This is a genomic window from Yersinia kristensenii (assembly GCF_900460525.1).
GTDB lineage: Bacteria > Pseudomonadota > Gammaproteobacteria > Enterobacterales > Enterobacteriaceae > Yersinia > Yersinia kristensenii.
This window is the reverse complement of record NZ_UHIY01000001.1, coordinates 4,550,755-4,606,528: the sequence shown is the minus strand read 5'-3', so window position 1 is coordinate 4,606,528 and position 55,774 is coordinate 4,550,755. Positions and strand designations below refer to the sequence as shown.

The window sequence follows — 55,774 nt, the reverse complement described above, 5'->3', positions numbered from 1 at the left end:
GCATGCGGCACAAAGCCTTTCCATCAGCAGTCTGCACTTTGCTGCTTTTTATTTACTCATACATGGCATTGTTAAGTTGTGGGTCATTATTGGATTATGGCGCAAAAAATTAGGTTATTACCCTGCGGCAATAGTGATTTTTAGCTTGTTTATTGTCTATCAACTCTATCGTTATACCTTTACTCATTCGGTGCTTTTGATCCTGATAACGGTGCTGGATGTGGTGGTTATCGTGCTGACAGTGCTGGAGTATCGACAGTTGCGGTTGGAACAAAAAAGACCTCAAGCGAGGCCGTTGTAATAGCAATGAAATAGCGACTTGGTTATCAGCGGCGGGTGATACCTTCATAAATCAAACGCAGTCCCAATGCCCCTACGGCGACCCCGATAATACCACTTAATAGGTGCTGAATTTTACTGTATACGCGACGGGCTGCAGGGCGTGAAAATGCCATACTAAGCAATGACCGCCAGAGGACAGAGGCCAGAATAATGCCGAGCCAGGCGATCATTTTTGCCCATGCTGGTGTGGTCGGGGTGAGAGTTACCGAGAAAATACTGATAAAAAACAGCACAGTTTGCGGGTTAGATAAATCCGTCAATAGACCACGGCGGAAGAACACATACCAAGGTGTCACTGACGCAGTGGCGACAGCACCTATGCCCATATGCAGTTCTTGACGGTGGCGCAGCATATTGTAGGCATACCAAACCAGATACAAACCACCGCCGATTTTAATTGCCGAGAATAATGCGCCGCCCTCAGCAATCAGCGCAGCCATGCCAAATAACCCCAATCCCGAGTAAATTGCATCCCCCAAGGCCACACCCAGCCCAGTGAGTAAACCCGCATTCTTACCAGAGCTGAGACTGGTTTGCACCACAATCAGCAAATTAGCGCCGGGATTGATAAATGTGAGTATAAACAGGCCGATGGTCAATATGATGACGTGCATTTCATCCATTCTGTGCGGCTCCGATAGTCGTGATTTCAGTAGCATAATGCAATCTGTGGGGGCGAACAGAGCATTAATTGTGTTCAGTTAATAGAAATGCGTCGTCAGTCACTCAGCAAAAATATGGGCCTGACCCACTATTGTTAAATCTACCATTAAGCCAACATGGAGCCCTTCGCGACTGATGGTTTTAATTTCTACAATTTTCTCAAATTGAACAATAGATAAAGTGAGTGTCGAAATAAAACCGGCAAAATCAATACTGATAATTTTAGCCAGGCAGTGAGTTGGATAATGGTGAGCTGCGGGTAGCGGTGTGATGGTCACTTGCTCGGGACGTAGCATAATGCGTGCTTGCCCACGACGCGTTGCATCGTCAACTTTGACCCGGCCTAGTGCGCAATCGGCCCATCCGGCCTCAATATAAGCAGAAAGAATGAGCGTTTCACCCAGGAATGTGGCGGTCGGCTCATCAATCGGCCTGAGATAAAGCTCTTGCGGTGGGCCAACATGCGCCAGTTTGCCCGCGCGCATCACCGCTACCTGATCGGCAAAAGAAAGCGCTTCGCTTTGGTCGTGGGTAACTAAAATGGAGGCAATATTGGCTTGTGACAGCAGTTCAGCCACTGCTTTGCGGGTTGAGGCACGCAAGGCGGTATCCAGTGCTGAGAAAGGTTCGTCCAATAACATCAATACCGGACTTTGCGCTAATGCTCTGGCAAGTGCGACGCGTTGTTGCTGACCACCGGATATTTCATGGGGCCAAAGCTGCGCTAATCGTCGATCCAGCGCCACCATTTCCATTAACTCATCAACCCGCCGGGCTTTATCCTGTTTACTGCCTTTTAGGCCATAAGCGATATTACCCGCTACGGTAAAATGGGGAAACAATGCACCATCTTGTGGGACAAACCCAATCCCTCGTTTATGAGCAGGTACGTGAGTTGAGCGGTCAAAAACGGGATTTCCCTGCAAAATTACTTTGCCGCTATCCGGCGTTTCGAAACCAGCAATAATACGCAGTAAGGTCGTTTTACCCGAGCCAGAGGGCCCGACAATTGCAGTGCGGCTACCCGGTGTAACCTGTAAATCAATGCCGTCTAATACATTGACCGATTGGTAAGATTTACCGATTTGTTGAAGTTCAAGCGTGCTCATAATCCTGCCGTACGTTGAGATTGAGAATAAAGAAGCCAGGTGAGCGGCAGGGAGAGCGCCACCATGAGCAGGGCGTAAGGTGATGCAGCAACGTAATCTATTTCACTGGTTAATGCCCAGAACCCCGTCGCCAGCGTGCGGGTGCCATTAGGGGCTAATAACAAGGTGGCGGTCAGTTCATTGGAGATAGCTAAAAAGACTAAGGCCGCGCCAGCCGCAGCGCCGGGGGCTGCCAAGCGCATTGTGGTGCTCCAGATAGCTTGAGTGGGTGTTTTCCCCAAACTGCGCGCCACGTTTTCCAGTTCAACTGGCGCAGTCGCAATACCGGCCCGTAAACTGATTAAGGCGCGTGGCGTAAACATCAATAAATAGGCCAGTAAAAGAGTGAATTCGGTTTGATACAGTGGCCGTGCAATGCGGATGGTGATGGTCACCAGTGCCAGTGCGACCACAATGCCAGGCAGCGAACTGGTAACATAATTACAGCCCTCCATGACCCGATGTAAACGGCCTGGATAGCGCACGGATAACCAGGCCATCGGTATGGCGCATAGGGTGATAATCACGGCACCGCTCAGTGCCAATGCCAAGGTTTGCTTCAATGCTGGCAGTAGTTCAGCATTCAACCATACATCAATGCCGCCAATATAGAGCCAGCGGGTGAGAGTGATAAAGGGGACGCCGAGCGAGAGAATTGTCATCGCCAGTGGTAATAGCAAGCACAGTAAGGTGGTGGCGGTTCCCATTGAGTAAGCGGTTTGTCTGCGCGCGCTACCCGAACCAACGCGCGCGTAGCGGTTATATCCGCGGCTGGTGGCTTCAATTAATAATAATCCCAGGCAGCATAACGCCAGAACGCCCGCTAACATATTAGCTGCTGGGCCATTAAACGTGGATTGGAATTGATCAAAAATAGCAGTAGTAAAGGTATCGAAACGGATCATGGCGTATAGCCCATATTCTGCTAATAAATGCAGTGCAATCAGTATCGCCCCCCCCCAGACGGCTAATTTTAATTGGGGCAGTACCACCCGGAAAAATACTGCTGTAGGTGTGCTACCCAATGAGGCAGCGGCATCTTCAATACCGGGATCAAGGCGACGCAATACCGCTGAGGCGGGTAAATAAATAAAAGGGAAATACGCAATAACAGAGATAAATACACCCGCGCTAAGCCCATGCATTGAGGGTACCAGACTGATCCAGGCATAACTTTGCACAAAAGCAGGAACAGCCAGTGGGGCAATAGCCAGTAGTGACCAAATTCGCCTGCCGGGCAGAGCGGTACGTTCAGTGAGCCACGCCAACGCCACACCAATAATGGCGCAGAGCGGTAAGGTGATCGCCACCAATAATGCGGTGTTAAGCAGCAACTCCCCGACGCGAGGGCGAAAAACCAGCGCTTTTACTGTTGACCAGCCAGTATCAATGGCAATGCCAACAACAAACCCCAACGGCAACAGGGATAGCAATGAAAGCATCACGGCGATAGCCACAATCCCACTGCCGGGGCGGTGGCTATAGTGCACTTGAGCTGATTGACTCACTGGCATTGGGATAACATCGGGGTTTATATTGGCCATAATCGTCAAGGCACTCGGCGTGTTAATGCCTGTCGAGTCAGGAACACGACAGGCTAAAAGTACATATTTTCAGCAGGTTGACTTTATTACAACAAGCCAGCTTCTGTCATCAATTCAACCACTTTCTTGCTGTTCAGTTTAGAGGGTTCTACTTTTGGCGCATCCAGATCTTTCAGCGGAACTAATTTAGGGTTAGACGCGGCATCGACCCCCACGGCATATTCAAAAGCATTATTAGTACGCAAGATATCCTGACCGGATTTACTGGTTATCCATTTCATGAATTCCTGAGCTTCTTTGGGATGCTTGCTAGACGCCAACACACCGCCGCCTGAGATACTCACAAATGCACCCGGATCTTGATGTTTGAAGTAGTGCAATTGAGTCTTGCCACTGTTCTCACCGGTTTTAGCTTGATCAACAAAACGATAATAATGATAGATAACCCCACCATCAATCTGGCCGGCATTCACTGCTTTCATCACTGTGCTATTGCCTTTGTAGGCGGTGGCATTGGCTTTCATGGCTTTTAACCATTCCAATGTGGCTTTTTCGCCTTTTAGTTCCAGCATAGCGCTAACAATTGCCTGGAAATCAGCCCCGGAAGGTGATGCTGCCCAGCGGCCTTTCCACTCAGGTTTTGCCAAATCCATAATAGACTTAGGTAATTCGGATTCACTGATTTTTTCCGGATTATAGACAAAAACAGTGCTGCGGGCAGCAATACCAGTCCAACGACCATGTTCAGGGCGATATTCCTTTGCCACCTGAGCCTGTGTCGCCGCATCTAATGGCGCGAACAATTTTGCATTATCGACCAGCACCATGGCAGGGGAGTTTTCCGTCAGGAAAACGTCTGCGGGCGACGCACCACCTTCTTGTACTAACTGATTACCTAGCTCGCTGTCCCCGCCATTTCGCAGGGTTACCTTAATACCGGTATCTTTGGTAAAGCCATCAACCCAGGATTTCACCAGATTTTCGTGTTGGGCGTTATACACCACAATACCTTCGTCATTGGATGCTGCATTGGCGGAAAACGCCAGCATCAGTGAGGAAGCCAAAAGCGCGGCAGGGCCAAGAGAGGATAAACGTAACTTCATAAAGATATCCTTAAACAGGTCAAAGAAGAAAACGAAAGAGTCTGGCGATCACGAAACAGCTCGATTGTATAGAAAATCAACACAAATGATAGTGAAAATCATTCGTGTTATTTGCTACTAAATATTTCATGGATGACGTTATAATTCCTTATAGTTCAAGGGGGTTAGTGTGTTTTTTTCTATTCAAGCGCGGTGTCGCGTGTGCGAACCTTTGATCAATTACTGCGGAGTATCCCGCATATTCCTGTTTGTTCGTTACAGACAATGACTTAACATAGCTATTACTTTTTGGCATGGTTTATGGATATACGATGCGTCACTTAGCTGTCATTCTTCTTCCACTCATTTTGCTTTCCGCCTGTAGCAGCAAGCCGACGCCTCCTGTTGCTGCGACGCCGTCAGATAGCCTGACACGAAGCGGTTTTTTACTTGAACCGCAACATGTGGGCCACGTGCCAGATGGTGATTTTGCTTATAATGCGGATACCGCCCGTTTTGTTGACAAAATGGTGCGTGAGCATGGTTTTGAACGTCAGCAACTGCATGATGTGTTAGCACAAACTAAAAAACTGGATTTTGTTATCCGCTTGATGGATAAGCAAGCGCCGAGCTCTGGCCGACCTTCTGGGCCAAATGGTGCCTGGAACCGCTACCGTAACCAATTTATTACTCCGGATAATGTGCAGAATGGTGTGAATTTCTGGAATCAATATGAAGATGCCCTGCAACGCGCTTATGAGGTCTACGGCGTTCCGCCAGAAATTATTGTCGGCATTATCGGTGTTGAAACTCGCTGGGGCAGGGTGATGGGCAAGACCCGTATCATTGATGCGCTGGCAACACTCTCCTTTGCATATCCACGTCGTGCCGAGTATTTCTCCGGAGAGTTGGAAACCTTCTTACTGATGGCGCGAGCCGAGGGCAATGACCCGCTCAGTTTACGGGGGTCTTATGCCGGAGCCATGGGCTATGGCCAATTTATGCCATCGTCATTTAAAGATTATGCCGTTGATTTCAATGGTAATGGCCATATCAATTTGTGGGATCCGGTGGATGCTATCGGCAGTGTGGCAAATTACTTTAAAGCACACGGCTGGACGAAAGGAGCGGTGGTCGCAGTACCGGCAAACGGGCAAGCGCCGAATCTCGATAATGGCTTTAAGACCCAATATCCGCTCTCAGCTTTATCTGCCGCAGGGCTAAGCCCAAGCGGTTCGCTGGGGGATTATCAGGAAGCCAGCTTGCTGCGTCTGGATGTTGGCACCGGTTATCAATATTGGTATGGTTTGCCCAACTTTTATACCATTACACGCTACAACCATAGTACTCATTATGCGATGGCGGTGTGGCAGTTAGGTGAAGCGGTGAGCCGGGCGCGGAAAGGTTAATCTGAACTGAGCGGATATAACAAACCAGACGGCGAACAACGTCAAATGAAGGGGAATCGTGCCGTTGGGGTCGTAGCAGCTTAGGCCGCCGGAGTGCCCCTAGGTGCGGTAAACCATTCACTCACTGAGCTATCAATTGTTTTGTCATTTATCTCAAACCAGGGCCACATTAAGTGGCCCTTTTCACTAATCTATCAGATGGGAAATATCATCCGGATGAACCGATGGCGGGGACTGACGCCAACCGCGAGTGAGCCAAAGCAGGTAAATAAAGCCCGCCAGTAACCACAGCAGTCCCACCTCCAGCGCACGCTGTTCAAGGTGAACCCACAGCCATACCGACATCACAAACCCCATCATCGGTAATAGCCCATACTTGAACATGGCTGAAGCACCACGACGTTTCTCATTGAAAATAAAATGTTTTACGACACTCAGATTAACAAAAGTGAACGCGCCCAGCGCACCAAAACTTATCATCGACACCACTAAGTTCAGGTCAAGGAATAGCGCCAGCAATGAGATGGTTGCCACGAACAAAATGGCCCGCCAAGGTGTATGGAATTTGCGATGCAGATGGAAAAACACTTTGCGCGGCAGTACACCTTCACGGCCCATGGCATAGAAAATGCGCGACACGCTAGTCTGTGCCGTCATCGCCGAGGCATAAACGCCAGTCAGGTAAGTGGCCATAAAGAAGTTATACATCCACTTACCGCCGACATGCTCGGAGATAATCAGGCTGGCGGTATCCTGATAAGGAATTAATGATTTCCAGTCTGGGTAAGCCAAATGAGCAGCATAAGACACCGCAATAAAGATAGCGCCAGCGCTTATCACCGTAAACAGAATGGCGCGTGGTAGGGTGCGCTTAGCATCGTGGGCTTCTTCTGCCATGGTGGCAATGGCATCAAAGCCGAGGAATGCCAGACAAAGCACCGCAGCGCCGGATAATAACCCCGACATATCGCCAGCATTGACCAGCAGTGGCTTCATTAACGCCGCCGGGCTTAAATCCGCCTGACTGAAAGAAAGCGCAATAAACAGGACGATAAACACCATCTGTGCGGCGATCAGTGAGAAATTCACTGAGGTAAGCAGCCGCACACCCAGAATATTCAGCAGGCTGACACTGACGATAGACCCAAGTATAAATACCGGAGCCGGGATCGCCGGGAATGCCTCGTGCAAGAAAATACCTAAAACCAAATAGTTAAGGATAGGCAGGAACAGATAATCCAAAATTTGCGCCCAACCCACCAGAAAACCGGTTTTTCCACCGAAACTACGCTGAACGTAAGAATAGGCCGAACCTGATAACGGCATGGCGTTAGTCATCCGGCAATAACTGAGGGCGGTAAACAGAATGGTGACGACAGTCACCAGGTAGGCAATAGGTAAATGCCCCTGACTTAATACAGTCACCTGTCCGTAGGTGGTAAATACGCCCAAAGGCACCATGTAGGCGAGCCCGAAAGCGACCAGCGCGGGGGTTTTAAGCACTCTGCGCAACTGAATGTTTTGTGGCATTACCGTATCATCTCCTGGTGTGTACAAGCACCGCTAAGCTGCATTTTTATGCAGGGTACACCCGTCATACTTCAAGCTGCATGTGCGTTGGCCGCCTTCGCGCCCCCCCAGTCACTTACTGCTATTGACCTTAAAATCAATAAGCTCTTGGGGACTTACTCAGTTACCGCCTTCCTGCAACTCGAATTATTTAGGGTATAGAAAGGTAAAGGAGCGGATTTTGACACAAGGGTGACAGGTTTGAAAGCCAATACCTTTTCTTGTTGATATTGCCCTGTTATTTGTCACGATTATGACTCATCCTATCCATGGAGGTTATCTCTGGATCTTAGGTATTTATCACCCGAATCAAAGGCTTGTGCCAGTGACTCGGGTGAAGGTAAATGCCGATTTATGTAGCCTGATAAACTACTTTACCGCCGATCAAGGTGGATTCTACCTGAGTTTGATAAATAGTCTCTGGCGACTGCTCAAACAGGTTATTTTTCAGAATGATAATGTCGGCGAATTTGCCCGCTTCCAGTGAGCCAATATACTGCTCTTTAGCAATCATATAAGCTGCATCAATGGTTGCGGAGCGTAATGTCTCAATCAGGGTCAAGTCACGGTCATTATCCAGCCGAGGGCCCGCGGGATTGCCGTCAAGATGCCATGCACGGCGGGTCATCCCTATTTGCAGGTTGTACCATTCATCTAAGCGATCAATCGGCCAGTCACTACCATAAGCAATTCGCCCCCCCGCATCGAGGAAACGCGCCGCGGGCTCCATATGCTGGAAACGGGCTTCGCCCAGCATCTCGCGCTCTTCATCAATCAGCACCCCCGGCAAACCGGCCCATTGGAAAGAGAGCACCGCAGTGGCCCCCAATTGGGCAAACCGGTCATATTGATGGGGAGCCACCAGCTCATTGTGCGCTAACCCCGGCCGGATATCTTTGCCCGGCAAGGCTGCGCGCATCTGTTCTACCGCGTCCAGCACCATTTCGATTGCGCCATCACCTACCGTGTGAGTGTGCGGATGAAGACCCGCGCGGGCACATTCCAGAATCACCGCATTGACCACTGGCGCGGTAAAATAGAGGTCGCCATAGTGCTCGGTTGGCTGCCAGTCTGGGTTTTCTGCCGTGCCGTGGTTGGCGCGATAAGGCTCCAACAGGGCGGCGGTCATGGTGGGTGGCTGTAATACTCCGTCGATAAACAGTTTCAAGTGATCGACGGCAAATCCCGGAGCTGGTGTCCACTTATCACTTCCCCACTGACGACCAAACTCCACTACTTCCTGTACCACCCGCGCAGCATCTTCCGGCCCTTGCAGGCTATCTGGTGTCACTTCTTTGGCCCCCAGAACCCGCAAAGTTAGCTCATTGCGCTGATATAACTGATGGAAAGCCACTAATTGCTCGGCAAATACGCGGGTATCCATCACTGTTGTGACACCCTGAGCATTCAAAACTTGCTGCACATGGGCGGCAATGTGCACATTCTTTTCTGGCGTGGCGGACGGAATGCTATCAAAGGCGCGCATGGCGGGCGCATCTTCTAAAATCCCGGTGAGTTTCCCGCTCGCATCGCGGGCTATTTTACCGTCCGGCGGGATGGGGGTATTTTCGTCAATTCCCAGCAGCTCAAGCGCGCGGCTATTGGCCGCCAGCGTGTGGCAGTCATTTGAGAATAAAGCCACCGGGCGACGAGTATTGAGTGAATCGAGAGCGGCTCGGCTCATATCGGCCCCGACGGGCGTCATAGCCTGGCGTTGCCAGGCGCGGACCGTCAGCCAGTCATTTTCGCCCTTAAATGGGTCACTATCGAGATGCTGCTGGATGATATCCAACGTCTGCTCAACACTCAGCGCGGCATAATTAAGATTACAACCGATCAGCTGTTTTCCACCCCAAAACGGGTGCATATGACTGTCGATAAGGCCGGGCATCATAAACTTGCCCGCCAGATCAATAAGTTGGGTTTTCGGGGAGGAAAACTGGGGGATGAGTTCATCACCGCCAGTTGCCAGAATATAACCCTGGCCCAGTGCAATGGCGCTGCAAACCTGGTTATTGGCATCAGCGGTGTAAATCGTGCCGTTGTAATAGATAACATCGGCGACAGTAGATTGTTGAGTCATAGTTGGCTCTCAAAAATCCCTTTCTTCCTTGATGTTGCAGAAGTTTTCACCATCGTGCTGCAACGCCAATGACTTTGGGAATGGGTGGATATAATAGCCATTATAGCCCGCATCTCCGGCAAAATCCGTGGTGAGATACCGGCTGAGGCTGGTGTTAAGTTAAGAGGTTTTAAGTAACTCGGTCTGCATCATGGCCGCCAGATGGCGCAGTATCTCGGCGTCGGAAAACCCTAGCTCGGTAAATTGCGTCAAGCCATCCAGACCACAGACCAGCCCAATCAAGCGCCATGCAATATCACTGGCATTGATATCGGAGCGGAATTCATTATTGGCTATTCCGGTATTAATCACGTCGACAGTGGCCTGATGCCAATCCGACATTGAGGCGGCATAGGCCGCTTTAATCAGGTCATCGCGCTCGGCGAGTATCGAGATTTCATTCCATAACCGGGTTTCGCGTTTGCCCGCTTCATCTTGCGGATAGCCTAAGACCAAGAGCACCCGCTCGTAGGCCGGTAAGTTTTGGCTGTTTATCACGAAAGCGGCTAAAGACTGTTTCACTAATAATAGAAATGCATCTGCCCGCAGCTGTGAAACTGACGAAAAGTGGTGATGCACTTGCCCGACAGCCACGCCCGCTTCACTGGCGACTCGGCGCACGGTCGTGGCGGCCATCCCCTCGGTTATGGCAACACGCATCGCCGCGTGCAAAATGGTGTCATGGCGCTCTTCACGATTCAAATAGGCCAAAGCGATTCCTTTATCCGACTCATTAGTGTTTTCATCATTATGTGATGAATTGGACGTTAGTTCAACTTTCCGCTATTATTGCGATATTGAACGCGTGTTCAACTTTATTTGAGTCTTTTTTATGTCTAAGAAGTGGATAATTTTCTACGTTATTATTCTGATGTATCTCCCTGTTTCTATTGATGCAACAGTGCTTCATGTGGCTGCACCGCGGCTGGGGATCGCCTTGGCGGCCACCGGTAGTGAGTTACTGTGGATTATCGATATTTACTCACTGGTGATGGCCTGTTTATTGCTCCCGATGGGAGCGCTGGGTGATCGCATCGGTTTTAAACGCCTGGCTTTACTGGGGTCGGTACTGTTTGGTTTGGCCTCTCTGGGCGCTGCTTTGGCGCCCTCGGTGGCGGCGTTGATTGCTGCGCGCGCCTTTTTGGCGATTGGCGCGGCGATGATTCTGCCCGCGACATTGTCTGCGGTGCGCCATATCTTTACCGATGAACGCGAAAGGGCTTTAGCGTTAGGGATTTGGGTTGCTATCGGCACCATGGGCGCGGCGATGGGGCCGCTGGTCGGTGGGCTGTTAATGGAATACTTCTATTGGGGCTCGGTTTTCCTGATTAATATCCCCATTATTATTGCGGTAGTTATTGCTACATTGGTGGTTATTCCGCAGCAGCCAATGCGCACTGAACAGACGTGGAAATTAGCGCCAGCATTGGTATTGGTGAGCGCGATCCTGATGTTGGTTTATGCCGCTAAGACTGGGTTGCGCGGTAACGGCGATCCGTTGATGACGGCACTGACAGCATTCGCAGGCGGCGTGATGTTATTTGCTTTTGTGCGCCATCAATTATCCGCATCCGCTCCAATGATCGATTTTCGGTTGATAAGTCAGCGAGTTATCGCCGTGGGTATGGTCATGGCGATGACAGCGATGATAACCCTGGTGGGGTTTGAATTACTTCTGACGCAAGAATTGCAGTTTGTGTTAGGGAAAACTCCGCTTGAGGCCGGGATATTTTTGCTGCCACTGATGATAGCCAGCGGAGTGAGCGGGCCGCTATCGGGGTGGTTAGTGGCCAAACTGGGGTTGCGCACCGTCGCCAGTGCCGGTATTGCATTGAGCTCATTGAGTTTTCTGGGATTGGCCTGGACAGATTTTGCCACGCAGGTTTATCTGGCATGGGGGTGGATGATATTGCTCGGCTTTAGTATTGAAGCTTCTCTATTGGCTTCTACTGCGGCAATCATGAGTGCCGCGCCCCCTGAAAAAGCCGGCGCGGCGGGGGCGGTTGAGGGCATGGCTTATGAGTTGGGCGCAGGGCTGGGGGTGGCTATTTTTGGCTTGATGCTATCGCGAGCCTATACCGCCTCAATTGTGCTGCCAGAAGACTTGCCGGTGAGTTTAGTCGAGCAGGCCAGTGCCTCCATTAGCGAAACCATTCAGGTGGTCAATAACCTTGGTGGATATGAAGCTCTGCTCAACAGTGCCAAACTCGCTTTCTCCGCTTCGCACAGTTTGGTCTTGGGCACCGCCAGTGCTTTGCTGATTCTACTTGCGGCCGTTGTGTGGTTTGCGATGCCGGGGCAGCGTGTGTCGCAGTGGGAAAAAGCGCCGCATGACAATGCCACCTATTAGCCGCCAGAAATTAAGGACTGTTAAGTAAACAGTCCTTACTCTTTAGTTATTACACTGAGTAAAGTGTGTGATATACCTATTTAAGGTAGCGATGTGAGTTTTGATAGCTTTATAGTTAAATAGTATCAAAACCGTATTCCACTAAAGAGTAAGGCTTTCTCTATGACCGCGCGGCCGTTTACAGCACAACTCGATATCGACAGCTCTGCTCAACCTGTCCGGGTCTTCGTCAAAGGGGATTGGGTGCTGGCACATTACCGCGATTTAGAACCGGTCGTGGCGCAATTTCGTACCAATCCGCCCCCGTCAGTCGTTTTTGATCTCAACCAATTGGGCGCTTTGGATACCGCCGGTGCCACCTTATTAGCCCTGCTGCTAGGTGAGTCGCGCATTAATAACCTTCGTGATCTCGCCCCTAAATTGCCGGAAGAACGCCGCATTTTGCTGGAAACAGTGAGCCGGGTGTTGCCAGATTTAACCGCTGCATCGTCAGAAAAGTTACCGCCATTTTGGCTTGAGTTATTGGCAAATACCGGCCGGTCGGTGGATAATTTATGGCAAGATATCAAGTCGTTACTGGGTTTTGTCGGCCTGACACTTGAGGCCTTATTTAGCACGATTTTCCGGCCTTCGCGCTGGCGTATGACATCGTTGATTGCCAATATTCAACAAATTGGCCTGAATGCGGTTCCTATCATTATGCTGCTGACTTTTCTGGTCGGAGCGGTCATTGCTTTCCTCGGGGCGACAGTATTAACCACTTTTGGTGCAGGTATTTTCACCGTTGATTTAGTGGTGTTTTCATTTCTGCGCGAGTTTGCCGTGTTGCTCACCGCCATTTTGATGGCAGGACGCACCGCCAGCGCCTTTACCGCTGAAATCGGGCTGATGAAAGCCAATGAAGAAATCGACGCCATCCAAACATTGGGGTTAAATCCGGTGGAGCTATTGGTGCTGCCACGGGTGTTGGCGCTGTTGGTTTCATTACCGATGTTGACCTTTATTGGCATGGTGTGTGGTATTTTCGGCGGCATGGTGGTGTGTGCTTTAACACTCGATATCTCTCCCACCATGTTTCTCTCGATTATGCAAAACAGTAACGGATTGCAGCATTTTCTGGTGGGGATAAGCAAAGCGCCTATTTTCGCCTTCCTGATTGCTATTATTGGTTGTCTGGAGGGGTTCAAAGTCACCGGCAGTGCTGAGTCTGTCGGGGTGCACACCACCACCAGTGTGGTGCATTCCATCTTTGTGGTGATTTTGCTTGATGCCGTCGCGGCGCTATTTTTCATGGAAATGGGCTGGTGAGCCAAATGACGCAAGAACCCATCATTCAAATTCGTAATCTGGTTAACTGCTTTGGCCAGCAGTGTGTGCACCAAGACCTCAATCTTGATGTACAGCGCGGCGAAGTTCTTGGTGTTGTTGGCGGGTCAGGTACCGGTAAGTCGGTGTTGTTACGCAGTATTGTCGGGCTACGCCGTCCAACCGCTGGGCAGATTCATGTATTTGGTCAGGATTTAATGACATTATCGGGCCAGGCTCGTTCTCAGGTTGAACGCCGATTTGGTGTATTGTTTCAACGCGGCGCATTATTCAGTTCTCTGACGGTGACAGAAAACGTGGCCTTGCCATTAATCGAAAATGCGGGCCTGCCACGTGGCGAGGCCGAGCGGTTAGCGCAAGTTAAGCTGGCATTGGCGGGGCTACCACCGGGGGCCGGCAGTAAATATCCCGCTTCACTGTCGGGCGGGATGGTCAAACGTGTTGCTTTGGCCCGCGCGTTGGCATTAGACCCGGATATTCTGTTTCTCGACGAGCCGACGGCAGGCCTTGATCCTATTGGTGCGGCGGCGTTTGACAGTTTGATCCGCACCTTGCGCGATGCACTGAATTTGACGGTATTTCTGGTCACTCACGACCTGGATACGCTCTATACCCTGTGTGATCGTGTGGCCGTGTTGTCACAAAAGAAAGTGCTGGTAGTGGATACCTTGGATAAGGTGGCTGCAACTGATGATGACTGGATTCAAGCGTATTTTCATGGCCCACGTGGGCGGGCTGCTTATCAAGCGGCGGCAGCGATTAATAGCGAAGAGAGGTTGTAAATGGAAACCCGTGCTCACCATGTTGTCATTGGTTTGTTCACTCTCATTGTGGTCAGCGCCGCGTTGCTATTCTGTCTGTGGCTGACAAATGCTGGCTCTAACCGCCAGTTCAAGCTCTACGATATTGTCTTCAATGAGCCGGTAAGCGGGTTGTCTCAAGGGAGCACTGTGCAATACAGCGGGATTCGGGTCGGCGAAGTGATCCAACTGCGTTTGGACAGTGAAGACCCCAATAAGGTTTGGGCGCGGATCCGCGTGTCAGCATCCACGCCGATCCGCGAGGATACTCAAGCCCGGCTGACGGTGGCGGGCATCACCGGCACCTCAAACATTCAATTCAGCAGCAGCACCCCGTCAAGCCCGCTATTAGAGGGCAAAGATGGTGAAATTCCTATTATTATCGCCACGCCGTCACCGATGAGCCAATTACTGGCGAATGGTGAGAATTTCATGAGTAATGCCAATGAAGTGCTGATGCGGCTGAACCAACTACTGGCCCCTGATAATCAGCAGCGGCTGATCACCACGCTGGATAATCTCGCACTTGTCACCCAGACTGTAGCCGACCAACGCCAAGATATTCGCACCATGCTGCAGCAGTTAGCCCAGGCCAGCAAACAGGCCAATGAGACACTGGCGCAAACCAATCGCTTATTGCGCAGTGCTAATGGCTTGATGGACGGGCAAGGTAAACAGCTGGTTAATGATGCCGCTAAGACTATGGCATCGTTGCAAAATACCAGCATTATCCTCAATAAATTGGTCAGTGAAAATCAAACTTCACTCAATAATGGTATGCAAGGGATGAATGAGTTGGGGCCTGCCGTTGATGAATTACGCAGAACATTAGCCACATTACGTGCTGCCGTTTCCCGTTTAGAAGAAAACCCTGCGGCTCTGCTGCGTGGTCGTGAAAGAACACAGGAGTTTACGCCTCGATGATATCACTGAAGATAATGCACTCCGCAGGCCGTCGTAGCAGGCTGTTGATGTTACCCATGCTGGTTATATTGTTGTCAGCTTGCACTATTTTACCGACTGCGCCGATATCACAGGTTTATCTGCTGCCAGTGCCCCCAGCGGCAAATGCACCGCGCGCGCAGACCGTGAATTGGTCACTGAGGGTTTCACAACCGGCGACCAACCAGTTTATCAATAGTTCGCGTATTGCTGTTCAGCCCGACGGGCAGGAAATCGCGGTCTATAAAAATTCGCGCTGGACTGATCCCGCCCCTATTTTGGTGCGTAATCGCCTGATTCAAGAATTCCGCACGGATGGGCGAATTCCTGCCGTCAGCAGTGATGATGATAGTCTTCAAGCTGATGTAGAATTGAGCGGCGACTTATCGGCATTTCAGGGCGTATATCAAGCAGGTAACAGTGAAGTGCTGATCCGTTTTGATGCCCGGTTGGTGAGAATTTCAGATCGTAGAATTATGGCGACTCGTCATTTTGAAGTTCGCCAGCCTATTAAAGGCGCGCAGATGAATGAAGTGGTAGCGGCCTTTGGCTTAGCAAGTGATCAGTTGGTCTCGCAGGTATTGAACTGGACACTGCAACAGTCTCCTCAGTAACCGTCTCCTCAATAGCCGTCCCCTCAAAAATAGTCTCTTATTAAGGAGGCTGTTTTCATCTAAAAATAAATATATATCCAAGCTGCCGTTGCTGCAGAGTACTTATGTCAGGTTAAGTAAAGTCCAACAGTTATATTGACCGAGTAATGTTCAACTGTTCCAAATTAACTGATTGCCGTTATAAAAATATATCTTATGTCAAATAAGTGTTGATTTTATATTTCATAATGTTTGACTATTGCTCTATAAATTGAGCAAAAGGGAATCATTATGCTTTGGAAAAATACCAAGGAGCAGTTCGGCCGTATCACTATTAGTGTCCACTGGCTGGTGGCATTAACTGTATATTCACTGTTTGCCCTTGGTTTATGGATGGTGACTCTGGGGTACTATGATGGCTGGTATCATCAGGCACCAGAAATACATAAGAGTATTGGCTGTATATTATTCGCCGTGATGTTATTTCGGGTGATCTGGCGCTTTATTTCGCCACCGCCAAAGCCATTGTCAAGCTATAGCCGCTTTACACGCGTCAGTGCATTATTAGCGCATTTGGTTTTATATATTATTTTATTTTCTATTATGTTCAGCGGTTATTTAATCTCGACGGCTGATGGGCAACCAATCAATGTATTTGGCTGGTTTGCTGTTCCTGCCACATTAACGGGCTTACCTGATCAAGCTGATACCGCTGGTATTGTACATCTTTATCTGGCTTGGGCTGTTGTAGTACTTTCACTATTGCATGGACTCGCCGCAATTAAACACCATGTTATTGATGGTGATATTACCCTCAAACGGATGCTGGGACGTAGCACCGATTAACCAACTGTATTATGGAGAATTAAGCATGTTTAATAAGACCCTCTTGGGCCTGACTGTAGGCGCACTGATGTTTACTGCAGGTAGCGCTGTAGCCGCCGAATATAAATTTGATAAAGAAGGTCAACACGCCTTTATCGAGTTCCGGATTAAACACTTAGGCTATAGCTGGTTATATGGCAGTTTTAATGATTTCGATGGGTCTTTCACTTTTGATGAGAAAGATCCTGCGGCTGATAAAGTCAATGTGGTGATCAATACCAATAGCGTTGATACCAATCATGCTGAACGTGATAAACATCTGCGCAGTAAAGAATTCCTGAATGTCAGTAAATTCCCACAGGCGACATTTGAGTCGACCGAAGTGAAGAAAAATGGCGAAGGTTATACCGTGGTCGGTAATCTGACATTAAATGGCGTCACTAAGCCAGTGACCTTGGAAAGTAAACTGACCGGGCAGGGTAATGACCCCTGGGGTGGTTATCGCGCCGGTTTTGAAGCTAACGGTAATATTAAGCTGAAAGACTTTAATATCACCACTGACTTAGGCCCGGCTTCACAGGAAGTTGAACTGATTTTGTCAGTCGAAGGTGTTCGGGTTAAATAACGTGTGTTGCTTTATTTGAAGGCGCCTTTGGCTCCTGAGGTTAATGACAAAGCTATTTATAGTACAGTGAATAAAGGGTTAACCGTACCTAGGGGCGCTTCGACGGCTTATGCCGTTACGACCCCAACGGCACGTTTCCCCTTTATTTGACTTTGTCAGTAGTCTGGGGAGCCTTTGGCTCCTTTTTTATCGGCCATATTATAATCAATAATCGCTATTTTGCTTTGAGTGAGTTAAAGAAAGGCCCTTTACTGACAGAATCTCTGATGAGTAATTCAGATTGGAATATATTTTCATTTGATAAATAGCCGCCATCTAGCATGGATATTAGCCGATTAATGACCTCATTTATCATGCCACTGACGGGGTCTTTGATACTGGATAATGGCGGAAGTAGGAAAGGCGCAATAGGAATATTATCAAACCCAATGATGGAAATATCCTCAGGGATTTTTAAACCGGCTTCATTTAATTTCTTCATCGCACCAATGGCCATATCATCATTACTGGCGATAATTGCGCTGAAAGGTAACTGACTGGTTAATAAAGACTCAATCGCAGTGGCACCACTTGCTGGTGTCCATTTACCTTGCACGATAAGTTTGTCTTGAACGGGTAGCGAAAATTCAGTTAATGCTGCCTTATAGCCGGAAAGGCGCTCAATTGCGGTAGGTGAATCAAGTGAACCAGTAATAAAGGCGATATCCTGATGGCCCTGGTCAATAAGATATTTAGTTGCGTTATAGCTCGAGCCTTTATGATCACAAAAAATACAATGGCTATAGTTTTTTCGCAGTTTTCTGTTCACCACCATAATCGGCTGTTTATATTTATCAATAATAAGATCCATAGCGTCAACAGTTAAAAACCGGGGATAAATGATTATGGCATCACAGCGTAAATCGAGCAGAAATTGAATAGCCTCTTGTTCCTCTTCAGCACTGTGTTTCCCATCAACCAGTACCAACTGACGGCCATTATTTTCTAATTTTTGCGCCGCCTGAGACAGTATTTCATTAAAGTAACTGCCGTTATACAGAGTATTGGTTACCACCAATCCGATGCATTCAGATTTATTTGTCGCCAGATTTCTCGCCAGTAAGTTTGGTCGATATCCGGTCTCTTCAATCGCTTTAAAGACCTGATTTTTAGTTGCATCACTGACATAACCTTTGCCCGACAAAACACGCGAAACAGTGGCTTTTGAAACACCGGCTTTCTTTGCCACTTCTTGCATTGTAGACATAGGCCCTTCCTGACTCGTTGAAATTATTGTCATTCTATACTCTTCGCCCTTGAAATTGCAGAAGAGTTAGTGACATTCGTGACTTGGCCGTATCTGCGAACCACACCCGTTGGCGAGATTCTAATATCGATCACCATCACAGAATTAAAATAGAATAAATTTATCTATTGAATTTTACTTCATATTTTAAGATTCTCATGTGGAACCGGTTACCTATGTGTCAGGAAATGACTAGCGGCAACACTTTCCCTGTCAATTAATGACTTATAACAATATGAATTTAATAGCTAATTATGGTTTTTTAGCGATGGGATTATCTCAGTGCAGAAAAGATACTTAGCTCGGCGCATGCCATTACGGGGAGTTGTTACTCATGTCAAAAAATTATGCCGCAGTATCACAGCAAATCGTCGATGCTATTGGTGGTGCCAATAATATCGGGGCTGTGACTCATTGTATGACGCGTTTACGCTTTGTACTCAATGATGCGAGTGCGGTTGATTTGGCTAAGCTGAAAGCCATAACGGGTGTGCTGGGTGTGGTGCATAGTGAAAATCAGTGCCAGGTTATTATTGGTAATAATGTGAGCTATGCCTTTGCCGAAGTCATTAAACTGCTCCCGGAAGGCGCATTACCGGCAAATGCGCTGCCCCAGAAAAATAAAATCACCTTAAAGCGGATAGGGGCAGGGATACTGGATGCATTGATTGGCACCATGTCACCTTTGATCCCTGCCATCATCGGCGGTTCCATGGTGAAACTGCTGGCAATGATACTGGATATGACCGGCGTCTTTGAGAAAGGCTCATCAACTCTCATTATTCTTAATGTTATTGGTGACGGTGCTTTCTTCTTCCTGCCAGTAATGGTAGCTGCTTCTGCGGCGATAAAATTCAAAACCAATATGTCGCTGGCTATCGCTATTGCTGGTGTATTGGTTCATCCGGCCTTTATTGATTTAATGGCAAAAGCCGCGCAAGGCCAACATGTTGAATTTATGGGCGTAACCGTCACCGCAGTGAAGTACACCTATACGGTGATCCCGGCACTCTGTATGACTTGGTTGCTGTCTTATATTGAGCGGTGGGTTGACCGTATTACACCTGCGGTGACTAAAAACTTCCTTAAACCGATGCTAATTGTGCTGATTTCAGCCCCTATTGCCATCATGTTTATTGGGCCGTTGGGAATATGGATTGGTAGCGGCATTTCTTCTTTGGTTTATACCGTTCATGATTATTTGGGTTGGCTCTCCGTAGCGATTATGGGAGCACTTTGGCCATTATTGGTCATGACTGGCATGCACCGTGTTTTTACGCCAACCATCATTCAGACCATCGCCGAAACAGGAAAAGAGGGCATGGTGATGCCATCAGAAATTGGCGCAAATCTTTCATTGGGCGGCTCATCCCTGGCGGTTGCCTGGCGCACCAAAAATCCGGAGTTGCGCCAAACAGCGTTGGCCGCTGCAGCTTCAGCGATTGTGGCAGGTATCTCGGAACCGGCACTTTATGGGGTGGCATTGCGGCTTAAACGCCCATTAATCGCCAGCCTTATCAGTGGATTTATCTGCGGCGCGGTTGCCGGAATCGGCGGGCTAGCTAGTCATTCCATGGCTTCGCCTGGGTTATTTACCAGTGTTCAGTTCTTTGATCCGGCTAATCCAATGAGCATTGTATGGGTGTTTGGCGTCATGGTTCTGGCGATAGTTATCTCGTTCGTCACGACACTGTTACTGGGATTTGAAGATATTCCTGTTGAAGACAGCTTAGGTGGCGGTGCCCATTCTACTGACCCTGCTGTTTCGCACAGTGTAGTAAAAATTAACTAAATGAAGAGGTATTGAATGTCAGTATCAACATTTCCCGACGGTTTTTTATGGGGCGGCGCTTTAGCCGCAAACCAGGCCGAAGGTGCTTGTTTTGAAGGTGGAAAAGGGCTGGCGACGGTAGATATGATCCCTCATGGGCCCCATCGTTTAGCCGTAAAATTAGGGCAGGAAAAGCGTTTTACCTTAAGAGATGATGAGTTTTATCCAAGCCATCAAGCAATTGATTTTTATCATCGCTATAAAGAGGATATTGCGTTAATGGCCGAAATGGGGTTTACCGTATTCCGCACATCAATAGCATGGAGCCGGATTTACCCCAATGGTGATGAAGTGGCACCTAACGCTGAGGGCATTGCCTTTTATCTCGACCTCTTTAATGAATGTAAAAAGCACAATATTGAGCCGCTGGTAACACTATGTCATTTTGATGTTCCCCTGCATCTGGTGACGGAATATGGCTCATGGCGTAACCGAAAAATGGTTGAGTTTTTCACACGCTATGCTCGGACATGTTTTGAAGCTTTCGATGGTTTGGTGAAGTATTGGCTCACGTTTAACGAAATTAATATTCTTCTCCATAGTCCATTCTCTGGCGCGGGATTAGTGTTTGAGCCGAATGAAAATCAGGATCAAGTTAAATACCAAGCCGCCCATCACGAACTGCTCGCTAGCGCATTAGCGACCAAAATTGCTCATGAGGTCAATCCTCAAAATCAGGTAGGTTGCATGCTGGCAGGAGGGAACTTTTACCCCCGAACCTGTAAACCCGAAGATGTTTGGGCGGCGCTGGAAAAAGATCGCGAGAATTTATTTTTCATTGATGTGCAAGCCCGTGGGGCTTATCCCGCTTATACTAAGCGCCTTTTCAGGGAGAAAGGTATTTCAATTGCCACCCAAGTGGGTGATGACGATATTCTTAAACATAAAGTAGATTTCGTCTCCTTTAGCTATTACGCCTCGCGCTGTGCTTCGGCGGATATGAATGAACGTAACAGCAGCGCAGCTAATATTGTGAAATCCTTGAAAAATCCACATATTCAGGCCAGTGAATGGGGGTGGGGTATTGATCCATTAGGGTTACGCATCACCATGAATATGATGTATGACCGCTACCAGAAACCACTTTTCTTAGTTGAAAATGGGCTGGGTGCTAAAGATGAAATTAATCCGCAAGGTGAAATTGAAGACGATTACCGTATTAGTTATTTACGTGAACATATTAAGGCCATGGGTGAAGCTATTGATGATGGTATTCCAGTCATCGGATATACCTCATGGGGGTGCATTGATCTGGTTTCCGCCTCTACCGGGGAAATGAGCAAGCGTTATGGTTTTATCTATGTTGATCGCGACGATTTTGGAAAGGGTTCTTTAGCGCGTAAGAAAAAGAAATCCTTCTATTGGTATAAAAAAGTTATTGCCAGTAATGGTGCGGATTTGAGTTAAATAATTCGCCGGGAACGAGGTCTATGACTTATATTCCCGGCAATGAATTTTATTCGAATACAGCAGTATTTTTATTGTTAGTTTTTGATGTGTTACTCGCTACGATCGCGAATCGAGCCTTTCTTCAAGTTGATCATGAAATCCATAAATGCAGTCCGCAATGGGGTAAATATCGGATGCTTGCGATTCTCCATCATCGTTTCCGAAAACAGCTTCAGACCTAATGCAAACGCGGCTGTTTTCTCTTGACCAAAATCCAAGTCTTTACGCGCCTGTAACCGTTCGATGATGCCGAGGATCTCATCGTGATTCTCGGCTTCGAATGTTACCGGGGCTTTATCTATGGCTTCACCTTTGCGGTCAGTCAGCGGCTCAATGGTGATGCGATAACGATATCCCGGCATTAGTTTTTCTCCGGCTCTTGAGTCTCTGCACCCTTGGATTCTAACACTTTTTCAATAGTTTCTACTGCCGTCAATAATGCTGCATTAATATGTTCAACCTGTGCTGGCGTTACATCTGAGCGCATCATACTACTGCGCAGAATGTGGCGTAAACGGTGCATTGCATCGGAAATACCTTCAGCCATATTGCCTTCAGGCCGGCGATTTACTTGTGCCAATCGTGAAAAAATAACATCAACCATCTGTTGATTTTGTTGTAATTCAGCTTTCCCAGAATCTGTGATCTGGTAGCTTTTACGGCCATTACCGGTTGCAACTGGGGTAACAAAATCCTGTTCTTCTAACAATGTCAGTGTCGGATAGATAACTCCTGGGCTTGGAACATATAGGCCTGAGGATGCCTCTTCGATAGCTTTGATCAGTTCATAGCCATGGCTGGGTTTTTTATCAAGCAGTGCCAGCAGAACAACCCGTAAATCACCATGTTCAAACAGGCGATGCATTTTTTCACCACGGCCACGTCTGCCGCCTCTGGCGGCTTCGATTGCTTCCGCCGCCATATGGTGGCGACCACCGCGATACATTCTTTCGTCACAACGGTGGTGCCCTTCATGGTGCTCTCCACCACAGTGATGACCACGTTTTGAAAAACCAAACATAATGAATCTCCTTTAGATATATCGAAACAATTTCGATATATCTAATCTAGATCGATATATCGAAATTAGCAAGAGGGGCGGTAAAAAAGATATATCTAAATGATTTTTTCATCAGAATGGCTGAGGGGGATTTTTAGGTGAGAGGCGGAATGGGACGGTGCAAGAGAACAGAACCATAACAACAATTTTCCAGTCGCCATTCCGTTTTAGACTAATACTGAAAGTGATGATCAAATGCCAATAGGTTGATAACCTTGCCATTCTGGCCTGAAGTGCTCGCCATTTTCTAACGGAGTTAGATGTACATAAAGGTTATCAACCTTGTCCAGTAGCAGGTAGTCATCGACCTCCTTAAGATTGTCTTTATGCTGCTGTTGCGCACCATTAAGCAGTGTTGCCAGTCCTTTTGCTTTGGCTTGTTGGGCATTACTCGCCACAAACAGGTCGAAAGCGTGTAACTCCGCAAGCGCTGAAGGGTGGTAAGCGCCGACATTGACAAAAAATAGCTTATTGCTGCCAATGGGGGGCGTATCAGAAAGGGTGATTGCATAGCCATCGGCCCAAGTGATGCGCGCATATCCATCAATATGGACTTTATCTGGGTCACCGAACCAAGCTTCCCTCAAAGCTGGCCAGGCGTCTTCCGGTTTTTGAGCGGCCACAAATTGGATATCGTGAACCTCAATATTGGACTTTTTAGCATTGCCACCGAGATAAAACATATATAAAAACACTCTGAATCTCCTTTTTACTCGCATATATTATGCAATGGGCACATTATCCCATGTTCGTTATGTAAAACTCTATATATCGATTGCACTTGAAGATAGTGATCAAGAATTGTCTCTGTTTTTATGGTTTTTAATAAAACCTTGAGTACAATTTCTCTGGTTAGTATAAAATTAAATTTTTATTTTGCAGCCATTTGCAGATAGATATAGGTATTTCGACGATATTAGGATTGTCGTTTTCAATTAACACAAAAGGACTATTGGATGTTTAAAAAACTTTTCTTTCTTACTTTGTTATGTGCGGTATCCGCTAAAAGTTTCGCTGTCGAACCTGTTCGCCCTGAGGTTGCTGATTCTGTTAAGGCCTGGCAAGGCAATGAAGGTATTGAAGTCTGGACATTGCGTTATGGCCCTCGCTCTGAAAATAAGGCATTAGTACAGATAACAAATGCCGACCATGATTGGGATAAGAAAATTCAAATTATGGATGTTGAGAAGAAAGAAGAGCGCAGTGACTATAGTGTCAATGTTAATGGGAAGAAAATTGTAGTGTTGATCATTAATAACAATAATTTAGGCAAATTATATTTACCTGGCGAGAAAGGCGACCATCCTATTATGTATAGTGAATCGCTTTCTAATGAGGGCAATGCGCAATATTTCCTGACTGATTTTCTTAAGCAGGAAAGTAAGCCGCAGTAATAACCGGTGCTATAAAAGCCCCTTGCTCCGCAGAACTGCACTGGGCAAGGGGAAGTAGCGGATTAAGCTATTAGCTTTTCTTCACAAACTCAGATTTCAGCTTCATCGGGCCGAATCCATCAATTTTACAATCGATATTGTGGTCACCTTCAACCAAGCGGATGCTTTTCACTTTGGTTCCGATTTTCAGGGTTGAAGAGCTACCTTTTACTTTTAGGTCTTTAACGACAGTTACCGCATCACCGTCAGCCAGTAAATTACCATTGGCATCACGCACTACCAAGCCTTCATCGGCTGTTGCGGAATCGCTATTTTCCGACCACTCATGACCACATTCTGGGCAATTTAGTTTTTCCCCTTCCTGCCATGTATATTCGGAACTGCATTTCGGACAATTTGGTAAACCCATCACGCTAACCTCTTGAAATTAAAATCAATAAATATAAAAAAGTGATAAATTACAGACTACTGTATTGATGTTTATCCATTTTACACATTTTATCACATTAAAGGGTAGGTTTGTCATGGCTTATTTTTTTGCCAATGGTGGTATTTATTGGTATCGGTAGCCAGTGTCGTGAACAGCTTCAAAGCTATAAATCAGACAATAACAGTAAGAAAAAATAGTAGAGGGAAAGGCATAGTTAATAGCGGAGGGATAAACTTCATTAACACTTATCGTAAACGATGGAGAAAAGGTTCCTGCAATATCGATGGATATTGCAGGACGGGACAAATTTATTGATTAACCGGGATTACTGCACCCTGATATTTCTCACGGATAAAGTCCTGAATTTCTTTTGAGTGTAAGACATTGACCAGTGCTTTAATCTCAGGTTTATTGACATCATCTTTATGCACAGTAATGATATTGGCATATGGATTGTCTTCGCCACTTTCAACTGCAATAGGATCTTTAGTTGGATTTAAACCGGCATCAATCGCGTAGTTTGCATTAATTACCACGGCATCGCCTTCGTTATTATGCCCACCACTTAATTGTGAGGGATAGGCATTTTCCCGTCCTTGTAAACCAACTAATGCAATTAATTCTGCGACTCTGTTTTTGATTTGGGTTTTGCTTGCACCGGCAATCTCCAGTGAAAATGCAATATTCTCACTGACTGTCCGTGACCACAGTAAATTAAAGTGCTGAAATACCATGCTGATATTTAAACGTGCCTGCCGCAACGCATTACCTTTTGCGCTACTGATATCATTACCGGCGATCAGAATAGATCCTGATGTAGGCTGCTCTAGCCCATTAAATAAACGAATTAAGGTGCTTTTCCCTGCACCACTGTAGCCAACAATGCCATAAATTTGCCCAGTTTGAATTTGCAGATTCACGGCATCTACCGCAAGCACCTGCCCACTGTTGCTATTAAAAATTTTGGATACATTCGAAAGAACGATCATATGGCAACTGGCCTTTATCCGTCAGTGAAACACTCACCCCTTGCGGCGAGCAACTCTTGCTTCAATCCACGCAAACTTGCTTAATCGTCAATTATCTTACGGGTTCTTCTGTTCGGTTAAAAAGAATATAAAATCACTTTATTATTCATAATTAGCATATAACTTGGCAGTGAACTGACAGAAGACTGCTGCAGACATACGCCAGCCATACAGGAGGTTATTGCTGAGCAGGGTGGTATTTCGTTACCAGTTGGGTACGCGAGGCGGTGAATACTGGTGACCCAGGCGCTGAGCGTTATCAATGCTAGGGATTTAAGAAGCTTTTTCAGATGCTTAGTAGATCTTGGATCTATTGGATTTTATCAATAGGGATAGGTCATTATCATCATTCAAGGTATAAGCTTTATCTTGGGCTTTAGCCCGGTGAACGTGGATTTCTTTAGACCCAAAATGTCTATTTATCATTGTTTTAACAGGGTTTTATGGACTTTGTGGGATGTGCTGAGAAGTGCTAATGGTGTCCCCGACTGGAATCGAACCAGTAACTAGCCCTTAGGAGGGGCTTGTTATATCCGTTTAACTACGGGGACCCGGCCAGCGGCAGGGTGGCTGCCGATGAAGTATACTGCCGGAGCATTATACGCATTTTGACCCAGATAATAAGCAGTTAGCTGTGCGTTTGGTTACTCTATCACCAATTTATAGTGAATAAGTGATATTGCTGACCTAAAACCGATAGCCCAGAGGAGCTAAATCGGCGTTGCTATTCATGGGGTGAAGATGCGCTCTTGTCTACCTTGTCACTTTTTTTAGGTTTATGGGTCATATCACTACGGATCTGCGCATGACTTATCAGGGCAAAAATGAAGGTGCCGCCGATAATATTACCCGCTAGTGTCGGGAGGGCGAAAGGATAAATAAATTGCTGCCAGGGTATTGAACCGTTAAATACCAAATAGAAGATCTCCACCGAGCCGACCACAATATGGGTTAGGTCACATAAAGCCACTAAATAGGTCATCAGGAAAATAACCCCTATTTTGGCGGCCCCAGCGGAGGGCATCATCCACACCAGCGTGGCAATGATCCAGCCAGAAAATATTCCTTTAGCAAACATCTCCCCCGGAGAACTCTCCATTACTCCTTGAGCAATACTGACAAATGCCGCACGCGTGGCATCGTCAAATATTGGCATATGAATAAAGGAATAAGCCGCTATCCCTGTGCCAATCAGATTGCCCAATAACACCAAACCCCAGAGCCGAAATAGCAGGATGAAGTTTTGGCGGCTGGGTTTTTGCATTATTGGCAGCACCGGCGTGACGGTATTCTCAGTAAAGAGTTGTTGGCGGGCCATAATGACAATAATAAAACCAAAGGTATAACCGATATTTTCCAGCAGAAAACTGGCCGGAGTATCCGGCAATTTTGCGTGAAAAATGCCTTTGGCAATCAGGGATGCTCCCATCGAAAGCCCCGCAGCGACCGCCGACCATAGCAGTGCAAAGCTGTCGCGCTCTAACTCTTTTTCGCCGTCGACTCGAATAATTTCATGAATAGCTGCGGCTTTGGAGGGGAGATTCTTTTCATTCACTTCTATTTCCTGCACTTCATGCTGCCCATCATTTTCCGCTTTTAAATCACCCTTATCCTGAGGCTGTTTTTCATTACTCATAGCGAATTCCCAGTTGATAAAGAAAATAAATAGCTGACTAATAAGCATAGTTGTAAATGATTGTTGGCGATTTTTTTGGGTGATGAGTACGAAAATAAAAAGTTACCCAGCTTTAATGTTGTCGGTTTTTTCTACAGAAATTTGATCTTAATGCCGAATAATACCTCTATAAGGGTAGGGATAGCGTTAGACCTACGCTACGTAAGGATTAAGCCTTATGTTATCATTCGGTTTTCCTGAACTGACAATCCTACAGTGGAAGACCATTTTTCATGCTGGAAGCTAAAGATTTGAGCTGCATCCGAGATGAAAGGAGCTTATTCCAACAGCTCAATTTTTGCGTGGCTGCGGGGGAAATTGTGCAGGTGGAGGGGCAAAACGGGGCGGGTAAAACCAGCCTGTTGCGTATTCTGGCGGGATTGGCCGATGCCGACGAAGGACAGGTTAAATGGCGGGGAGAAAACATCCGCCGCGACCGCGCCCGCTATCATCAGGATTTATTATTTTTAGGCCATCAGACAGGAATTAAGTCTGTACTGACCCCTTTTGAGAATTTGGCATTTTATCAGTCGGTTTTTCAACCGGTTGATAGCGCTGCAATCTGGCAGTCATTGTCTCAAGTTGGGCTGGTGGGATATGAAGATTTACCGGTATCGCAGTTGTCCGCCGGCCAGCAGCGGCGGGTGGCTTTAGCCCGTTTGTGGTTGAGTCAGGCGCCGTTATGGATTTTGGATGAACCATTGACTGCGATAGATAAGCAGGGCGTGAGCACTTTGTTGGCTCTGTTTGTGAAACATGCCGCCAAAGGGGGCATGGTGCTGCTCACCACCCATCAGGATTTGGATGGTGTCGGGCAGCAGGTGCGTAAAATCCGTTTAACCAACACGCAGGAGAATTAATGTTTATTAGCGTGTTGCGCCGTGAATTGAAAATAGCCTTCAGAAAAGGCGCAGAAATTGTTAATCCGCTCTGGTTTTTTCTGATTGTTATCACTTTGTTTCCACTGGGCATTGGCCCAGAACCACAATTATTGGCGCGCATTGCCCCTGGTATTGTCTGGGTCGCAGCATTATTGGCATCATTATTATCACTGGAACGGCTGTTCCGTGATGATTTCTATGATGGTTCTCTTGAGCAGTTTCTGTTGTTACCCAGCCCGCTGGCACTCACGGTGTTAGGCAAAGTGTGTGCTCACTGGGTTGTTACCGGGCTACCTTTACTGATTTTATCGCCGCTGGTCGCGTTGTTGCTTTCCCTCGACAGCAATACCGCCATTGCGATGGCGCTTACGTTGCTACTGGGGACGCCGACCTTAAGTTTTATCGGGGCCATTGGTGTCGCGCTGACGGTGGGATTACGCAAAGGCGGGGTTCTGCTGAGTTTATTGGTGTTGCCGTTGTATATCCCGGTATTGATATTTGCCACTGCGGCCATTGATGCCGCGTCCATGTCGCTGCCTATTGATGGCTATCTGGCGATTTTGGGGGCGATGTTAGCAGGAAGCGTGACACTGGCGCCTTTTGCTACCGCCGCTGCATTGAGAGTAAGTGTGCACTAGCTGTTTAGGGCGGGCTGTAAGCAGGTTGTTTGTCAGAAAAGATGTGTAAAAATAAAAGAGTGCCGATTTTCAGAAGCTTAAGCGCGGTAGCCAACGCCAGTCAGAGCAGATTGTGCGCCGTACCCTGCACCGGTATTACCAAGAGGGTGATACCCGTCCAATTTTAATGTGAGCAATGAAAAATGTGGAAATGGTTTCATCAATTCGCTAAACCCGAGCGCATCTATCAACTGTGTGGCCGATTTACTCCATGGCTGGCAACTGGGGCTGCTGTCTGCCTGATGGTGGGGTGGGTGTGGGGATTTGGTTTCGCTCCATCGGATTACCAGCAAGGTAATAGCTTCCGTATCATGTACTTGCATGTTCCTGCAGCAATTTGGTCGATGGGCATTTATATGTCGATGGCTATCGCAGCCTTTGTCGGTTTGATCTGGCAAATGAAAATGTCCGATAACCTGGTTGCGGCTATGGCCCCGGTGGGCGCGGTGTTTACCTTTATTGCTTTGGTCACCGGTTCGGCCTGGGGTAAACCCATGTGGGGGACTTGGTGGATCTGGGATGCACGGCTGACTTCTGAGTTGGTGCTATTGTTCCTTTATCTGGGGGTGATCGCCCTGTATAACGCCTTCGACGACCGCAAATTGGCCGGGCGGGCAGCCGGTATTTTAGTGCTGGTCGGCGTGGTCAATATCCCCATTATTCATTTCTCTGTCGTATGGTGGAACACTTTGCATCAGGGGTCGACCAACATGCAGCAAAGTATTGACCCAAGTATGCGCTCACCCTTGCGTTGGGCCATTTTTGGCTATCTCTTCTTCTTTATCACTCTGACATTAATGCGCTTGCGCAATCTGATTTTGCAGCAAGAGCGCCATCGCCCTTGGGTTGCCGCTTTGTTGCGTAAGGAGCCTCGTGTATGAATCCAGCCTTTCATTCTTGGGCGGCATTTTTTGCCATGGGCGGTTATGCCTTTTATGTCTGGCTGGCGGTAGCCGCGACTTTACTGTCACTGTTGGGCCTGTGGGCACATACCCTATGGCAGCACAAACAGTTATTAGCGGATATTCAGCGCCGTGAGGCGAGAGAGCAACGTATTCGCCAGGCAAATCAGACCCCGACTCAGCAAGCCAAAAATGTGGCCCATTCGCAGGAGAAAATACAGTGAATCCACGTAGAAAAAGTCGGCTCTATTTGGCGATTGTGGTGCTGATCGGCATCGGTTTGACCACCACTTTGGTGCTGTATGCGCTGCGGGCTAATATCGATTTGTTTTATACCCCAGGTGAAATTTTGCAGGGCAAGGGCGAGCGTCATGAGAAGCCGGAAATCGGTCAGCGCTTGCGTATTGGCGGCATGGTGATGCCGGGGTCGGTGAAGCGCGATGACAAAACGTTGGAAATGAGTTTCAAAGTTTATGATGCCCGCGGTGCTGTCACCGTGACTTACACCGGCATCTTGCCTGATTTGTTCCGTGAGGGGCAGGGCGTGGTGGCACAAGGGGTCTTTGCTGAAAATAACACTATCAATGCCAAAGAAGTCTTGGCAAAACATGATGAAAAATATACCCCACCGGAAGTCAAAGAGGCGATGAAAGAAAATCATACCCGCCCGGCAGAGGCCTATAACAGCGCCGCGAGTGAGGGCAATGCTTCATGATTCCTGAAATAGGTGGTTTCTTATTATGTCTGGCACTGGCTCTCTCGCTATTGCTGAGTTTGTATCCGCAATGGGGGGCCGCGCGTCAAGATGCGCGCATGATGGCAACCGGTAGGCCATTGACCTACGGTATGTTTGCCACTATTGCGCTTTCATTTCTCTGTTTGGTATATGCGTTTGTGGTGAATGATTTCACCGTCTCTTATGTAGCAGCCAACTCGAATTCACATCTGCCGGTCTATTTCCGCATTGCCGCAACCTGGGGCGCGCACGAAGGGTCACTACTGCTGTGGGTATTGCTGCTCAGTTGTTGGTCATTGGCGGTGGCGCTGTTTAGCCGCTCGATGCCGGATGATGCCGTTGCCCGTGTGTTGTCGGTGTTGGGGATGATTACGGGCGGCTTCCTGCTGTTTATTATTCTGACCTCGAACCCCTTTAACCGCACCTTGCCGGACTTCCCGATTGATGGCAACGATTTAAACCCGCTATTGCAAGATGTCGGGCTGATTTTCCATCCGCCATTGCTCTATATGGGGTATGTCGGTTTCTCGGTGGCATTTGCTTTTGCTATTGCTTCTTTAATGGCGGGGCGGCTGGATAGCGCCTGGGCTCGCTGGTCACGCCCGTGGACTCAGGCCGCATGGGTCTTCCTGACCATGGGGATCGTGCTGGGCTCGGCTTGGGCTTATTATGAACTGGGCTGGGGCGGCTGGTGGTTTTGGGATCCGGTAGAAAATGCTTCCTTTATGCCATGGTTGGCTGGCACGGCGCTGATTCATTCATTGGCTGTCACCGAGAAGCGCGGAACATTCAAGGCCTGGACGGTATTACTGGCCATTACCGCGTTTTCTTTGTGCTTGATGGGGACATTCCTGGTGCGCTCCGGCGTGTTGGTTTCGGTGCATTCTTTTGCTTCTGACCCCGCGCGCGGTATGTTTATTTTGGCGTATTTAGTGATTGTCATCGGCGGCTCCTTACTCTTGTATGCGGTGAAAGGTGCACAAGTTCGCAGCCGGACTCAACATGAAGTGTTCTCGCGCGAGACTTTCCTGCTGGGTAATAACGTGCTGCTCATTGCGGCGATGTTGGTGGTCTTGCTCGGCACTTTGCTGCCATTAGTCCACAAACAGCTTGGATTGGGCAGTATCTCCATTGGCGAACCTTTCTTTAATACCATGTTTACCTGGTTGATGGCCCCGATGGCGCTATTAATGGGGATTGGCCCCTTGGTTCGCTGGCGTCGCGATGAGCCGAGCAAGCTTTATAAGCGCTTGGGTGTTGCGCTGGTGGTTACCTTGCTGCTGTCAATATTGGTGCCGTGGTTGCTGCAAGATACTATCGCCGGTATGACTGTGGTCGGGCTGATGATGGCTATCTGGGTAATTATTCTCACTGTGATGGAATTGCATGAGCGCGCCACTCACCGTCATGGCTTCTGGCGCGGTCTGAGCCACCTTTCCCGCAGCCATTGGGGGATGGTGCTAGGGCACCTTGGGGTGGCCGTGACCGTGATTGGGATCGCCTTCAGCCAGAATTACAGTGTCGAGCGCGATGTGCGCATGAAAGCCGGTGATAGCATCGATATCCACGATTATCACTTTGTATTCCGCGATGTTCACGACATTAAAGGGCCGAACTATACCGGCGGTGTCGGCATTATTGATGTCACCCGCAATGGCAAACCCGAAGCCACCTTACATGCCGAAAAGCGCTATTACAGTGTGGCCCGCTCAATGATGACGGAAGCGGCTATTGATGGCGGCTTGACGCGCGATCTGTATGCTGCGTTAGGTGAAGAGCTGGATGACGGTTCATGGGCGGTGCGCTTGTATTACAAGCCATTTGTCCGCTGGATTTGGTATGGCGGGGTGTTTATGGCCATCGGCGGTATTTTCTGTATGTTTGATCCCCGCTATCGGATGAGTAAAAAATTAAAACGCGGCGCGGCAACGGAGGCTGAATAATGAAATCTCAATCTTCATTCAATAAGCTGATGTTCATTCCGCTGGTGCTATTTTTGCTGTTGGTGGTGGCTTTTCTGGTGCAACTGACCCGCAATGCTAATGGCGATGACCCCACGATGCTGGAGTCGGCGCTGATTGGCAAACCGGTGCCGACGTTTAAACTGGAATCCCTTGAAAAAACAGGGGAAACCTTTGATCAGTCGGTATTGCATGATGGCAAACCGATGCTACTCAATGTGTGGGCGACTTGGTGCCCGACTTGCCGTGCCGAGCATGAATATCTGAATAAGCTGGCTGCGCAGGGGATCCGGGTGGTGGGGTTGAACTATAAAGATGACCGGGCCAAAGCCGTCCAGTGGCTCAATGCTCTGGGTAATCCTTACGCGCTGAGTTTGTATGATGGCGATGGCATGCTGGGGCTGGATTTGGGGGTTTATGGCGCACCGGAAACTTTCTTGATTGATGGGCAAGGTATCATTCGTTATCGCCATGCCGGTGACCTCAATGATCGCGTCTGGCAGCAGGAAATTCTGCCGCTGTATAAAAAGTATCAGGGGGGCGCATGAGATTTTTCAACTTGGCACTCGGCTTGATATTGAGCTGGAGTATTTTTGCGACCAATGCTTTTGCAGCCATTGATACTTACACTTTTAGCTCGGTGGAGCAGGAACAGCAGTATCGCGAGTTAACCGAGCAGCTGCGCTGCCCTAAATGCCAAAACAACAGTATTGCTGATTCCAATGCCACCATTGCCGCTGATATGCGCGGCAAGGTGTATGAACTGATGCAACAGGGCAATTCCAAACCGCAAATCATTGATTATATGGTGGCCCGATACGGCAATTTTGTTACCTATGAGCCACCTGTAACCCCTGCAACCTTGATTTTGTGGGTCGGCCCGGCATTGTTTGTACTGATAGGCGCAATCATTGTGGTGCTGCGCGCCCGGCGGCGGGTGGAGAAAGACGCCGCGCTTTCGCCGCAAGAGCAACAGCGGTTACAGACTTTGCTGGCTGAACAAGAAGCTACTGTTAAAAAACAGATCTCGGCTCAACACAAAAAGACGAACAGGAAACAACCATAATGGCTTTTTGGCTGATAGTGATTATTTTGCTGGCGGTCGCGGGTGCTTTGTTGGTGATTCCGGCGCTGCGACCAGAGACGAATTCACCGGTGACCACCCGAGATGAACTGAATAAAGCGATTTACCAAGATCGGTTATCTGAGTTGGCTGAGGATGAAGCCCAAGGGGTGCTGGAGCAGCGGCCTGAATTGATTCAGGAGTTGCAACAAAACCTGCTGACAGATATTCCACCAGAATCTACTGAAAATGTCAGCCCGATCAACCGCTGGGTTTTACTGCCGGGTGTGGTGATTTTGGTGGTGGTTTCGGTCGGGCTATATCTGAAAACCGGTGGCTTGCCGCAAGTGCAAGCGTGGCATCAGGTTGAAGCACAAATGCCCGAATTACGGGCCAGAGTGGCTAATGAGCGGGCTGAGCCCCTGACGATGGAGGAAGTCGCCCGTTTGGGGCTGGGATTACGCACCTCGCTGCAACAAGATACGCGTAATGTGAATGATTGGATGATGCTGGGCCGAGTGGGCATGGCACTGAATAACGCCACGACCGCCACGCAAGCTTTTGCTAAAGCTTATCAACTTGCGCCCGATAATGATGACGTCAGGTTCGGCTATGCTGAAGTGCTGACTCGTTCCAATGATCCGCAGGATAATCAACTGGCAACCAAGATGCTCCGCACCCTGGTTGGACAGGATCACACCAACTTACGCGCGATGAGTTTATTAGCTTTTAATGCTTTTGAGCAGGGCGATTTTAAACAAGCCATTGGCGCGTGGGAAGTTATGCTAAAATTGCTGCCTGCGGGTGATTCTCGCACAGAAGTTATAAAACGCAGTATTGCGCAAGCGAAATCACAGGCCGGGCAGGAAACAGCTACACTGGAAATAGCGGTCTCATTGTCACCAGAGGCGGCTCAGAAATTGCCCCAGCAGGGTGCACTGATTATCTCGGTAACGGATGGTTCAAACCCAGTCCCGGTCGCGGTAAAACAGCTGCCTTTGAGTCGATTTCCGCTATCAGTAACACTCAATGATAGCAATGCAATGATGCCGGAGCGGTTGCTCTCTTCATTGCAACAGGTGAAAGTGCGTGTCCGTATTTCACTGGACGGCACTGTGAATTCGCAGTCAGGTGACTGGTTTGGTGAAAGCGGCGTGCAGGATTTCGCTGCGAAGGGGCAACGCCAAACTATTAATGTTCAAATAAATAAACAAATCCCTTAAATATAAGGGGTTGGTAAGAATTTCATGGAGAAAAATATGAACTACCGCCTGATTGGGCTGGCTTTTGCAACCGTGCTTTTAGTCGGGTGTGCCAGTAGCTCGTCGGATCACATGGAGCAGGGCCGCTCCGATCCACTGGAAGGTTTTAACCGGGCAATGTTCAATTTTAACTATGAGGTTCTCGACCCTTATGTCGTGCGGCCGGTGGCGGTGGTTTGGCGTGATTACGTGCCACAACCCGCCCGTAATGGGATGAGTAACTTCTTGGGGAACCTTGAAGAGCCGGCCAGCATGGTCAACAGCTTCTTAGTTGGTGATCCATACAATGCTATGAAGCACTTTAACCGGTTCTTCTTGAACACTCTTTTGGGGATGGGCGGCTTAATTGACGTCGCCGGTATGGCGAACCCGAAACTGGCGAAAGAAGTGCCGCACCGTTTTGGTAGCACCTTAGGGCATTATAATGTCGGTTATGGCCCCTATGTGGTATTACCGGCCTATGGCAGCTTTACCCTCCGTGAAGATGGGGGCGATGCGGTTGATTACGTCTATCCGGTGCTGAGTTACCTGACCTTCTGGATGTCAGCGGGTAAATGGGTACTGGAAGGGGTAGAAACTCGTGCGCAGCTATTGGATTCCGATGGTTTGCTGCGTAATTCCTCCGACCCTTATCTAATGGTGCGTGAAGCCTACTTCCAACGCTATGATTTCCTGGCGAATGGCGGGCAATTGAAACCGGAAGTTAACCCTAATGCTCAAGCTATTCAGGGCGATTTGGACAGTATCGATTCCGCTAACTGATAAATGTGCTATCTCGACAAATAAAAAAGCGCCGCGAGGCGCTTTTAATAGAAGTTTAATTTACTGAAAACAAAGGTTTTTTGTTTTGGGCTGTCCAGATAACGTCCATCTTTGAACGTAAAAAAGCCCACAACTCTAATGTTGTGGGCTTTGTCTTCTGTTCGATAGCGAAATACTTTAAAGGTTGCGGGTTTGATGCTCGTCGCCTTATTTGCTTTTCTGCTGATGCTCCCGATAAACCACTTGGCATCACCTCGCGGTGGCACAAAATGCATTTATTTTATGGGAGCAGGGTACTCTGAAGCCGTTGCGCGGCCACTTCAAAGTAATGCTCATTAGATTCAATGCCGATAAATTGACAACCTGTCTTTAAGGCTGCGACTCCCGTTGTGCCTGACCCCATGAATGGATCCAGTATGATGCCATTGGGGTTGGCTGTTTTTACCAATTCCGCCATCAGTTCTTCGGGTTTGGCTGTTGGGTGCAGCTTTTTCGACGGGATAACCGGAAAGGTGAGACAACCATCGAATGGGCCGTTTGGTGAACTTTTCAGCTTTCCCTTGCTACCCCAGACGATGTATTCGCACTGGTGGCGAAAGTACCCGGTATGCGGTGTTCGTGAGCCCCGTCCTTTGTTCCATGCCACTATTCCACGCCAGACAAAGCCGCTGGCTTGAAAAACATCTGTTGCGGCGGGCAATTGTCGCCAGTCGGTAAATACTAACGAATAACCTCCGGCCTTAACCGCTTTGCAGGCGTGTGACATCCATAACGAACACCAGAGCACCCAAGAGCGAGCATCCATATTTTCGCCATCAAACTCTTCAAAACGTTTGTTTTCTTCGTTCAGATATTTGCTGGTTGGGGTAGTCGTCGTGCGGCCACTTTTGTGTGTCGCACCTGAGCTATAGGGTGGGTCGGTGATGAGAGCATCGACACTGCCCGACTTGATGAAAGGGAGTATTTCCAGTGCATTCCCGCAGTAAAGCGTAGCATTGCCAATCTGGCGAACTTTGATGTGTTTAAGTTTACCTGGCGGTAGTTGTAATGTGCTGTTCCCCACGAACATAACCTCTTGCTTTGGTGGGGTGCTCTGTGGCGCTCAATGTAATTTGATTAAGTGTTTTGCAGCGCGGACATTTTACTTCGATATATTCAAATGAGGCGCGTGCGAGTAGTTTGTTGCAGTGCTTGCATCGTACATTCTGCGGCATTCGCGGCACCTCTATCGTTGTTACTGTACTGCGCTTATATGATATCAAATCGATCGATTTTGACGATCGATTTTATTGTATCGATCTGCTTTGTCTATATTGCGGTTACTGGCAAAAAGAAAAGCCCACGGCATTAGGCTGCGGGCTTTGGCTTTGTATGGAGTTGAGTTTTTATAGCCGGGTGCCTTTCGGACGTAACCCAAAGCAACCGAATAGCGGGGGATTACTCCCCCGCTGCGGTTTCTTACAGTGCCTGTTGTTTACACTGTAAGAATGCCGCAATCTCTGCGCCTCCCAACTTGATGTGCACCTCACAAAGTGAGTGGCGTATCATCCAGATGATGAGTACCGCCGTAATGCAAATCATGGCGGTTTTTAGCAGTTTTTGCGACATAGCACTTGTCTCCTTTTTGGAGAAGCGCTAACCTTTCACTTGCTAGGGTGAAAGAGTTAGGCCTCGGTTAAACAGCAATGTTTTCCGGGGCCTTCGTCTTTCTGGCCTTCAGGTAAACCTTCCAGCCATTGGCCGAAGGCACCCGCGTGCATTCTACCTTAGCCCGTTTTTTCGTTGCAATAACAACACCCTCTCTCTGGTCTTGAGTCCTTAAAATCTGTTTTATAGAATATACGTCTCCTTGTGGTTGAGACTTGTCATACTTGCTTGCTTTTCGACTGAGTGGCCGGTGCTTATGCACCGGCTTTTTGTTTTTTGCTCATGGTCAGCGATAACTTTTTCCGCTGTGCAGTGATCCTTTTTTCAGTTTTATTTTTGTGTGTGATTGTTCGCAGGCCGCGTCAAATCTGGGTTTGTGGGTTATCGTCTTTTGGCCTGAGATCCAATCGAGATCATCATACGCTCACGTAAAGTATGAAAACCCTTTATTTATCAATAAAATGTCTTCTCATTACACTTTGTCGCGATCTTCTTAACCGCGCCAGAATTGCAAAAAATTTCAATGGGTGAAATTTTAGAACCTGAGGTTCCGCCCAGTGCCGGCGCTGTCTGGACGCTGTTTTTGCACAAAAGAAAACTGAAAAGTAAAAACTTTGCGAAACCCGAGGGTTGGAGGGAGTGGCTCGGTTTCCGTGGGTGGATAATTTACGTGTGCGTTTTACGTGCCTGTGCGCGCTCAGTGGGTCATGGCGGGGATTTCTTGTGTCTGGTAATAAAAACGCATGGCCAAAACCATGCGCTGTGTGTGGTGGGATAGGGGCGTTTTACGTCAGGCGATGAGGTCGCGGTATTTGGCTTTAAGGGCACTGGCCTGTGTGGCATCGGCAGCGAGTGCTCCGCTGTTGGTGGGTGTCCCTGTGTTGCTGTGAGTGTGACTGGCTGCGTGGCTGGCCAGTTGTTGCACCAAATCCAAAATCTCAATCAACAGGGTGAGCAGGTTCAGACCTGATTTTGTGCGTGCGCCGCCTCGGCCGATAAAAATACTGGGCGCGACAAGCTCCAGTCCCGCTCCCGCCTGGGTGCGTCGATGTCCCCCCATTTTTTCTGACCAGTCTCCGCTCAGGTTCAGTTCGGCACTCTGAAGTTCGGCCAACAGGGTCTGGGCTTTGAGCAGTATCTGGTTCTGGGCGGCGATGTTGTAGTCACCGTCTGACAGTTGGGTGATGTGTCCGGCCATCAGAGTACTGGTGCCCAGTACGGTGGTGGTGTCGGTGGCCTGTACCGTGGTGGCACGTACGGTGGTGGTGCGTTCTTCGGTGTCGCTGGTGATGTGACGTTGTGCCGATTGTTCTTTTATCTGCTGGTCGGTTTCCCGGTGCCAACTTCCCTCGGTGGTGACGCGTTGAAACACCTCTGCACGCTGCTGTTGCAGTTGTTCGCCGGGCTTGATGTCGGGCAGGTTCAGTCCGGAGGGCAGCACCTGTCTGATGGTGGGCTTGTCCGGACGGCCCTCAATATGGGATATCTCCACCAGTGTTCCGGCTTCCGGGTAGGCGAAACAGCCCGCCTCTGCGCCCGCCATCGGGACGGGGAGCGGGACGGCGGCATAGGTCGGGGTTCCAGCTTTATCGTTGCCGTTTTCATCCAGCAGTTGCACGTCTACCGCGTATTTGGGGCGGAAAGGGTCGGCGGCATCGCCAAGGGTGGCCGGTTCGGTCGGGGCTACAACGCGTGCCAGTCGGGTGCGCAGGGTGCCGTCAGCCAGTTCCGGGAACTGCTCCTCGATCTGGCGACGTAACGGCGATTTGGATATCGGGTTGCCGTTTGTGTCGAGCCGTTCCCACGTCAGGGTCATTTCCTGATTATTGAGTGCCACGCGCGTGATCCGCCCTGCGGGAAGATTGATGCCGGGGCGCACGGTCTCCATAAACATCAGGGTGACGCTGTTTCCCCCGCTTTGTCTGAGGGTATATTGCGTGGGGATGTCTGGCAGGGTGAGGCTGGCAAAGCGTGAGTCTTTGGCGCTGCCGACAAAGACCGAGCCATCCGGCATGGGGTGCCACACATAATCCGGAATGGAAAAACTGCGACCCAGATGGTTGAGGAGTTGAGTTCCACTGCCGCTGTGGGTGAAGTGTGGAATGGGCGTATGCATGTACGCGGCGTCATGAGAGACAAAGTTGATGCCGCTCTGCTGGCTGAGATTATCCAGAACATCTCTGAGGGTGGGGTGCTGAAAAGCGCAGGGAAAATCAAAATCCAGAATGGCGGCGGCTTCGCGGATAAACAGACGGCGAGCGCCATTCTCAGCGGGTTGGTCACGTTCCACATACCCTGAAAAATAGCGCCATGCCTCACCATTGCGGCCAAGGTCAATCTGTACCATGGCACTGGCGAGGCGAGTTTCCGGGGGCTGTTGGGTGAGCGTGACAAAGCCGCGCCCGGCGGCATTGAGTGCCAGCACTAAACTCAGGTCGGCCACTTCGGCTGCTTTTCCATTGATAAGGCAGCGCTGGATAAGTTTCATGTTTTCTCCTCCTTCACGCTGCCGATGCCGAGCCCATCCAGTACGTGTCCGGCACCGTCATTGATGAGCTTCCAAAAACCTTCCTGTGTGTTGATTTTTTCAGGGGCGGTTTCGCTGCCGTTCTGGGTTTGTTGTTGGGCGGTGACGGTTTTTTGTGTCCCGCTGCGGGCATCGGCTTTTTCGGGAACACTCAGTTTCTCTTTCAGAGTGAAGGTGATTTGCCAGTGCATTTTCCCCTGTTGTTCGGTGACATCCACGCCGCCGGAGAAGACCCCCTGTCGCATGTTGATGGCCTGTGCGGTGGCGTTGGCGATGCGGTAACGCTTTTTTCCGCCGTGGCTGTCGGTGGCTTCGGCCAGTTGAAAAATGCGTGTCAGGATTGCCTCGTCTTTAAAATCGATGATGCCGGAGACGCGCATTTCCTTGGCCTTGGTGCCTTGCTGGGCGCTGCTGGTGCTGGTTGACTGTCCCGACATGTCTTTGTCGGGCAGGCGCAGGGTGACGCTGACGGCAATGTTACGCAGCAAAATAGCCTCGCCATCGAGGGCGAGCACGATGATTTGTGTCATGTTAATGCTCCTCGCAACGCGGACAGGTCAGGGCCAATAAACAGCGCGAGGGCAGAGAACACCTGCTCTGGGTGAGGGATGTTTTCCTGTATGTCCGTGCGGGCGGTCTGAATATCGCCGGTACTGCAAAATGCCCAGACCGGGCAATAGTGTTGCTGTAATGACTGGCTGCCCTGCGTGATGGCAGCAAGGGCCTGTGCGCGTGCCTGTTTAAACTGGCTCAGTGCGGCGGTCAGTTGATTAATGCCCCCGGTGCCACTTTGGGTGGCTTGCGCGATTTGTGCGGTGCGGGTGAGGTGACGCGCGGTGTCTACCGACAACGTAGTGGGGGGTGGGAGTCCGTTGCTGGCGCGAGCCGGGCGTTGCATTCGGGTGGTGGCCAGTGACAGTTGTGTGCGGGCCATTCGGCTCATGCGCCTGATTTCCGGCAACGGAAAGGCGTCAGCAAATTGGCCTGCCAGTGTCAGAAAGGCGTCCAGTGACGGGGCGCAAAACAGTATGGCCACCATCTCTTGTTGACCCTTAACCCCGTTCAGATAAGGGGGTAAGGCAGCCACGGCATTGGGCGGGCTCAGGTAGCGCCCTGATGGCGTGACGTTGCCTGCGCCGCCTGACCATGGATGCAGGCAAAGGTGCGAGCAGGTGAGATTGAGGGCAACAGGGCGCAGTGTGGCTACTCGCCACTGATCTGGACGTCGTGTCATTTAATCCACCTTAAACTTTCGTATCTGTTGCAAATCAGTGAGTGGGGTAAGGGCGTCTTTCATGTTCCGTTGTCGCTGATAAATCCTGTTGTTGCGCTCCATCAGGGCCAATGCCATTGCCTCACTGAGTCCCTTGAGTTGTTCCATACTCAGTGGCACTGATTCATTATTGGCATCACCCCACGGCATCACATCACGCGAGTTTGTGTTAGCAACAGCAACTACAGGTGATAAACGCGCCATCGACTGTTGGTCTGCATTCCATGTCCGGCCTGCGTATTCAAAGGTGATGCTTTGTGCCTCCTGTTCCAGTCGCCATGCGTTGATTTCCTGCCATTTTTTCTCTCTGGCGGCCTGTAATATTGCGGGGGTGACTTCAAAAGGGGCAATATTGCCATAATCTCCCCTGATCAGTGCCCGCCAAATGGTCTGTCCCGTTTCGGTGGTATCGTCGGGAGTGGCAGTATAGGACAAGTATTCCTCCATTCCTGCAAATTGAACTTCGCAATCAATTGCCCCACTTTCCAGATAGCGAGGATTGATAATGTTTTTAATGTCCATTTGACCTCACGCTATGCGTATGAATAGTCCAACAAAGGCTTCCGTTTTGCTGAGTGTTATCAGGGTACTACCTGAAAGTGCAATAAAACTTCCTGCTTGTGGGTGTGAGTTTGGCGATGTAACAATAAACTGTGGCGTGGAGGTGTAAGAACCTGATGTGCTACATTTTGCTGAAATTGATAACATTCCCAATCGCGAACCTGAAACACCTTTTCCTCTGGCAAGGTTACGGTTATTGTCATCATCTGAATCACCACAGTAAGCCGCAAAAATTAGGCCGCCGACACCCGGTGACCTCCACGAATTACCGGTGGTTGAACACAATGCGTTAGTAAAATCACTGATTTTTAACTTGAGATTTTCCCAACCGATAAAGCCATCGGCGCTGATACTATTGGTATGTAACCGGTTAAGATAAAGGTCGCCATTAACCCCGCTAAACAGGATGAGCTTCCCTTTTTGCCTCTGGTCTTCATTGTGACCTACTGTGGACGGAATAATGATTTCAATCATTCCCGAAAAAACCACGCCCGGTATAATTTGTTGGCTGCCCGCAAACTGAGAAACATAATACCGTCCGGGTGGTGTTTCCCTTACCCATGCCATAAATTCTGCAGGCCCGTTATTGCCACTGAAGTACTTCGTCCGACGAAAGTATCCGCCAAACCCCAAAGCCCCCGGTAACGCCAGCCGTCCCTCTGTGCGGTCATAGATATCCGACTGAACGTTCATGGTTGCTGCATGACCCAACCCAAGATGAGTTCGCGCCTGTTGCTGCGCATCCGTTCCGACATCGGCGATTTCAGACAGGTTGTTGGCGGTTTTCAGGGTAGCCTGAGTGGCCTGTTCGCTCCGCTCAGCCGCCTGCTGTGCGGCTTGTGCGGCTTGTATTGCTGAAAGGGTGTGCTTGGCGGTTGTTTCGATAACCTCCTGAAAGCGGTAGGTGGTGATGCGCAAATCCTCCCAGTTGTTGGCGTTGGTCAGGCGAGCGATGGGCGCAAAGTGGTTAATGTCATCATCATCGGGCACAGTGAAACCGTGCTCCAACTGATAGCCGGTGATGGGGGTACCGTGAGGGGTATGACCATCAAGCCATGCACGGATATAAAGGCAGTCGTTCTCTTTCAGTGCAGGGAGGGGGGCCTCCTGTATTTCAATGCGCATACCGGCAATGTAGACCACCCCTTGGGTGCAGCGGGCTTGGTTGTCACGCATCAAGATGCGTGCGCAGTCATTGATAAAAACATGATGCCCGTAAAAATCCTGCAAGGTCTGAGTGGTACGGGCAGCCCCGGCGCGTAGCCAGGCATTGATGTCCAACTGCCAGCTTTCCGGTGGCGTGGTGATATGTGCGGCCTGCGCTATTCCGTTGTAGATGAGCACAAAGTTGCGGATAAGGGTTTCACCGGCCACTTTGTGTCGCTCCGGAGTTTTAATGACGCCACACAAGGTGCGGCTGGCCTGATGGATAAGACAAATCCAGTCATAAGTAAAATCCGGCACATCCGCATCAATGACAGCACTACAGACGATGGCATTGGAATTCAGGTGCCCATATTTAAGTTCGCTCACCGTATGGGTGATATTTTCCGGTGGTGGCAAGGTGTCATCCCGCGACGGCTCCCGCCCCATTCGGGCAAAGGCGAGGGTGTCCGGACGAGCGGGGAGATTGTTGATGGCGCACTGGGCCATCCATTGCTCAAAGGCTTGGGTCAGGAAAACACTCATGGATCGTTGTCTCAAATGGTCTGATGGTTATTTATTCGGGTTTTGCTAGCCACATGATGTTGGGGGCTGTCGAGATGTCCACCCGGTCAAGCAAAACGCGATATCTGCGCCATACCAGTAATTTGGCCTCGGTGGTTTCCGTGCCCAGCCCCAGCTCAATACTGTCCTGAAGGGTTTGGATTTTGGCGCTTGCTTCGTTGAGCAAAGCCCGTTTCTTCTGCTCTGCTTCGGCCAGATGGTGCTTTTTCTCGGCGTTTTCGTCTTTCACCCACTGTGAGCCGTCCCAGCGGTCAAATTGGCTGGTTGGTGCCAGTGATGTAAAACCTTCAGGTAATGGCCCCAGAGCAATGACCGGGCGTGAATACCCCGTCTGTGTGTCGTATGCATCTGTACCGCGATAATCTTCGGTATATTCCCACTGTTGGGCGTCTTCATTAAACACAACCGCATACCCTGCTTTAGTCGGCAAAGGGGCTATAAGGGTGCTGGAGCCGGGAATACCAGTATAAGGAGCAATATATTCATCCGTTTCTCCGGTAAACTCTTTGGTTTCATAGTGATAATTAAAGACAGTGACAATCTGCGCTTTGTCAGACATTTTAAAAGTCATGGTTATGCTGCCCTCACAATGTAGTTAAATGCCATATTGACGGGACGGTTTTCATGGGCAGTAGGCACTACGCGGGACGCATCAAATCTCTTGGTTGTTGCTCCATTATCACCACTATTATTGGCATGGTGTCCAAAAGCATTACCTTCCTGATAGAACGCGCCCCCACAGCCATTCCAATATGAGTTACCGGCCAACCTTTGAACGTAATACCCAGTAATGTTCCTGATGGCATCCCCTTGAAAACTGAGCAATGCACGACCTCCATCAAGGTTGCGTCCATTGTCCCAGCCACGAATAAACAGGCCGCGCAAATCAGGTAATACGCCATTCGGATAGGCTTTTGCCAGTTGCGGGAACTGTGTCTTATTAAATGCCTGACCATGACAAACCAGCCAGCCTGCTGGCGGTGTAGCCAAAGGCCAAGGCAGAGGGATACCGACAGGCAAGTTATCCGCTGTTTTTAAGTAACGAGCGTCGCTTTCAGTCTGGGTAAATACGTTTATGTTGCGCGTAAAGCGGCTCTTATCAGGTATATCAGCGCCGTTCTGGCTTTTTTGCAGTGCACCTGTCGCTTTATTGACGGTATCTCGCAAGCCAAGGTTATCGACAAAACGTGGTTTATCGGGAATATCAGCGCCGTTCTGATTTTTTTGCAGTCGCGTATTGGCGTTTTGGTTGGCGGCATTGGCTAACTCACAGGCCGTTTTGACCGCTTTGGGGGTGGCTGCCCGGTCTTCGGCGTCGCTGTCGGTGGCGTTGCTGTATTGTGCAAAACCCTTTTCCGTCAGGCTGGCGTCGGGGTGGTTGCGGGATTTTTCGTGTTCCGCCAGTGCGTTGTGTTGCTGTTCGTCGGGCGTGGCCGGACGCAGGTCTTGGGTGCTGTCTGCGGCAATATGGGCCAGCGGGGCGAGATAGTGGGTAAAACCCGCCTCATCAAGGTAAGTGGTGAGAGGTTTGGCGCTGGCGATGAGGGTAAATGCCGTGTGCCATGCACCGGTGACCGTGCCCTGCCAGCAGGCGTCTATCCAGAGAGTATCTCCCGGCGCGGCGCTTAGGGTGTAAGGGGTATCCAGTTGCACGCGCAACCCGTGGACATAGCCCACCCCGGCGGCAATGGTGGCCTGCCGGTCTTGATGGCTGACCCGAAAGCCCTCCCCGAAAAAGGCGGTTTCACCGTAGTAATCCTGCGCCATGAGGCGGCGAGTTTCGTCCATCCCTGCCAGCCGGGCGGTAAAGTCAATTTGCCAGACATCAGCGGCCACATCGACCTGCATGGCGGCAGCTGCGCCGTCAAATTCCATCACAAAGGTACGGGTTAGGTTGTTGCCTTGCACCCCGTCGGCGGTTTTGATTTTTTGCTGAAGAGGGGTGTGCGCAATCATGCACAGGGTCTGGCTGGGGGCGTGCAGCAGACCAATCCAGTTGTAATCAAAATCCCCGACGGTGGTGTCCAGTATCACCGAGAAGGCGACCGCATTGGGGGCGATAAGGCCGTATTGGGTGACGGGCATCTGATATTGTATGCAGGCCGCTTCCGGGAGCGTTTCATCTCGCGGAATATCGGCGTTGTCATCCTGATCGGGGATGTGGGCAAAGACAACGGTATCTGGCCGGGCAGGCTGCCCGCTGATGATTTGGTTGGCGCACCACTGCTCATAGTGTTGGGTAATGATGGTGGTCATGGGCGGTTCTCGTCTTGTAGCGTGTAATGTTCCACCGAAGCGTCATAATGCCCGCCTTGCAAGTGAGCATTGAGATAAATTGTGTCGGGTGTCAGGGTAGTTAGGGCTGTGTGATAGCGGTACTCACCGCCAAACTCCCCCGCCGTGACATGCAGAGTCTTCTGGTTCACCACCTGAAAAAAATAGCGGCGGCAGGTACGACCATACTGGCGGATAAGCTGCATCATCAGGGCGTTGTTTTCACTGAGCTGGGCATCATTGATGCGTAACGAAATGACATCCCAGTCATGTTGCAGTTGACGCTCCAGTGTCTGGACATCCCCGATATTGAGACGCTTAAAGATGCGCTCAAAACCTGCCCGTTCCCCGGCATCCTGTGCATTGATAAAGGCGTATTTCACGCGCAGGCGAAAGAGGGCGATGGGTTCGCCCTTAAATCGGGTGATATTGCGCTGATAGGCCAGCAGGTTGAGCAGTGACTCGGCGCAGGTGTCCACGTCAATCTGTGCCAGTGGCCATGTCAGCCAGCGGTAGACCCTTTCCCAGTAATGGTGGGAGGCGTGAGCCAGTGTCAGGGGTTCCCCCTCGTTCATCCATGTGGGCAGCGTGATATCCGGGAGTTTGGGGAGGTTCATGGTGCCACCTCCACACGCAACTGGTTAAGACGTGGCACAGCCAGCCCACTTTGAATGTCGGAGAGGGAAAAAATCACCGACTCCACCTCATGAAAGTGTTGGTGAATTTCCTCCCCCAAACGGGACATGCTGAAGCGGCTGTAGGGCCATGTTTTTTGTACCTCGTAATCACTATTTTCCCGAAAGGCGCAGCGCACCAGATTGCCCACGTTACGGCACAGGGTCAGGGTGTCCTCGTCGTTCAGGTTCAGGCTGGCATAAAGGTAGAGGGTCACCGTCAGATCATGACGGGTTTCCGGCAGGGCAAAGGCGCGCAAATCATCGCCATGGCCGTGGTACCCCTGCACCATGATGTGGTCATTGATGGTGTCCACAAAGGGGGCGGAAGCAATGCCGGTGTCCAGCAGAATATAGGCATTGGCGGTGCCGGGGCCGCGTGGTGCATCGTGTTCAAAATAGATGCGGTCGGCACTTATCCCAGCCACGCGGGCCATCAGACCACGGTAGACGGCGTCGATATGATAGGCTCCGGCCAGATTGAACTGGTTGCGAATACGATCGCGCAGTTCGTCGTCACTCTCTTCATTGGCACCCGGCGTGGCCAGCCAGTTCTCGTCATTTTCCACCGAGGCAATCCCCTCAATGGCGGTGGGCAGAATGCGGTAATAGCCCGGCGCGAGATTAAAGCCTGCACCGGCATGCTCGGCGGTCACGGCAATGCTCTGGCTCAATACACCTGCCGGGATGAGCGTATCGCTCAGGGTGGTCAGGGTATAAATCACGCCATTGATACGTTCGGTCTGGATTTGGGTACCTGCCGGTACGGTGACGGCCAGTGCAATATCCTGTTTGGTAAAACGAATGGTGCCGCCTGCTGGTGTGGCCGCCTTGCGTTGCAGGTTGACCGCCCAGGCAAACACATCCACAAATACCCCTTCGGCACTGGCCAGAAACAGGTTTTTCATGACCACCTTGACGAGAGCATCCTTTAACCACATGACCGGGGTGGTGGTGATGGTGGTCACCAGTCGCCAGAACGGTGACATGCGGGATGTGTTGGTGATAATGCCCTCGTCTTTGGCGACGAGATCAAATTCGGCGCGTGCCTGTTCCTGTGTGACAGGCATACCGTGGTCGGCCAGAATGCGTTCATAATCGACTTGTGGTTTGCCGTTAATCATGCAGTAAAACCTCAAAAGTGAGCGGGGCGTCGTGAAAATCTTCGGTGTCAGCCCGTATCAGTAGACGACCGGAGAGGGGCGACTCTTCGGTAACACTGACGGTACCCGGTGTAATGCGTTCGTCATCTTCGATAAGCAGCACCATTTGCATCATGATGTCGGCGCGCAATGTGGGGCTTTTTTCCGCCAGCAGGCGTGTGGTCAGCCCGCTTTCGATAATGGCGTGCTGGCAGTCCTGCGCAATGCTCTGGCGGTTGTTGCACATCACCGGCTCGTTGGCGCTGTTGAGGGTGAAGTTACGCCCGGTGATAAGCAGGTCGATATAAAGTGGTTTATCAGTAGGCATTGAGCTCCATCCATTCCTGCAGGTTGGTGGGGGACGCATCCTGAATATTCACCGTGAGGTTGTGTGTTGAGTTATCAATCGTGGTTTTGCGTTCGCTGTTGTTCTGTATCTGGGTGGCAAGGCCACCCTGTCCGGCAGTGAGGGTGTTGCCACCGGTGAGCAGCGGAACGCTTTGTTTTGGTGAGGTGTTTTCACCAGATGCCAGTGTTGTGGGAGCGGGAATATCCGGTGCGTCAATGCTGATCCCCGGTATCAGATTGATTTTTTCTATCATCCATTTCAGCATGCTGTTGAACATGCCCGCGACGGAAGACCATAACTGGTTAAATAACCCGCCAATCAGATTGACGAGATCTTTAAAAATCTCCAGCGGCGAGTGGGTGGAGAAATAATTCACCGTGTTTGCCCACCCCTGACGGATCCCCTGCCAGACCTCGCCCAGCCAGACACCCAGCTGACCAATGACACCGGCCACCCACTTAAAGGCGGCGGTATCCATCAGGGCGGTCTTGATTTCATTCCAGCGTGTGATGAGGTAGTAAATCCCTACCCCCAGTGCCGCCAGTGCCAGAATGATGAGTGTAATAGGGCTGAACAGAAGTTGCGTGGCCACGGCGGCACCGGTGGTGGCGGCGGCGTAGATTTTGGTTGCGATGGCTGCGGCGGCCAGTGCGGCGCTGTATAACCACAATCCGGCCCGTCTCAGGCCTAACAGCACCAGCTCCAGTTTGGCCTTGATATTCAGGGCATTCATGGCGATAGCCAGTGCCAGATAGAGAGCGCGCGTCAGCCTGACGGCGGCATTTAATACCGTTATGGTAAAAATCAGGGTGCGTTTTAACAGAATAAGCAGACGCAAAGGGGCGGTGGCTGCAAGCCATGCCAGCCTGAGACCCGCCCAGACAAATTTAGCCACCCCCACCACGATATTGGTGATGGCCCCCACGGCGGCCAGCGCAATCAACGCCCCGGCCAGTAAACCTATGGCGCGGGTGATATTGGGATAAAGGCGTAACCATTCGACAAAGGACTTGCCTCCTTCATTCGTCTGGTTAATGAAGGGGTAGAGTACCGGCAGTAGCTGTGTACCAATCTCAATACGGATGCCGTTAATGACGGCGAGCGCCTGCTCCCATGGGTCGGCCATGGCTTTCGCCATTTCAACAGCTTTATCCATGCCTCCGACCTTACCCAGAGTGGCGATATTCTTTTTCAGCCCACCAATATCAGCATTCAGCAGTTTGATCATGGCAACAGCTTCATCTGAGCCAAACGCTTTTTTCAGCAGGTCAGAGTCTGCCACTTTGGAGAGGTCGCCAAATTTGCCCTGAATGAGGTGCATGATCTCGGTGACGCTTTTCATGGTGCCGTCTTTGTTGACAAAATTCAGCCCCAGCGTTTTCTGGGCTTTCCCTACCGAAGCAAGGAAGGATTTGTACTTGGTACCGGCTTCACTGCCGCTCATGGTGGCTTGTAACTGTCCTAGCACGGCAAACTGCTCGGCAGCGTCGATGCCCGCCGATTTAGCACTCGCACCCAGCGTGGTAAAGGCGGCTGACATCTGGTCGCCGGTGGTCTTGAACATCTGCACGGCGGTAGCGGTCTGGCCGGCAAGTTGCTCAACCCACTTTCCTTTACCCATGGCATCGGCTTGATCTTTAAAGATGCCGTACAGGGTGCCCATATAGGCGGTGATGGTCTGGCTGCTGGATTTGGTGGCGGCCGCGACTGTGGCGGAGGCGGTGGTGAATCGGGCCAGCTCGTTATCTGTCAGACCGGCAATAGCCGACTGGATATCATAGGAAGCCCGCACAAAGTCTTCCGCTGCACCACCATATTCCATGGTGAAGTCAATGGCGGCGTGCTGGAGTTTTCGCAGCCCTGCCTCGGCTACCCCCAACGATTTGACCTCGCCCAGTGCTCTGTCCATCTCGATGGCGGGTTGCAGCGCCCCCTTGATGGCTGCACCCACGGCCCATAAACCTGCGCCCCCTACAGCAATACTTTTAAAGGCTGCCCGGCTGGTGTTGGCGTAAGACTGCACCTGCCGACCGGCGGCACGCAGCGGTTTAGTCAGTTTGTCGGTGAGTTCGAGGAGCAGTTCAAGGCGCTGTTGGGTCATGTGGAACCTTTAAAGGCGCGGACAATGCCGTTGTTGATGGCCGCGCTCATGTTTTCCCAGTAACGATTATCCAGCCACGCCGCACAGGCCAGAGACTGCGGGGAGTCGTCTTCGCCCGGTAGGTAGTGGCGTCGCAATATCAGCAACTGGGTGAACTCATTGCGGGCAATGGCACCCAGATGCGTTTTTATTTTTTTACGATGATCTCCACATCCGGCACAAACTCATTGTTGACCGCTGTGGCAATGTTGGCAGGCATACCCGGTTTTTCCAGCAGTTCGTTGAGTAATTCGCGGTGCTCTTTGATGACAATACGGCGCAGGTAGTTTTTTAACGGCGCGATTTTGTTGTCCGGCATAAAGTCGTTTTGCAGGTCGTTGTAGTCTTTGGTAGTGGGGGCAAAGCTCAACTCATGCTCCCCGATTTGCAGCGTGATAAGGGTATCGGTCTGGGTGTTTTTCTCGCTCATGATGATGTCTCCGGTTAATGGGTTAACAATATGGGGTTAGCGAACGCCGTTATGCGCCAGACTGAAGTGGTTGCCGTCCGGGCGTTTGAAGCGCCCGCCCCATGCGCCGCCAATGGATTCCCAGAACTCGCCCAGCGGGCGATAGGCTTCGGTGCGGGTCTGGTATTCCCCGTCAATAAACAGATTAAAATCGACGGCCAGTCGCTGGCAGTGCAGGCTGTTGGCAATGCCGGTGCCTTTTTGTGCGTTGAGTCTGGCCTGCTCCGGTGTGCGCCAGGCCTCGCCAAAAGTGAGGCCGTAGCCCTGCTCACTGGCGTAAGTGATAAGACGCGCCACCATAGTGGTGAACTGTTGTTGTTTGGTGGACAGTTTCATCAGAAGCCTCCTTTTTTTCTGTTTTTGCTGATGCATTGCCATAGCCAGTAGGCAAGGCGTAACAGACGATGAAGTTGATGTTTATTCATGGCGTGACGGCCCTTTACTGTATTTTTGCAAAAAACGGCGCAGGCACATTTCGACGCACTGGTAACCTGCAATGCCCAGTGTGGCCCCGACACCGGCCACGGCCAGTGGTGACAGGTCGGGAAACTGCACCAGTAATGCGGCGGCCGATATGGAGAGCACGCTACCGGCCAGTGTGCGCCCGATAAACAGGCGCAGTGTCAGTGGCTCGGCACTGGCCAGTGCCTTGCTCATGGCAGCGACTGCCCCGACCAGCGCCAGTGTGATAAGGGTGCGTTCGTGGTCGTGAAGCATCGGTCACCCCATCAGGCCGCGCACATCATCTTCGGAGAGCACCCGTACCCCGTTAATGCGCACAAAGTCGGGGCTGGCCACAAAATATTTGAGTTTGTGGGTAGTGTTGTCGGCGCTGTCGGTATCGATGCTCAACAGGTTGGAGAGCACCAACTCACAACCAAAAGCTTCCACCTTGATTTCTTCGCTGCCGGTGTTGGCATAAAAGACAAAATCCATGGTGGGCAGGTTGCGCCATGAGCCTGCCCGTGCGGCGATTTCGCTTAACTGGTTGAAGCTGCGGGTGGTCATCTCGATTTCGCCCTCGCCACTGACCGGCCCCCGCAGTTTGCCGTCGGGAATGCCGCGTGTTTTGGCGACGGTGCTTTCATCACTGATGTCGAGCGAGATGCTTTTGACGTGGATATCCAGTCCACCGACAAACACATCAAATGCCATGCCGTTTACACGTGATGTCATGCGTTATCCTCCAGTGCGTGGTCTAACTGAATGCCCACCCTGATGGTTTTCGGGCAGGCATACGGACGCACGATAATGTTGATGCTGACGGTTTTGGTGTCCTGCCAGGTGATGGTGATATCCTCCTTTTTCGGCGGTTTGACTTCGCCGGGAAAGGTGACCCCGTTAATCTGGGTGGACTTCGCCATGGTGCGCAGCGGTTCGGCAAACAGTGTTTCGTGCGCGGCAATGCTGCCCGGTGTGCTGTTGAGTGTCCGGTTGGCAATCTTGGGAATGGCCATCAGGCGCACGCGGCGCGCCACCTTGTCGGCCACCCGCACATGCTCAATGACGTTATAGTCACCGCCATCTACCTCAAGAGTGACGCCATCAGCCCAGTACAGACCGTCATAGTCGGCGTACCACATCGGGACGCTGTAACGGACGGTGGCGAGGGCTTGCAGGGTGGCCAAATCTATCGGTTGTTTGGCACTGTCCTGTGGCTTTTCGCTGCTTTTTAGCCCGACGAGCGCACCGGTGGCCACGCGGGCGGGGCTGTCGGCAATGGTGACAGCCGCATTACACAGGCGGCCAGCCAGCACGCCGATGTCATAACCAAACACCTCCGGCACCAGCATCACCTGTGGGGCGACTATCCCTTTTTGCAGTTCGGTCAGGGTTTGAATGTATTCCGCCCATGTCTGTGTGCCGGTGTTACCGGCCACCGCCAGCAGAAACCACACCCAGCGCTGCCGCTGATTAATGAGGGTCTGGCGCAGGGCTTGGGCGGCGAGAATGTCATCCTGCGAGCTGACCGGTTCGACCAGTACCACCCCTTCAACCGACAGGGTTTCCTGTGCGCGAGTGATGGCTTCCACCCATGCGGGGGCGGCAGCCTGAGGGCTGTCTTTGGCTCCCTTGGGGGTTTTGGGTAATACGCAGGCGTAGCAGAATGCGTTTTGTCCCGCGTTCAGCAGGGCGGCTTGAATGTTGCTTTTCAGGGCGCTGTCTTCACTGCCCAGCAGGGTATCCAGATTGCTGTTGGCATTGATGGGGAGCACCTTGCCGTGACTGGCATGTGCCATACCCACAAACAGCAGCGTATTTTCAATGCTCTTGGGGGTACTGCTGTACGTGTTGTATTGATTGATAGTGACGGACGGCCATGTCATGGCGACCTCCTGATGTTTTTGTTACGTATTAGTGCCATAGTTCAGGTTGCGGAGCTGGGTCTCCAGAATGCGGGCGAACTCCTCACCACTGGCCCCCAAAAAAGCGCGGGAAGGGAGCACGATTTCCCATGTGCTGCGCTTGCTCTTGCCTTTCAGGATGTCAATCACCAGCCCGGCCTGTGCCATGTTCATGTGTTCGATAATCCATTTTTTGGAAGGTTTTCTGCGCCCTCTGTGTCCGGTTTTCTTGCTTACCGCCCCAATAGGGGCGCGAAACCCCAGTGAGAGCAGGCGCTCTGCCTGTCCTGATGTGGCGGGCTTTTTACGCAAGGCGTCACTGCGATACCGCCGTTGCAGGCTGCTGGCTTTCATGGTGATGCGCGTGCCGTGTTGTTGCGCCCATGCCACGAGGCCGCCATGTGTGCGGGTGGCATAGTTGCCAGACTTAAAATAAAGCCTGACGCTTTTGTTGGCTTTGTCGTTTTTAATGGCTAGTAGCTTGGGCATGCCGACGAGCATCTGCGCTTTGCGCTTTCCCTTTTGTTTTCCGGTTTTTTTACGTGGAGCCCATTTGACGCCTTCGGGCGTTTGTTGCGCCTTCACATGGCGTTTTGCTGCCGGAATAAGGCCATATTTTGCTATGCGAACCAGCAACTTCTGTGCTTTGGTCGGGGTGAGCTCGGCATCCCTGACCGCGCGCAGCACTTGCTGGAGCTGGGCTTCACGGATACAGGGGTGGTTCATGAGGCTACTCCTAAGTGAATACGGTGCGCCTGCGCGACCCAGATATCGGGTTTACCCAGCCGGTAGCGTTTGCCGCCACGAGGGATAGGGCCGTTTTCGTCCTCTATCAGCACGATGGGGTCAACCAACGGGAGGCTGATTTCAACCCATGCCACCGCGTTTTCGTCATCCACCTCAACATCAATAGCAGGGGCATCGGGGGCCAGCTTTTCGCGTAGTTCGCCTGCGCTGTCTGCCAGCCAGCTTTCCACCAGTGAGAAAAGTAAATCCGGATCTAACTCCCGGTATGGCCACGCATCCCACCTTAAAAAGGCGGTATATTTTCTGACCTGCGTACACAATTGGCCGTGTCCGAGCACCTTGATGCAGGGGAGCAGCGAAATATCATCCATATCGCTGGTGAACGGTACCAGTGCGCGTTGTGGCAGATTGGCCTCAATAAAGTCAGTCAGTTGAGACAGTTGTGTCACGATGCTCACCTCAGTCAATCAGGCAAACAGAGGCGCGCGGACGCATCATTAATGCACGTATTGCCATGGCAGACTCGGCCAGCAAGCTGCGGCGGCTTTCGGCAGCTTCTATTTGGGGCTGGGTATCTCGTCTGCCCACGCTGGCGGCTTCCGGTATCAGGTCTGCTTTGGCGCGGGCGTAAACGGCTTTGATGTACAGCGCGGCAATATGGCCGTGTGTGGGCATATCGTGTTCGCTTTCGCTGCGTGGTGTGGGGCGCAATACGCGATAACCCGGAATATCATTGGCCGACAGGTAGCCTTGCTCCCGAAAATAGGCCTGTCGTGATGCCAGCTCGACATTGATTTCTGCGATAGCACACAGCAGCGCATTCAGTACCGTATCGTGTGACGTTACCGCAGGAATGGTGCGATTTTTTTCAAAGTCGCCCGCGTCAATATCCGGCCAGAACCCATCGTTCTGAATGATGGCCTGCTGGTAGTGAAGGGTTTTTCCGTCAAACATCGTTATTCCGCCAGAGAAAGGTGGGCTGTCTGGTTTCTGTAGCCATCGCGGCGTTATTGCCGGTATGCCTCCACCACGCCCACCCGGTTGTTGGTGTTCTGTTACTCTGCCTGCAAGGCGCGCAGTCGTGCCGCAATACGCTGACGCTGTGTTTTGACCTGAATTTTCGGGTGCAGCCATTCGGCCCGCTCCAGTAACTGGTCGGCCTGCATCAGCTTATCCGGGTCATTCACCGCGCTGGCCAGCGCCTTGCCATCTTCGCCGCGCAGCAGTTGTAAGCCCGCAAAACGGTAGTAACGCGCGGTCAGTCGTTCGTTAAGTCGCCACGTATCCCGTACCTTTTCAAACAGTTGTGAGAAGTAGGGCTCTGTGCTGTGTCCGCGCTCCGCTTCGGTTTCCGCCCAGTCCAGAATGAAGTGGGCAACAAACGACTGCAGTTCGCTTTTAAAGCCATCGGGGGTTTTTTGCCCCTGAGCAATCGCGATATCCGCCCACTGCAACGCCAGCTCAAACTGGCCGGTATCAAGCAGCCAGATGATGCAGTACACCAACACGGGGTTCTGATACACGCGCTCGCCATCCAGATAGGCCTGTGCGTGGGGCATCCAGCGCGGGAGTAACACTTCTCGTTTGAATGCCTGTTTGTCGGCTATCAGCTCCATGCCATGCAGCTGTTTCAGGTCGTTACCCAGCGCCAGCAGTTTGATGTGCTGGCTCTCTTGCGTTGTCCCCGCCACCGGTGCCTCAGCCAATTGGGCGGCACGTCGCTCGGCGAGTTGACGGGCTTGCTGGCGTTGCATGGGCGTCATGATTTATTCCTGTTCTGCGTCATTTTTTGGCGCAGCTTTCTGCGCGGGGGCATTTTTTGGTGTTGCTTTCGTTTTGTCGGTAGCAATAGTGACCGCAGACTCATCTACGGCAGCGTACAGATTCGGATCACCCAAGGCATAGCCTTCATAGCGCCAGTAGCTGTTTTCGAACTGTTTGCGGTCGCCCACATCCTCGGCCTTGCGGCGACGAGAGCCTTTCAGCGTCAGAATTTGCAGATTGGGCAGCATCGTCACCACCATGCGCTTGCCCGGCATGAACGGTGGAATAATGGCTTTGCGACCCGCGATATTTTTGGTTAGTAGCTGTGCGGCCACCTTCTCGGTGGGTCTGTCTTCCTTGTTGTAGAGGCGCAGCTCTTCAGCGGCCACAAGGTCAGC

61 protein-coding genes and 1 tRNA gene (2 of these 62 running past the window's edge) are annotated in these 55,774 nt (G+C 50.5%); 22 read left to right on the top strand and 40 right to left on the bottom strand.

Going from position 1 to position 55,774, the window contains the following annotated elements; translation table 11 throughout:
- On the top strand, positions 1–301 hold the 3' portion of the coding sequence (locus DX162_RS21485; protein ID WP_004391917.1) for a DUF2127 domain-containing protein. The gene continues 230 nt to the left of window position 1, outside the view; the window shows 301 of its 531 coding nt (coding positions 231–531); its start codon lies beyond the left edge, outside the window; the stop codon is at positions 299–301.
- Between the two features lie 25 nt (positions 302–326).
- Here the strand turns inward: DX162_RS21485 and DX162_RS21480 are convergent, their stop codons facing one another.
- The 4 genes from DX162_RS21480 to DX162_RS21465 all read right to left on the bottom strand — a co-directional run bounded on the left by DX162_RS21480 (position 327) and on the right by DX162_RS21465 (position 4,800).
- Positions 327–965, bottom strand: coding sequence for a LysE family transporter (locus DX162_RS21480; protein ID WP_004391918.1), 639 nt, complete (start codon positions 963–965; stop codon positions 327–329).
- Positions 966–1,064: 99 nt separating this feature from the next.
- Positions 1,065–2,114: an ABC transporter ATP-binding protein gene (locus DX162_RS21475; RefSeq protein ID WP_032820509.1), complete on the bottom strand. Its 1,050-nt coding sequence runs from the start codon at positions 2,112–2,114 to the stop codon at positions 1,065–1,067.
- Complete coding sequence (locus DX162_RS21470) at positions 2,111–3,697, bottom strand: ABC transporter permease (RefSeq protein WP_074014135.1); 1,587 nt, start codon at positions 3,695–3,697, stop codon at positions 2,111–2,113. Before DX162_RS21470 ends, DX162_RS21475 begins: the two co-directional genes overlap by 4 nt.
- A gap of 86 nt (positions 3,698–3,783) precedes the next feature.
- Positions 3,784–4,800 carry an iron ABC transporter substrate-binding protein gene (locus tag DX162_RS21465; protein WP_004391922.1) on the bottom strand — a complete coding sequence of 339 codons (1,017 nt, stop codon included), beginning with the start codon at positions 4,798–4,800 and terminating at the stop codon, positions 3,784–3,786.
- 311 nt (positions 4,801–5,111) lie between these two features.
- On the opposite strand from DX162_RS21465, the gene mltB reads away from it, so the two are divergent.
- Complete coding sequence (gene mltB, locus DX162_RS21460) at positions 5,112–6,188, top strand: lytic murein transglycosylase B (RefSeq protein WP_032820511.1); 1,077 nt, start codon at positions 5,112–5,114, stop codon at positions 6,186–6,188.
- 186 nt (positions 6,189–6,374) lie between these two features.
- Here the strand turns inward: mltB and DX162_RS21455 are convergent, their stop codons facing one another.
- From DX162_RS21455 to DX162_RS21445, 3 genes are all read right to left on the bottom strand, one after another.
- A complete protein-coding gene (locus DX162_RS21455) occupies positions 6,375–7,718 on the bottom strand; it encodes an APC family permease (protein WP_004391924.1) in 1,344 nt (447 codons plus the stop codon).
- 391 nt (positions 7,719–8,109) lie between these two features.
- Complete coding sequence (locus DX162_RS21450; protein WP_004391925.1) at positions 8,110–9,840, bottom strand: amidohydrolase; 1,731 nt, start codon at positions 9,838–9,840, stop codon at positions 8,110–8,112.
- 159 nt (positions 9,841–9,999) lie between these two features.
- On the bottom strand, positions 10,000–10,590 hold the full coding sequence (locus tag DX162_RS21445) for a TetR family transcriptional regulator (RefSeq protein WP_004391926.1): 591 nt from the start codon (positions 10,588–10,590) through the stop codon (positions 10,000–10,002).
- Positions 10,591–10,711: 121 nt separating this feature from the next.
- On the opposite strand from DX162_RS21445, the gene DX162_RS21440 reads away from it, so the two are divergent.
- From DX162_RS21440 to DX162_RS21410, 7 genes are all read left to right on the top strand, one after another.
- Complete coding sequence (locus DX162_RS21440; protein WP_032820514.1) at positions 10,712–12,229, top strand: MFS transporter; 1,518 nt, start codon at positions 10,712–10,714, stop codon at positions 12,227–12,229.
- A 162-nt stretch (positions 12,230–12,391) separates the two neighbouring features.
- Entirely contained in the window at positions 12,392–13,537 is a 1,146-nt protein-coding gene (locus tag DX162_RS21435; RefSeq protein WP_004391928.1) for an MlaE family ABC transporter permease, read from the top strand.
- Between the two features lie 5 nt (positions 13,538–13,542).
- Positions 13,543–14,337, top strand: a complete 795-nt coding sequence (locus DX162_RS21430; protein ID WP_004391929.1) for an ABC transporter ATP-binding protein — start codon at positions 13,543–13,545, stop codon at positions 14,335–14,337.
- Positions 14,338–15,279: an MlaD family protein gene (locus DX162_RS21425; protein ID WP_004391930.1), complete on the top strand. Its 942-nt coding sequence runs from the start codon at positions 14,338–14,340 to the stop codon at positions 15,277–15,279.
- Positions 15,276–15,911, top strand: coding sequence for an ABC-type transport auxiliary lipoprotein family protein (locus DX162_RS21420; RefSeq protein WP_032820519.1), 636 nt, complete (start codon positions 15,276–15,278; stop codon positions 15,909–15,911). The genes DX162_RS21425 and DX162_RS21420 overlap by 4 nt, the downstream gene beginning before the upstream one ends.
- A 270-nt stretch (positions 15,912–16,181) precedes the next feature.
- Positions 16,182–16,736 carry a cytochrome b gene (locus DX162_RS21415; RefSeq protein WP_004391932.1) on the top strand — a complete coding sequence of 185 codons (555 nt, stop codon included), beginning with the start codon at positions 16,182–16,184 and terminating at the stop codon, positions 16,734–16,736.
- Positions 16,737–16,761: 25 nt separating this feature from the next.
- Positions 16,762–17,340, top strand: coding sequence for a YceI family protein (locus DX162_RS21410; RefSeq protein ID WP_032820522.1), 579 nt, complete (start codon positions 16,762–16,764; stop codon positions 17,338–17,340).
- A gap of 214 nt (positions 17,341–17,554) precedes the next feature.
- Here the strand turns inward: DX162_RS21410 and DX162_RS21405 are convergent, their stop codons facing one another.
- Positions 17,555–18,586 (bottom strand): LacI family DNA-binding transcriptional regulator, encoded by a 1,032-nt coding sequence (locus DX162_RS21405; RefSeq protein WP_032820525.1) that lies wholly within the window; start codon positions 18,584–18,586, stop codon positions 17,555–17,557.
- Between the two features lie 373 nt (positions 18,587–18,959).
- Here DX162_RS21405 and ascF point away from each other — a divergent pair, with 373 nt between their 5' ends.
- The gene (gene ascF, locus DX162_RS21400; protein ID WP_004391935.1) at positions 18,960–20,417 is read left to right on the top strand and encodes a PTS cellobiose/arbutin/salicin transporter subunit IIBC; all 1,458 of its coding nucleotides are present in this window, start codon (positions 18,960–18,962) and stop codon (positions 20,415–20,417) included.
- Between the two features lie 15 nt (positions 20,418–20,432).
- Entirely contained in the window at positions 20,433–21,863 is a 1,431-nt protein-coding gene (locus tag DX162_RS21395; RefSeq protein ID WP_004391938.1) for a 6-phospho-beta-glucosidase, read from the top strand.
- Positions 21,864–21,955: 92 nt separating this feature from the next.
- Here DX162_RS21395 and DX162_RS21390 read toward each other — a convergent pair whose 3' ends face one another.
- The 3 genes from DX162_RS21390 to DX162_RS21380 all read right to left on the bottom strand — a co-directional run bounded on the left by DX162_RS21390 (position 21,956) and on the right by DX162_RS21380 (position 23,660).
- A complete protein-coding gene (locus DX162_RS21390) occupies positions 21,956–22,267 on the bottom strand; it encodes a DUF3861 domain-containing protein (protein ID WP_032820526.1) in 312 nt (103 codons plus the stop codon).
- Positions 22,267–22,926 (bottom strand): PadR family transcriptional regulator, encoded by a 660-nt coding sequence (locus DX162_RS21385; RefSeq protein WP_032820529.1) that lies wholly within the window; start codon positions 22,924–22,926, stop codon positions 22,267–22,269. The genes DX162_RS21390 and DX162_RS21385 overlap by 1 nt, the downstream gene beginning before the upstream one ends.
- Positions 22,927–23,156: 230 nt before the next feature.
- Positions 23,157–23,660 carry a DUF1543 domain-containing protein gene (locus DX162_RS21380; RefSeq protein ID WP_032820531.1) on the bottom strand — a complete coding sequence of 168 codons (504 nt, stop codon included), beginning with the start codon at positions 23,658–23,660 and terminating at the stop codon, positions 23,157–23,159.
- Positions 23,661–23,921: 261 nt separating this feature from the next.
- Between DX162_RS21380 and DX162_RS21375 the strand changes: the two genes are divergently transcribed.
- A complete protein-coding gene (locus DX162_RS21375; protein WP_004391942.1) occupies positions 23,922–24,359 on the top strand; it encodes a hypothetical protein in 438 nt (145 codons plus the stop codon).
- Between the two features lie 70 nt (positions 24,360–24,429).
- On the opposite strand, the gene DX162_RS21370 is transcribed toward DX162_RS21375, so the two are convergent.
- The 4 genes from DX162_RS21370 to DX162_RS21350 form a co-directional block, all read right to left on the bottom strand.
- On the bottom strand, positions 24,430–24,771 hold the full coding sequence (locus tag DX162_RS21370) for a zinc ribbon domain-containing protein YjdM (RefSeq protein ID WP_169311121.1): 342 nt from the start codon (positions 24,769–24,771) through the stop codon (positions 24,430–24,432).
- Between the two features lie 326 nt (positions 24,772–25,097).
- The gene (locus DX162_RS22980) at positions 25,098–25,778 is read right to left on the bottom strand and encodes a MetQ/NlpA family ABC transporter substrate-binding protein (RefSeq protein ID WP_004391944.1); all 681 of its coding nucleotides are present in this window, start codon (positions 25,776–25,778) and stop codon (positions 25,098–25,100) included.
- 515 nt (positions 25,779–26,293) lie between these two features.
- Positions 26,294–26,368: transfer RNA gene (locus DX162_RS21355), tRNA-Arg, on the bottom strand.
- Positions 26,369–26,541: 173 nt separating this feature from the next.
- Positions 26,542–27,453, bottom strand: a complete 912-nt coding sequence (locus tag DX162_RS21350; protein WP_032820536.1) for a formate/nitrite transporter family protein — start codon at positions 27,451–27,453, stop codon at positions 26,542–26,544.
- Between the two features lie 272 nt (positions 27,454–27,725).
- Here DX162_RS21350 and ccmA point away from each other — a divergent pair, with 272 nt between their 5' ends.
- The 10 genes from ccmA to mlaA all read left to right on the top strand — a co-directional run bounded on the left by ccmA (position 27,726) and on the right by mlaA (position 35,736).
- Positions 27,726–28,352 carry a cytochrome c biogenesis heme-transporting ATPase CcmA gene (gene ccmA / locus DX162_RS21345; RefSeq protein WP_032820539.1) on the top strand — a complete coding sequence of 209 codons (627 nt, stop codon included), beginning with the start codon at positions 27,726–27,728 and terminating at the stop codon, positions 28,350–28,352.
- On the top strand, positions 28,352–29,011 hold the full coding sequence (ccmB, locus tag DX162_RS21340; protein WP_004391946.1) for a heme exporter protein CcmB: 660 nt from the start codon (positions 28,352–28,354) through the stop codon (positions 29,009–29,011). The genes ccmA and ccmB overlap by 1 nt, the downstream gene beginning before the upstream one ends.
- A gap of 182 nt (positions 29,012–29,193) precedes the next feature.
- The gene (locus DX162_RS21335) at positions 29,194–29,931 is read left to right on the top strand and encodes a heme ABC transporter permease (protein ID WP_004391947.1); all 738 of its coding nucleotides are present in this window, start codon (positions 29,194–29,196) and stop codon (positions 29,929–29,931) included.
- Positions 29,928–30,176: a heme exporter protein CcmD gene (ccmD, locus tag DX162_RS21330; RefSeq protein WP_032820541.1), complete on the top strand. Its 249-nt coding sequence runs from the start codon at positions 29,928–29,930 to the stop codon at positions 30,174–30,176. The genes DX162_RS21335 and ccmD overlap by 4 nt, the downstream gene beginning before the upstream one ends.
- Positions 30,173–30,667, top strand: coding sequence for a cytochrome c maturation protein CcmE (ccmE, locus tag DX162_RS21325; RefSeq protein WP_032820544.1), 495 nt, complete (start codon positions 30,173–30,175; stop codon positions 30,665–30,667). The genes ccmD and ccmE overlap by 4 nt, the downstream gene beginning before the upstream one ends.
- Positions 30,664–32,631 carry a heme lyase CcmF/NrfE family subunit gene (locus tag DX162_RS21320; RefSeq protein WP_032820546.1) on the top strand — a complete coding sequence of 656 codons (1,968 nt, stop codon included), beginning with the start codon at positions 30,664–30,666 and terminating at the stop codon, positions 32,629–32,631. The genes ccmE and DX162_RS21320 overlap by 4 nt, the downstream gene beginning before the upstream one ends.
- Complete coding sequence (locus DX162_RS21315) at positions 32,631–33,197, top strand: DsbE family thiol:disulfide interchange protein (RefSeq protein ID WP_032820547.1); 567 nt, start codon at positions 32,631–32,633, stop codon at positions 33,195–33,197. Before DX162_RS21320 ends, DX162_RS21315 begins: the two co-directional genes overlap by 1 nt.
- On the top strand, positions 33,194–33,715 hold the full coding sequence (locus DX162_RS21310) for a cytochrome c-type biogenesis protein (RefSeq protein WP_032820549.1): 522 nt from the start codon (positions 33,194–33,196) through the stop codon (positions 33,713–33,715). Before DX162_RS21315 ends, DX162_RS21310 begins: the two co-directional genes overlap by 4 nt.
- Positions 33,715–34,935 (top strand): c-type cytochrome biogenesis protein CcmI, encoded by a 1,221-nt coding sequence (gene ccmI, locus DX162_RS21305; protein WP_004391952.1) that lies wholly within the window; start codon positions 33,715–33,717, stop codon positions 34,933–34,935. Before DX162_RS21310 ends, ccmI begins: the two co-directional genes overlap by 1 nt.
- Before the next feature lie 36 nt (positions 34,936–34,971).
- Complete coding sequence (mlaA, locus tag DX162_RS21300) at positions 34,972–35,736, top strand: phospholipid-binding lipoprotein MlaA (protein WP_080548342.1); 765 nt, start codon at positions 34,972–34,974, stop codon at positions 35,734–35,736.
- A gap of 280 nt (positions 35,737–36,016) precedes the next feature.
- Here the strand turns inward: mlaA and DX162_RS21290 are convergent, their stop codons facing one another.
- From DX162_RS21290 to DX162_RS21160, 25 genes are all read right to left on the bottom strand, one after another.
- Positions 36,017–36,805 (bottom strand): DNA-methyltransferase, encoded by a 789-nt coding sequence (locus DX162_RS21290; protein WP_004391954.1) that lies wholly within the window; start codon positions 36,803–36,805, stop codon positions 36,017–36,019.
- Positions 36,765–36,950 (bottom strand): Com family DNA-binding transcriptional regulator, encoded by a 186-nt coding sequence (locus tag DX162_RS21285; protein ID WP_071777664.1) that lies wholly within the window; start codon positions 36,948–36,950, stop codon positions 36,765–36,767. The genes DX162_RS21290 and DX162_RS21285 overlap by 41 nt, the downstream gene beginning before the upstream one ends.
- A gap of 244 nt (positions 36,951–37,194) precedes the next feature.
- Positions 37,195–37,344: a Hok/Gef family protein gene (locus tag DX162_RS21280; protein WP_004391955.1), complete on the bottom strand. Its 150-nt coding sequence runs from the start codon at positions 37,342–37,344 to the stop codon at positions 37,195–37,197.
- A gap of 829 nt (positions 37,345–38,173) precedes the next feature.
- Positions 38,174–39,871 (bottom strand): hypothetical protein, encoded by a 1,698-nt coding sequence (locus tag DX162_RS21265; RefSeq protein WP_032820557.1) that lies wholly within the window; start codon positions 39,869–39,871, stop codon positions 38,174–38,176.
- Positions 39,868–40,440 carry a baseplate complex protein gene (locus DX162_RS21260; RefSeq protein ID WP_032820558.1) on the bottom strand — a complete coding sequence of 191 codons (573 nt, stop codon included), beginning with the start codon at positions 40,438–40,440 and terminating at the stop codon, positions 39,868–39,870. Before DX162_RS21260 ends, DX162_RS21265 begins: the two co-directional genes overlap by 4 nt.
- Entirely contained in the window at positions 40,437–41,144 is a 708-nt protein-coding gene (locus DX162_RS21255) for a hypothetical protein (protein ID WP_004391959.1), read from the bottom strand. Before DX162_RS21255 ends, DX162_RS21260 begins: the two co-directional genes overlap by 4 nt.
- Entirely contained in the window at positions 41,145–41,705 is a 561-nt protein-coding gene (locus DX162_RS21250) for a DUF4376 domain-containing protein (protein ID WP_098080938.1), read from the bottom strand. It abuts the gene before it with no gap.
- 6 nt (positions 41,706–41,711) lie between these two features.
- Positions 41,712–43,433 carry a phage tail-collar fiber domain-containing protein gene (locus tag DX162_RS21245; RefSeq protein ID WP_115155891.1) on the bottom strand — a complete coding sequence of 574 codons (1,722 nt, stop codon included), beginning with the start codon at positions 43,431–43,433 and terminating at the stop codon, positions 41,712–41,714.
- A gap of 31 nt (positions 43,434–43,464) precedes the next feature.
- A complete protein-coding gene (locus tag DX162_RS21240; RefSeq protein WP_004393650.1) occupies positions 43,465–44,043 on the bottom strand; it encodes a tail fiber assembly protein in 579 nt (192 codons plus the stop codon).
- A gap of 2 nt (positions 44,044–44,045) precedes the next feature.
- Complete coding sequence (locus DX162_RS22735) at positions 44,046–45,728, bottom strand: phage tail-collar fiber domain-containing protein (protein ID WP_227744186.1); 1,683 nt, start codon at positions 45,726–45,728, stop codon at positions 44,046–44,048.
- A complete protein-coding gene (locus DX162_RS21225; protein WP_004392857.1) occupies positions 45,725–46,363 on the bottom strand; it encodes a phage tail protein in 639 nt (212 codons plus the stop codon). Before DX162_RS21225 ends, DX162_RS22735 begins: the two co-directional genes overlap by 4 nt.
- A complete protein-coding gene (locus tag DX162_RS21220; protein ID WP_098080932.1) occupies positions 46,360–47,544 on the bottom strand; it encodes a baseplate J/gp47 family protein in 1,185 nt (394 codons plus the stop codon). The genes DX162_RS21225 and DX162_RS21220 overlap by 4 nt, the downstream gene beginning before the upstream one ends.
- Complete coding sequence (locus DX162_RS21215; protein ID WP_032821002.1) at positions 47,537–47,890, bottom strand: DUF2590 family protein; 354 nt, start codon at positions 47,888–47,890, stop codon at positions 47,537–47,539. Before DX162_RS21215 ends, DX162_RS21220 begins: the two co-directional genes overlap by 8 nt.
- Positions 47,880–50,012 carry a phage tail tape measure protein gene (locus DX162_RS21210; RefSeq protein ID WP_004392854.1) on the bottom strand — a complete coding sequence of 711 codons (2,133 nt, stop codon included), beginning with the start codon at positions 50,010–50,012 and terminating at the stop codon, positions 47,880–47,882. Before DX162_RS21210 ends, DX162_RS21215 begins: the two co-directional genes overlap by 11 nt.
- Complete coding sequence (locus DX162_RS22390; protein WP_169311123.1) at positions 50,009–50,158, bottom strand: DUF6890 family protein; 150 nt, start codon at positions 50,156–50,158, stop codon at positions 50,009–50,011. Before DX162_RS22390 ends, DX162_RS21210 begins: the two co-directional genes overlap by 4 nt.
- 41 nt (positions 50,159–50,199) lie before the next feature.
- Positions 50,200–50,481 carry a putative phage tail assembly chaperone gene (locus tag DX162_RS21205; RefSeq protein ID WP_004392853.1) on the bottom strand — a complete coding sequence of 94 codons (282 nt, stop codon included), beginning with the start codon at positions 50,479–50,481 and terminating at the stop codon, positions 50,200–50,202.
- 36 nt (positions 50,482–50,517) lie between these two features.
- Positions 50,518–50,856, bottom strand: coding sequence for a M15 family metallopeptidase (locus DX162_RS21200; RefSeq protein WP_004392851.1), 339 nt, complete (start codon positions 50,854–50,856; stop codon positions 50,518–50,520).
- A gap of 81 nt (positions 50,857–50,937) precedes the next feature.
- A complete protein-coding gene (locus DX162_RS21195) occupies positions 50,938–51,237 on the bottom strand; it encodes a phage holin family protein (RefSeq protein ID WP_004392848.1) in 300 nt (99 codons plus the stop codon).
- A gap of 3 nt (positions 51,238–51,240) precedes the next feature.
- The gene (locus DX162_RS21190; RefSeq protein WP_032821001.1) at positions 51,241–51,696 is read right to left on the bottom strand and encodes a phage protein; all 456 of its coding nucleotides are present in this window, start codon (positions 51,694–51,696) and stop codon (positions 51,241–51,243) included.
- Entirely contained in the window at positions 51,693–52,847 is a 1,155-nt protein-coding gene (locus DX162_RS21185) for a DUF2586 domain-containing protein (protein WP_004392845.1), read from the bottom strand. The genes DX162_RS21190 and DX162_RS21185 overlap by 4 nt, the downstream gene beginning before the upstream one ends.
- Positions 52,848–52,868: 21 nt before the next feature.
- Positions 52,869–53,591 carry a phage virion morphogenesis protein gene (locus DX162_RS21180; protein ID WP_032821000.1) on the bottom strand — a complete coding sequence of 241 codons (723 nt, stop codon included), beginning with the start codon at positions 53,589–53,591 and terminating at the stop codon, positions 52,869–52,871.
- The gene (locus DX162_RS21175) at positions 53,588–54,061 is read right to left on the bottom strand and encodes a phage tail protein (protein ID WP_032820999.1); all 474 of its coding nucleotides are present in this window, start codon (positions 54,059–54,061) and stop codon (positions 53,588–53,590) included. Before DX162_RS21175 ends, DX162_RS21180 begins: the two co-directional genes overlap by 4 nt.
- A gap of 10 nt (positions 54,062–54,071) precedes the next feature.
- Positions 54,072–54,566: a head completion/stabilization protein gene (locus DX162_RS21170; protein ID WP_004392839.1), complete on the bottom strand. Its 495-nt coding sequence runs from the start codon at positions 54,564–54,566 to the stop codon at positions 54,072–54,074.
- A gap of 101 nt (positions 54,567–54,667) precedes the next feature.
- Entirely contained in the window at positions 54,668–55,375 is a 708-nt protein-coding gene (gene gpM / locus DX162_RS21165) for a phage terminase small subunit (protein WP_227744185.1), read from the bottom strand.
- Between the two features lie 3 nt (positions 55,376–55,378).
- Positions 55,379–55,774, bottom strand: partial view of a phage major capsid protein, P2 family gene (locus tag DX162_RS21160; protein ID WP_004392832.1) — the final stretch only. The gene runs 693 nt beyond the window's last position; only the last 396 of its 1,089 coding nucleotides appear in the window; its start codon lies beyond the right edge, outside the window; the stop codon is at positions 55,379–55,381.

What these genes read in the sequence shown, in the direction of transcription:
- DX162_RS21280 (WP_004391955.1), bottom strand. Translation starts at nt 37,344, where the DNA reads ATGTCGCAAAAACTGCTAAAAACCGCCATGATTTGCATTACGGCGGTA.
- mltB (WP_032820511.1), top strand. Translation starts at nt 5,112, where the DNA reads ATGCGTCACTTAGCTGTCATTCTTCTTCCACTCATTTTGCTTTCCGCC.
- DX162_RS21475 (WP_032820509.1), bottom strand. Translation starts at nt 2,114, where the DNA reads ATGAGCACGCTTGAACTTCAACAAATCGGTAAATCTTACCAATCGGTC.
- DX162_RS21190 (WP_032821001.1), bottom strand. Translation starts at nt 51,696, where the DNA reads ATGACATCACGTGTAAACGGCATGGCATTTGATGTGTTTGTCGGTGGA.
- DX162_RS21480 (WP_004391918.1), bottom strand. Translation starts at nt 965, where the DNA reads ATGGATGAAATGCACGTCATCATATTGACCATCGGCCTGTTTATACTC.
- DX162_RS21425 (WP_004391930.1), top strand. Translation starts at nt 14,338, where the DNA reads ATGGAAACCCGTGCTCACCATGTTGTCATTGGTTTGTTCACTCTCATT.
- DX162_RS21185 (WP_004392845.1), bottom strand. Translation starts at nt 52,847, where the DNA reads ATGACATGGCCGTCCGTCACTATCAATCAATACAACACGTACAGCAGT.
- DX162_RS21220 (WP_098080932.1), bottom strand. Translation starts at nt 47,544, where the DNA reads ATGATTAACGGCAAACCACAAGTCGATTATGAACGCATTCTGGCCGAC.
- gpM (WP_227744185.1), bottom strand. Translation starts at nt 55,375, where the DNA reads ATGACGCCCATGCAACGCCAGCAAGCCCGTCAACTCGCCGAGCGACGT.
- DX162_RS21260 (WP_032820558.1), bottom strand. Translation starts at nt 40,440, where the DNA reads ATGACACAAATCATCGTGCTCGCCCTCGATGGCGAGGCTATTTTGCTG.
- DX162_RS21465 (WP_004391922.1), bottom strand. Translation starts at nt 4,800, where the DNA reads ATGAAGTTACGTTTATCCTCTCTTGGCCCTGCCGCGCTTTTGGCTTCC.
- DX162_RS21180 (WP_032821000.1), bottom strand. Translation starts at nt 53,591, where the DNA reads ATGAACCACCCCTGTATCCGTGAAGCCCAGCTCCAGCAAGTGCTGCGC.
- mlaA (WP_080548342.1), top strand. Translation starts at nt 34,972, where the DNA reads ATGAACTACCGCCTGATTGGGCTGGCTTTTGCAACCGTGCTTTTAGTC.
- DX162_RS21320 (WP_032820546.1), top strand. Translation starts at nt 30,664, where the DNA reads ATGATTCCTGAAATAGGTGGTTTCTTATTATGTCTGGCACTGGCTCTC.
- DX162_RS21315 (WP_032820547.1), top strand. Translation starts at nt 32,631, where the DNA reads ATGAAATCTCAATCTTCATTCAATAAGCTGATGTTCATTCCGCTGGTG.
- DX162_RS21285 (WP_071777664.1), bottom strand. Translation starts at nt 36,950, where the DNA reads ATGCCGCAGAATGTACGATGCAAGCACTGCAACAAACTACTCGCACGC.
- DX162_RS21245 (WP_115155891.1), bottom strand. Translation starts at nt 43,433, where the DNA reads ATGAGTGTTTTCCTGACCCAAGCCTTTGAGCAATGGATGGCCCAGTGC.
- DX162_RS21240 (WP_004393650.1), bottom strand. Translation starts at nt 44,043, where the DNA reads ATGACTTTTAAAATGTCTGACAAAGCGCAGATTGTCACTGTCTTTAAT.
- DX162_RS21385 (WP_032820529.1), bottom strand. Translation starts at nt 22,926, where the DNA reads ATGTTTGGTTTTTCAAAACGTGGTCATCACTGTGGTGGAGAGCACCAT.
- DX162_RS21255 (WP_004391959.1), bottom strand. Translation starts at nt 41,144, where the DNA reads ATGACACGACGTCCAGATCAGTGGCGAGTAGCCACACTGCGCCCTGTT.
- DX162_RS21440 (WP_032820514.1), top strand. Translation starts at nt 10,712, where the DNA reads ATGTCTAAGAAGTGGATAATTTTCTACGTTATTATTCTGATGTATCTC.
- DX162_RS21215 (WP_032821002.1), bottom strand. Translation starts at nt 47,890, where the DNA reads ATGCCTACTGATAAACCACTTTATATCGACCTGCTTATCACCGGGCGT.
- DX162_RS21435 (WP_004391928.1), top strand. Translation starts at nt 12,392, where the DNA reads ATGACCGCGCGGCCGTTTACAGCACAACTCGATATCGACAGCTCTGCT.
- ccmB (WP_004391946.1), top strand. Translation starts at nt 28,352, where the DNA reads ATGTTTATTAGCGTGTTGCGCCGTGAATTGAAAATAGCCTTCAGAAAA.
- DX162_RS21410 (WP_032820522.1), top strand. Translation starts at nt 16,762, where the DNA reads ATGTTTAATAAGACCCTCTTGGGCCTGACTGTAGGCGCACTGATGTTT.
- DX162_RS21290 (WP_004391954.1), bottom strand. Translation starts at nt 36,805, where the DNA reads ATGTTCGTGGGGAACAGCACATTACAACTACCGCCAGGTAAACTTAAA.
- DX162_RS21350 (WP_032820536.1), bottom strand. Translation starts at nt 27,453, where the DNA reads ATGAGTAATGAAAAACAGCCTCAGGATAAGGGTGATTTAAAAGCGGAA.
- DX162_RS21420 (WP_032820519.1), top strand. Translation starts at nt 15,276, where the DNA reads ATGATATCACTGAAGATAATGCACTCCGCAGGCCGTCGTAGCAGGCTG.
- DX162_RS21195 (WP_004392848.1), bottom strand. Translation starts at nt 51,237, where the DNA reads ATGCTTCACGACCACGAACGCACCCTTATCACACTGGCGCTGGTCGGG.
- DX162_RS21455 (WP_004391924.1), bottom strand. Translation starts at nt 7,718, where the DNA reads ATGCCACAAAACATTCAGTTGCGCAGAGTGCTTAAAACCCCCGCGCTG.
- DX162_RS21405 (WP_032820525.1), bottom strand. Translation starts at nt 18,586, where the DNA reads ATGTCTACAATGCAAGAAGTGGCAAAGAAAGCCGGTGTTTCAAAAGCC.
- DX162_RS21335 (WP_004391947.1), top strand. Translation starts at nt 29,194, where the DNA reads ATGTGGAAATGGTTTCATCAATTCGCTAAACCCGAGCGCATCTATCAA.
- ccmI (WP_004391952.1), top strand. Translation starts at nt 33,715, where the DNA reads ATGGCTTTTTGGCTGATAGTGATTATTTTGCTGGCGGTCGCGGGTGCT.
- DX162_RS21210 (WP_004392854.1), bottom strand. Translation starts at nt 50,012, where the DNA reads ATGACCCAACAGCGCCTTGAACTGCTCCTCGAACTCACCGACAAACTG.
- ccmD (WP_032820541.1), top strand. Translation starts at nt 29,928, where the DNA reads ATGAATCCAGCCTTTCATTCTTGGGCGGCATTTTTTGCCATGGGCGGT.
- DX162_RS21250 (WP_098080938.1), bottom strand. Translation starts at nt 41,705, where the DNA reads ATGGACATTAAAAACATTATCAATCCTCGCTATCTGGAAAGTGGGGCA.
- DX162_RS21225 (WP_004392857.1), bottom strand. Translation starts at nt 46,363, where the DNA reads ATGAACCTCCCCAAACTCCCGGATATCACGCTGCCCACATGGATGAAC.
- ccmA (WP_032820539.1), top strand. Translation starts at nt 27,726, where the DNA reads ATGCTGGAAGCTAAAGATTTGAGCTGCATCCGAGATGAAAGGAGCTTA.
- DX162_RS21200 (WP_004392851.1), bottom strand. Translation starts at nt 50,856, where the DNA reads ATGAAACTGTCCACCAAACAACAACAGTTCACCACTATGGTGGCGCGT.
- DX162_RS21430 (WP_004391929.1), top strand. Translation starts at nt 13,543, where the DNA reads ATGACGCAAGAACCCATCATTCAAATTCGTAATCTGGTTAACTGCTTT.
- DX162_RS22980 (WP_004391944.1), bottom strand. Translation starts at nt 25,778, where the DNA reads ATGATCGTTCTTTCGAATGTATCCAAAATTTTTAATAGCAACAGTGGG.
- DX162_RS21390 (WP_032820526.1), bottom strand. Translation starts at nt 22,267, where the DNA reads ATGCCGGGATATCGTTATCGCATCACCATTGAGCCGCTGACTGACCGC.
- DX162_RS21415 (WP_004391932.1), top strand. Translation starts at nt 16,182, where the DNA reads ATGCTTTGGAAAAATACCAAGGAGCAGTTCGGCCGTATCACTATTAGT.
- ascF (WP_004391935.1), top strand. Translation starts at nt 18,960, where the DNA reads ATGTCAAAAAATTATGCCGCAGTATCACAGCAAATCGTCGATGCTATT.
- DX162_RS21205 (WP_004392853.1), bottom strand. Translation starts at nt 50,481, where the DNA reads ATGAGCGAGAAAAACACCCAGACCGATACCCTTATCACGCTGCAAATC.
- DX162_RS21395 (WP_004391938.1), top strand. Translation starts at nt 20,433, where the DNA reads ATGTCAGTATCAACATTTCCCGACGGTTTTTTATGGGGCGGCGCTTTA.
- DX162_RS22735 (WP_227744186.1), bottom strand. Translation starts at nt 45,728, where the DNA reads ATGACCACCATCATTACCCAACACTATGAGCAGTGGTGCGCCAACCAA.
- DX162_RS21375 (WP_004391942.1), top strand. Translation starts at nt 23,922, where the DNA reads ATGTTTAAAAAACTTTTCTTTCTTACTTTGTTATGTGCGGTATCCGCT.
- DX162_RS21265 (WP_032820557.1), bottom strand. Translation starts at nt 39,871, where the DNA reads ATGAAACTTATCCAGCGCTGCCTTATCAATGGAAAAGCAGCCGAAGTG.
- DX162_RS21470 (WP_074014135.1), bottom strand. Translation starts at nt 3,697, where the DNA reads ATGGCCAATATAAACCCCGATGTTATCCCAATGCCAGTGAGTCAATCA.
- DX162_RS21170 (WP_004392839.1), bottom strand. Translation starts at nt 54,566, where the DNA reads ATGTTTGACGGAAAAACCCTTCACTACCAGCAGGCCATCATTCAGAAC.
- DX162_RS21310 (WP_032820549.1), top strand. Translation starts at nt 33,194, where the DNA reads ATGAGATTTTTCAACTTGGCACTCGGCTTGATATTGAGCTGGAGTATT.
- DX162_RS21450 (WP_004391925.1), bottom strand. Translation starts at nt 9,840, where the DNA reads ATGACTCAACAATCTACTGTCGCCGATGTTATCTATTACAACGGCACG.